This window comes from Sphaerisporangium flaviroseum (assembly GCF_039537005.1).
Classification (GTDB): domain Bacteria; phylum Actinomycetota; class Actinomycetes; order Streptosporangiales; family Streptosporangiaceae; genus Sphaerisporangium; species Sphaerisporangium flaviroseum.
The window spans coordinates 185,558-228,819 of sequence record NZ_BAAAZR010000009.1 but is presented as its reverse complement, the minus strand read 5'-3'; the positions used below and the strand labels follow the sequence as shown (position 1 = coordinate 228,819).

Genomic DNA, 43,262 nt, shown 5'->3' with positions numbered 1-43,262 from the left:
CGACGGCCGCGATCGCGTCCTCGACGGTGCCGTCGGCCGTCGAGGCGACCACCTCGCCCGTGGCGGGGTCGAGCACGTCGAAGCGCCCCCCGTCCGAGGCGGGAACGGCCTTCCCCCCGATGTAGAGGTCGGTGAGCAGGTCGCTCACGATTGCCTGGGTCTTGTCTCCCATGGGGAACGCCTTTCGGTTACACGGCTCAGTACGGGTTGGCGACGACCAGATCCTGGGCGGGGAACAAGGTGAGGATGCGCGGGCCCTTGTCGGTCACGACGATCTCCTCCTCGATGCGGGCCGCCGAGAAGCCGTCGTCGGCCGGGCAGTAGGTCTCCAGCGCGAACACCATCCCGGTCTTGAGCTCGATCGGCTCGCGCATGCTGTTGAGCCTTGAGATGATCGGCCGCTCGTGCAGGCCGAGCCCGAGGCCGTGGCCGAACTGGAGACCGAACGCGGCCATCTCGTTCTCGAACCCGAACTCGGTCGCGGCGGGCCACACGGCGGCCACCTCGTCGGTGCCCACACCGGCCTTGACCATGTTGATCGACGCGTCCATCCACTCGCGCGCTTTTGTGTACGCGTCCCGCTGGCTCGGTGTCGCGCTGCCCACGCTGAACGTCCGGTAGTAGCAGGTGCGGTACCCGTTGAAGGAATGGATGACGTCGAAGAACGCCTGATCGCCCGGGCGGATCAACCGGTCGGAGAAGTTGTGCGGGTGCGGGTTGCACCGCTCGCCGCTCACCGCGTTGATGGCCTCCACCTGGTCGGAGCCCATCTCATAGAGCCGCTTGTTCGCCAGCGCGACGATCTCGTTCTCGCGGATCCCGGGCTTGAGCACCTCGACGATGTCCTGGTAGACGCCGTCGACCATCGCCGCGGCCTGGGTGAGCAGCATGATCTCGTCGGACGACTTGATCAGCCGGGCGTCCAGCATGAGCTGCTGCGCGTCGACCACCTTCAGGCCCTGGCGCTGCATCTCGAACAGGAACGGCGGCTCGACGATGTCCACGCCCACGGGGAGGTGCGCCACGCCGGCGTCCTCAAGGAGCCCCTTGATCTGACGGACCGCGCTCTCCATGAGCCCGGCCGTCGGCGCGATGGCCCCGCGCATGCCGAGCATGCCGGCGTGGCAGTTGGCCGGGTCGAGCCACGGGCTGAACAGCCGGTGGTGCCGCGCCGCCGACCCGAAGTCCCAGAGCATCGGCTCACCGCCTCGGGTGAGCAGGGCGTACCTCGTCATCTTGTCGCCGAGGGCCCCTCCGATCCACGTCTGGGTGGTGTAACGGATGTTGTAGAAGTCGAAGAGCAGGAAGGCGCCGCACTCGCTGGCCTCCAGCGAGGCGCGTGCCCTGCCGAGCCGGTAGTCGCGGAGCCGGCCGAAGTCGACGCGCTGCTCGTAGTCGACCCCCATGTGCCCCGGTGCGGGGAGCGGAGCCGCGGACGTCATGACCCGTCTTTCGCGTCGGCGGCGCCGAGGCCGTCGTCGACCTTGACGTTCTCGGGCTTGAGCTCGATCCCCGAGGCGGCGGCCTGCAGGTCGAGCAGGATCGAGAAGTCCTCGTCGACCCGGCCGCTTCCGACGCTGGCCTGGACGAGCTGCGCGGTGAGGGCGGTGACCGGCATGGGCACGTCCAGCCGGCGGGCCGCGGCGAGGCCGAGGTCGAAGTCCTTGCGCAGCAGGATGGGAGTGAACGTCGGGGAGTAGTCGAGGTTCACGAAGGCCGGCGATTTGTAGCGGGTGAACGTCGAGCCCATGACGCTGTTGTTGAGGAACTCCAGGAACGCGTGCCGCGAGACGCCGCCCTTCTCGACCAGCACGGTGATCTCGGCCAGCGACTGGGTCACCACGCCGAGCATCAGGTTGTGGGCGATCTTCACAAGGCGGGCGGCGTCCCCCTCCCCGACGTAGGTAACCGACTTGCCGAGGTGATCCAGCAGGTGCGCCACCCCGTCGTAGGTCTCGCGCGGCCCGGAGACCACGAGGCTGAGGCCGCCCGCCCTGACGACCTTCCCGTTGCCGCTGACCGGCGCGGCGAGGAAGCCGACGCCCAGTTCCTCGCACGCCCGGCGGATCGCGGCCGACGATTCGGTGGACACCGTGGAGCAGTCGACGACCACCGCGGGCACGTGCTCCGGATCGGCGAGCAGCCCGCCCTCTCCGAGCAGCACCTGCTCGAGGTCGGCCGGCGTGGAGACCATCGTGAAGACGACGTCCTTCCCCCGCAGGTCGGCGATCGAGCCGCACACCGAGGCGCCGTGCTGCTTGAGGGGTTCGGCCTTGGAGAGGGTGCGGTTCCAGGCGGTGAGTTCTACGCCGGCCTTGGCGATCCGTCGCGCCATCGCGACGCCCATGCGGCCGGTTCCGATCCAACCGACCCGTGGGCCGGAAGCGTGCGTAGTCGAATCAGTCATCTGGTTCCGCCTCTGCAATCGTTTGCTGCACAAATTATGAGCTGATCACACGCCTGTCAATATGAGACCGCTCACGGACCACCGCCCCGGCCCCGCCTCGACGTCAGCGGAGCCTTTCCGCGACCCAGTCGGCGGTGCGGGGACGGTGCCACGGCGCGACGTTGGCGCAGCCGTGGTTGCCCTGTTCGAGCATCAGCAGTTCGACCTCGCCACCGGCCGTCGCCGAGAGCCGCTCCGCCTGCCGCCACGGGATGAGCCGGTCCTTGCGCCCGAACACGATCAGCAGCGGCGCCCGGATCTCCTTGGCGTGCCCGTCCAGGTCGAGCGTCCCGGCGATGCGCCGGGCCTCGGCATCGGAGCCTGCGCCCGACCTGACCTGGAACGTCTGCCTGGTGAGGTCGGGTAGCCCGTCCCAGCATTCCCCGAAGTCGTACGGCCCCGCCAGGGCCACGCAGGCCCTGACCCGGTCCCCCACCGCCGCGGCGACCCTCGGCGCGTAGTACCCGCCCAGGCTCACTCCCCAGACGGCGACCCTGGACTCGTCGATGTCCGGCTCGGCGGCGAGGGCGTCGAGCATCGCGTGGCCGGGCGCGGACCAGTCTCCTCGAATCGGCAGGTCGTACTCGGCCTCGCCCTGCCCCGGGCCGTCGACGCTGAAGGTGGCGAGCCCGCGCTGGAGGAAGGTCTCCTCGGTGGAACGCAGTTCCTCCTTGGTGGAGTCCAGCCCCGACAGCATCAGGACCGCCGGATGCGGCCCGGGACCGGCGGGGGTCCTCAGCACGCCCACGAGCCTGGCACCCTCGAAGGGGATCTCGATGCGGCGGCCGGCCGGGGACAGGTGCGGCAGCGCGTCGTTGAGGCACGCCACCGCGCGGCGGTGCGCCTCCCGCATCTGGTCCAGGTCCTCCACGAAGACGAACTTCGCGAAGTGGTGGTAGACCGCGGCCCGGGACAGGTGCTGCCCGGCCGACAGGAAGTGCTCGCCGGCCAGGGCCTCCCGTCCGAGCGCTTCGTGCTCCGAGGCGACCGAGGACCAGGACGAGCACCAGTCGGCCCAGCGCTCGAGCCCGCTGGTCACCCTTTCGAAGTCGGAGACGGTCACGCCGTTCGTGGTGAAACGGGGTGCCCAGTGCGCGACGGCCGAAGCGACTCGATCGTCCATTTCGGACCACCAGCTTTCGTGCTTGCAAACGAGTGCGGTCTCGTCCATTGTGAAGCGACTGTCAAGACCCGAACCGATCGGGCGGCACGAAGGTGGAGGCGACGATGGGCGAGGAGCGACTTGAGGACCTGCCGGGCGCGGTGGACGTCGTCGTCATCGGAGCCGGGCACAACGGCCTCGTGTGCGCCGGATACCTCGCCGCCGCAGGGCTGGAGGTGCTCGTCCTGGAGGCCGGGGAAATCCCGGGCGGGAACACCGTCACCGAGGAGCTCACGCTGCCCGGGTTCGCGCACGACTCCTGTTCGAGCGCGCATGTGCTGATCCAGTCGAATCCGCTGATCAGGGACGACGAACTCGGCCTGCTGGCCGGGCACGGGCTGGAGTACCTGATGACCGATCCCGCGGTCGTGCTCCCCCAGCCCGGCGGCGACGCGCTGGTCATGCACCGCGACCTCGGCGGGACCGCCGACGAGATCGCCCGCTGGTCGACGGCCGACGCGGAGTCCTTCCGCGGCCTGATCGGCGAGTGGTCGGACGGGCTCGCCGCCGTCCACGGTAGATGGAGCTCCAATCTGCCGCTGGGCGACGGCGACGCGGTGCGGAGGTACCAGGCCCTTCGGGCGCGCAGCGCCTGGGAGGTGGTCTCCGAGCGCTTCGCCGACCCGGTCATCCGCTCGTTCATGCTGTGGCTGGCACTGGCGACCATCCAGGACCCCTTCCGGCCGGGCACCGGGATCCTGCCCTCGTCCATCGCCGCGGGCCGGATCAACTTCGGCTGGACGACCCCGGTCGGAGGTTCGGGCGCGCTGCCTGAGGCGCTGATCCGGCAGATCGGGTCCCATGGAGGCGGTGTGCGCTGCTCGGCGCCGGTCTCCTCCATCGACGTCGAGGGCGGGAGGGCCGCCGCCGTACGGACCGCCGACGGCCGGCGGGTGGCGGCACGCCACGCCGTGGTGTCCAGCGCGCACCTGGCGCGGGTCGCCGGCATGCTCAGCGGCATCGAGGTCCCCTCCGACCTCGCCGAGGCCCGCGACACCTGGCGGCCGGGTCTCAGCGTCTTCGCCGTCCACGCCGCGCTCCGGCACAACCTCGGCTTCCACACGAGCAAGGGGCCGATGCGGAGCACCGCCGGCGGGCTGGGCGGCACGGCGGGCATCGCCCGCCAGCTGGCGGCCTTCCACCGGGGGGAGCCCGACGCCACCGACCCGTGGCTGCTCATGGTCGACCAGACCGTGGCCGATCCGAGCCGGGTCCCCGGGGGCGGTGCGACGTTCAAGATCCTCACCATCGCGCCGTACGAACGGGCGGACGGCCGGTCCTGGGAGGACGGCAAGCAGGAGTACGCCGACGCCCTGCTCGAGGTGGTCCGTTCGCGAGCCGACGGGCTGGAGCCGGAGAACATCCTCGCGCTGCGGGCCGAGTCGCCGGTCGACGTGGCCGCCCACAACGCGCACAACATCGGGGGCTCCTGCCACGGCGGCGAGTTCCTCACGCCGGCCGGCGAGGTGGTGCCCGGCTGGCCGTCGTACCGCTCCTCGATCCCGGGCCTGTTCCTGACCGGCGCCACCACCCATCCCGGCGGCTCGGTGTCGGGCCGCCCCGGACGCAACGCCGCCCGCACGGTGCTCACCGACCTCGGGATCGACCCGGCGAGGGTCATGGGGCCGGTCTGACACCCCTTTGGGGCAGGCCGGCCCGCGACGGGCCGGCCTCTCACCCCTTGGGCACCGGCACACCCCCCTAGGGAGCGGACGCGCTCGTGCCGCCGAGGTACAGCGACGCGATCTCCGGGTGGTCCCTGACCTTGGCGGCCGTACCGGTGAGCCGGACCTTCCCGCCTTCCATCACCACGCCGTGCGTGGCCAGTCCGAGGCCCAGCCGTACGTTCTGCTCGACCAGGAGCACCGTGGTACCGGCCTGGTTGAGTCCCTGGATCAGGCCGGCGACTCCGGCGAGGCTGCGCGGGTCGAGCCCCAGCGACGGCTCGTCGAGCAGGATGACCTTGGGATCGAGCATGAGGCAGCGGGCGATCTCCACCATCCGGCGCTGGCCGCCGCTGAGGTTTCCCGCGCTGTCGTGCGCCCGCTCGGCCACGATCGGCACGCGATCCTTGACCATGTCGAGCCGTTCCCGCAGCAGCCGGCGATCCTTGCGGATCAGGTAACCGCCCATCAGGACGTTCTCGTGCACCGACATGGTGGGGAACAGCGCGTGCGACTGCGGGACCTGGGTGATCCCCTTGCGCAGGACGTCGCCGGGTTCGTGGCCGCCGATCGGCTCCCCGTTCATGGAGATCTCGCCCTGGGTGGGCTTGAGCAGCCCGCTGATGACGCGCAGCACGGTGGACTTCCCGGCGCCGTTGGGGCCGACGATGCAGGTGACCGTCCGCTCGGCGCACTCCAGGTCGACGCCCTGGAGGACGTTGCCGCCGCCGTACCCGGCGACGACCCCCTTCATGGACAGCACGTCACTGCACCGCCTCTCGTGTCGAGGTCCCCTGGCCGGCCGGGTCGTCCGCCGGTCGCCAGTCGTCACCGAGGTAGGCGTCGAGCACCACGGGATCCTCCCGGATCGTCCCGGGCGGGCCCTCGGCGATCGACGCGCCGCGGGAGAACACGACGACAGGGTCGCACAGCTCCAGTACCAGGGGAATGTTGTGCTCGACCACCAGGAACGTCACCCCGCTCCTGTTGAGCTCGCGGATCACCTCGGTGAGCCGCCCGAGCAGGCTGGGGTTCACACCACCGGCCGGTTCGTCGAGCAGGATCAGCTTGGGCTGGAGCATCAGTACCTGGGCCAGCTCCACCAGCTTCTGCTGCCCGTACGACAGCGCGCCCGCCGGCTGGTTCGCGAAGCTCCCGAGCCCGACGATGTCGAGCAACTCCCGCGCCCGTGCCGCCTCGTGCCCGCTCACCGAGTCGGAGAACATGGTCCGCCACCGCGAGTTGGGAAGGGGGGCGACCACGTTCTGCTGGACCGTCATGTCCTTGAACAGGCGGGTGACCTGGTAGGTGCGCCCGAGACCGAGGTGCCCTCGCTCCCAGGGCCTCATCGTGTCGATCCGCCTGCCCTCGAACCAGATCTCGCCCGAGTCCGGGGCCATCCCGCCGGTGATGAGGTTGAACAGCGTGGTCTTCCCCGACCCGTTCGGCCCGATCAGCGCCGTGATGCTGCCCTTGCGGACCGTCAGGCTCGCGTCGTCGACGGCGGTGAGACCGCCGAACCGCTTCGACACTCCGCGCACGTCCAGCAGGATCTCGCCCTGCGCCACCGCGTCCGCGGCGTTGACGGCGCTCACCTCGGCGAGCGCCCGGTCGTGCGCCGTCACCAGCCCACGGCCGAGCGCGCCGGCCTGGTCGGTGTACTCCACCTGCACGGGATGGCGCCTGCGCCACCATCCCTGGATGGTCGGCAGCAGCCCCCGCGGCACGAACAGCACCACGATCATGAGGGCGAGGCCGAACATGAGCACGCGCGACTGGCTGCCACCGCCGTAGACCGTGGCGGCCTCGCCGAGCAACTGGACGATGAAGGCCCCGACGACCGGGCCGTACAGCGTGCCCCGGCCGCCCGCCAGGGTGGCCAGCACGATCGTCACGCTCCCGAGGATGGTGAACGATCCGATGGGGTTGATGAAGGTCAGGTAGTAGGAGTAGATGCCGCCCGCCACCCCGATGAAGAAGGCGCTGGCGGCGTACGCCACGATCTTGAAGCGTGTGGTGTTGACGCCGATCGAGGCGGCCTTGCCCTCGTCCTCCCTGATCGCGACCAGCCCCGTGCCGAACTTGGTCCGCCTCAGCCAGGCGCTGAACAGCACCGTCAGCACCAGCAGCCCGAGGAACAGGTAGTAGAAGGGGATGTTCTGGAAGTCGCGGCTCCAGAAGGGAAGCTCCAGGGTGATGCCGTCGGAGCCCTGGGTGAAGCCTTTGAAGTTGACCGCGAAGATCTGCGCGGCCAGCAGCATGGCGATCGTGATGATGACGAAGGCGTGGCCACGGGTCCGCAGGACGACCGAGCCGATCAGCACCGCGATCACCACGGCGGTCACCCCGCCCAGCGGCGCCAGCCACAGCGGGTTGATCCCCGACCGCACGGCGATGATGCCGACGGTGTAGGAGCCGAGACCGAGGAACATGCTGTGGCCGAGCGAGATGTAGCCGGCGTAGCCGGAGATGATGTTCCAGCTCGACGCCTGGACCGCCAGCAGGAACCCGAGCAGCATGACCGCCTGCGGGTAGGGCTGCCAGGGGTTGATGATCGGGTACACCAGAAGCGCCACCAGGCACAGACCGGCGATCAGGTGCGCGCGGGGTACGGCCCGCAGTGCCTTCATACGGCGTCCTCACGCAGCTTGGCGCCGAAGAGGCCCTGGGGACGTACCAGCAGGACGGCCATGATCACGATGTAGAAGACCAGCGTCGACCAGCCCAGGGACCCGTAGGTCGCGGTCAGCGTCTCTGCCAGGCCGAGGATGCCCGCGCCGATCAGGGCGCCGGGCAGGCTGCCCATCCCTCCGAGCACGACGATCCCGAGCAGCCGCGAGATCCAGTCGTAGTGGGAGGCCGGGAAGAAGGGGTAGAGCACCGAGAGGATGGATCCGCCGACGCCCGTCGTGGCACTGCCGATCGCGAAGGCGAGCGCCGCGGTGCTGGTCGCGCCGACTCCGACGAGGGCGGCCCCCGAGGGGTTCTGCGTGGCGGCGCGGATCGCGCGGCCGGTCCAGGTCCGGGTCAGCACGAAGAACAGCACCGCGAGCACCAGGACGGCGGCGAGGAAGCCGAACACCTGCGTCTTGGGCAGCGAGATCTCGCCGATCCGGTAGGACTCCTCGAAGTACGACGGGCCGGCCGACCTGAACTTGTTGCCGGCGACGACGTTGAGCACGCCCTCGACGACCAGCGCGAACCCGAAGGTCAGCAGGACCGACATCGACGCGGACGAGCCGCGGATGCGCGAGATCAGCAGTCGGTAGACCACCCAGCCGAAACCGAACATGAGTGGTGTGGTGACCAGTGAGGCGACGATCGGGTCGATGCCCGTCTCGCGCCAGAGCCACCAGGTGAGCATGGCCACCAGGACCAGGAACGCGCCCTGCGCGATGTTGATGATCTGCATGACCCCGAAGATCAGGGTGAGCCCGGACGCCATCAGCGCGTACACCCCGCCGATCAGCAGACCGAGAATGATCGCCTGTACCAGTTCTGTCATCTCGAGAGCTCTCCTCGTCGGCCGCCTGAGGACGCCGCCGGTCCGCCGGCGGCGTCCCCCTTGTCGACGGCTACTTCCAGCCAGGCTTGGGATAGACGACGTTCTTCGTCGTCGCCACTTCCGCGGGGCCCACCACCTCGACCTTTCCGGACTGCCACTGGGCGAGCAGGAACTCGCCCTTCGGCTCGCCGGTCGCCTCCCAGCTCAGCGGTCCGAGGATCGTCTCCACCGTGTTGGCGTGCAACCAGTCGCGGATCTTGTCCTGGTCGATGGCCCCGACGTGCTCGGTCGCGGACTGCAGCACCTGCGCGGCCGCGAACGCGTCGGCCGCGTCCTCGGCGGGGGCCGCGTTGTAGGCCTTGTTGTACGCCGCGACGAAGTCGCCGTTGAGCGGGGTCGTCGCCTTCTCGTTCCAGCTCACCGTGTAGAAGACCCCCTCGGTGTTCGCCATGCCGACGCCGTCGCTGTACTGGCCGGCGTTGCTGGGCGCCGAGGTCTGGAACAGGATCTTCGGCGAGTAGTTGAGCTGCTTCAGACCGCGGACAAGTCCGACACCGTCCTCGAACACCGCGCCCTGTGCGATGAGGTCGGGCTTCTTGCTGGCCAGGGTGCTCGCGACGGTCTGGAAGTTGGTCGTGTCGGCAGGGTACAGCGAGCTGTAGACCGTCTGCACGCCAAGGGCCTCGAGCTGCTTCCGCATCGACTCGATGACGGGCTGGGCGAACGGGTCGTCCTGGCTCGGATACGCCGCCGTCTTGGGACGGTCCGCCTCGGGCAGCGACTTGATCCAGTCGACGAAGACGTCGGCCTGGTGCGGCGCGGTCGCCGGCTGCGCGAAGAAGAGGTACTTGAAGTCGCGCTCGAACATCTTGGGCGCACCGCCGGCCGGCTCGACGAACACCATTCCGTTCTTCTCCGCCACGGCCGAGGCCGGGTAGTTGAGCAGCGAGGAGAACGTGCCGAGAAGCAGGTCGACCTTGTCCTGCGTGATCAGCTTGGTGTAGTCGGCGACGACGGTGTCCTGGTTGCTGGCGTCATCGGTGATCTTGAGCTCGACCTGCCTGCCCAGGATGCCGCCCTTCGCGTTGACCATGTCGCGCCACACCTCGTAGCCGCGCTTGGCCTCACCGCCGGGCTGGGCGAAGTCTCCGGTGAGCGGAAGGGAGACGCCGACGACGATGGGCTTCTTGGTGTCGGTCGCGGCCGACTCCGACGGCCGCTGCCCGCAGGCCGCGAGGGCCATGACCGCCGCCACGGCCACCGCCACGGCGCTCCGGCCTCGACCGCGCCGACGTGGAACCGTGGGTGCGGCCTCGCCGTGGGAAGCAGGCCCCCCTCGGAAGGAAGCGGTCATGAGCCCTCCTCTGTTAGCGTTTGCCGCTACGCACTAACCGCAAACGATTGCGCTGGCCAGCAGCATGAAGTTGCGATCCTGTTAATGTCAAGGGGTGCGCAGGGGTTGAGACCCTTTTATGCAAACGAGTGCGGCTATTCTGTGGCCAGCCTGCCCAGCGTCGTCGTGAAGGAACAGGAGCTGCGAACCGTGACCCAGCAACTCGTCGTCGGCGCCTTCAGCCCGTCGGTACTCCTGCGTGTGAGCCGGCGTCTAGGACTTCTCGACGAGCGAGACCTGCGGGTGAGCGAGGAGCCCGTGCCCTCCTCCCCCGCACAGTTCCGCGCGCTGATCGACGGTGACCTCGACGCGGCGCTGACCAGCCCGGACAACGTGGTGGCCTACCGCTTCGCACCGGACAATCCCCTGGGCGAGACCGCGGACGCGCGGATCGTCGCGGCGATCGACCGGGGGCTCGGGCTCGGCCTGTACGCCCGGCCCGGCATCGCCTCGGCGGACGCCCTGAGGGGCGCGACCGTCGGAGTCGACGTGGCCGGGTCCGGGTTCGCGTTCGGGTTGTACGCGCTGCTCGAGTCCCTCGGCCTCGACCGTGGCGACTACCACGTCGTCGCCCTCGGTTCCACGCCCCGCCGGCTCGAGGCGCTGCTCGCCGGCCGGTGCGACGCCACGATGCTCAACGCCGGCAACGAACTGCGAGCGGAGGACGCCGGCTCGGTGCGGCTCGCCCGGCTGGTCGACGTGTGCAGCCCCTACCTCGGAACGGTCCTCGCCACGGTCGGCGATCGCCGGCGGCCGCTGGCCGACGCGCTCGCCGACGCCCTCCGCGAGGCGGCCGACGCCATCCTGGCCGGGAAGGCCGACGAGGTCGCGGCGGAGGAGGCGGCCACCGCGCTCAAACTGCCGGACGCGCTGGCGGCCAGGTACGTCGAACGGCTGAAGGATCCCGAGGAGGGCTTGGTCGCCGGCGGGACGGCCGACCTGGAGGCGATGCGAACGATAGTCGGCCTCAGGCGGAGGTACACCCCGGCGCCAGCCGACGGTCCCGACCCGCTCGCCACCGCGCTCGACCCGTCGCGCGGCCTCGTCGACCCGCCGACGGCGACCCGGGCATGACCCCACCCTCTCCCACCGAACGGTCCCCCCGGCTCCTGCAGATCACGGCGTTCGTCAGCACCCTCGACCGGTTCGCGATGCCGCCGATGCTGATCGCGATGGCCCACGAGCTGAACGTGCCGCTCTCGGACATCGTGACGGCGGCCGGCGCCTACTTCCTGGCCTACGGGCTCACGCAGCCGCTGTGGGGCATGATCTCCGATCGCGCCGGCCTGGTCAGGACGATGCGCATCGCGCTGTCGCTCTCCGCGGTGTGCACCACGGTGGCGGCGTTCTCCAGCACGGCGCTCGCCCTCGGCGTGGCACGCGGCCTGACCGGAGCGTGTTTCAGCGCGGCGATCCCCGCGAGCCTCATCTACCTGGGCGACACGGTCGCCGCCCACCGGCGGCAGCGCGAGGTCACCAACCTCATGGCCGGGGTCGCGCTCGGAACCGCGCTCGCCTCGGTGGGCGCCGGGGCGCTGGCCCAGTTCGCCAGCTGGCGGATCGCGTTCGTCCTGACCGGCCTGGCCGCGCTGGCGCTCGCCATCGCGCTGCGCGGGCTTCCCCAGCCGCCGCGCGTACGGGCACACGGCACGCTGCTCGCTCCGCTGGCGGCCGTCGTCCGCTCGAAGCCGACCAGGCTGGTCCTGGCGCTGGCCTTCGTCGAGGGCGGGTTGCTGCTCGGCGTGCTGACGCTGCTCCCTCCGGCCGTCGAGGCCTCCGGGGCGAGCGCGACGGTCGCCGGCGCGGTCACCGCCGTGTACGGCGTCGTCGTGCTGGGGTGCGCCCGCATGGTGGGCGCGATGTCGCACCACATGCACACCTCGTGGCTCATCGCGCTCGGCGCCGTCGCGGCCGCGGGGGCGTGCGTGCTCGCCGCCCTCTCGCGTTCACCCGGCGTGGTGGTGGCGTCGGCCGGCCTCCTCGGGGTCGCGTGGGCCTCGATGCACTCATCGCTGCAGACATGGGCGACCGAGGTGCTGCCGGCCGCGCGGGCGACGGTCGTGTCCGGCTTCGCCGGAGCGATGTTCCTTGGAAGCGCCGTGGCCGCCCTGCTTGTCGGGGGACTCGCGGAGGCGAATAGATACGCTGAGATCTTCGGCTGGGCAACGGCGGTGGCGATCCCACTCGGCCTGGTCGCCACCGTGGCACGCATGCGATGGATCCGACCCGAAGGAGAGCCCGGTCGATGAAACCCGACCAGACTGCCGCGCTCCAGCCCACCAGGGAAGTCCGGCGTGCCTCGGCACAGCCGCCCTCCACACTGCGTGACGTCGCCGAGGCGGCCGGCGTCCACGCCGCCACCGCCTCGCGGGCGCTGAACCCGAAGACGCGGCGCCTCGTCAGTGCCGAGACCGCGCGGCGCGTGATGAAGGCCGCCGAGACGCTGGGATACCAGCCGAACCCCATCGCGCGAAGCCTGAAGACCTCCCGGTCGCGCACCGTGGGGCTGGTGCTCCCCGATCTCACCAACCCGCTCTTCCCGCCGATCGTCCGCGGCATCGAGGAGGTGCTGGAGGCGAGCGGCTACAGCGCCTGGATCGTCAACACCGACAACGACCCCAAGCGTGAGCAGGCGCAGATCGACTCGCTGCGGTCACGTCAGGTGGAAGGGCTCATCATCGCCACCGCGCGGCTGGACCACCCTCTGCTGCGCAAACTGCACGAGCAGGGCGTCATGATGGTCTTCGTCAACCGCCGCGTGGAGAACCTCGACGTCCCGACCGTCACCGCCGACGACGCCACCGGCATCTCCCTCGCCGTGAAGCACCTGGCCGACCTGGGCCACACGCGGATCGCCCATCTCGCCGGCCCGCAGAGCACCTCCACCGGCGTCGCCCGATCGAGGGCCTTCCGGCACGCCATCCGCGATCACGCGCTGGAGGACGATCCGTCCCTCGTCGTCGAGTGCGCCCGCTGGAACGAGGAGGACGGCGCCGGCGCGATGCGGGAGCTCCTCGGGCGAGGGAGCGACTTCACCGCGGTCGTCGCCGGCAACGACCTCATCGCGCTCGGCTGCTACGACGTCTTCGCGGAACGAGGCATCTCCTGTCCCGCGGACGTCAGCGTCGTCGGATTCAACGACATGCCCTTCCTCGACAAGCTGAGCCCGCCGCTGACGACCGTGGGCGTGCCGCACCACGACGTCGGGGCCGAGGCCGCGCGCATGCTCCTCGACTGCGTCGAGGAGCCGGAACGGCACCCCCGCTCGGTCCTGCTGGCGGTCTCCCTGGTCGTCCGCGGCTCCACCGCTCCCCGCCGCCCCTGACGGGCCTAGAAGGCGGACCTCCGTTTTCAGTGCTGTACTGGGAATGTAGGTAACCGGTTCAGCTCGTCGCGTGGAATGAAGCGTTCATCCCCCGGTTCTCCACCGGGGTGCGCGCTTTCGCCGGCGGACCTCCCGCCGGGCGGGGACTTTGCCCGCCTTGCCTGTGACGTGGAACCGTCGTGGCACAGCGGGTCGTACCACGGCCGTCATCACGTCCCGGCATTACTGATCAGAGAGACACCGGAGGGTAGCGTGAATCAGACATAGAGCCCAAACACGACGAAGGCACACAGATGGCAGTTCAGTTCAGGATTTCTGTGTCACACCGTCCGCCGGCCACAGTGCTGAAGCTGGCGGGTGAACTCGACCTCGCCACCGTCGGCCTTCTCGGCAAAGCCCTCACCGAGCAACTCCGCAGCGGGCGCACGACCCTTGTGGTGGACACGTCGTCCCTGGGGTTCTGCGATCTGACCGGCCTCGACGCGCTCCTGGAGGGCCGGGCCGCGGCCGAGAGCGCCGGCGGCTCCCTCCGGCTGAGCGGCGTGCACGGCGCCCTGGCCCGCGTGATCGAAGTGACCCGGCTATACGACGAGCTCCGGACCCACGGCCCGGACCTCCGGCACGACGCCGACGACCTGACGCCCGCCTACCACTGAGACCCACGTCGCCCGGACCTGAAAGACGGTCGAGGAGTGTGGACCGGGTGAGCGGCGAGGTCAGCCGGGGCCGAGGGCAAGAATCGCACTGGGGACGACCGGCGAGAATGGGCCTCGACTCGCCCCCCCACCCCAACATCCCGCCGCACACCGCCGCCGAGACCACCGCACGTTCTCATTCCGCTTCGGGCTTGCATGCATTCGGAGATAGCGCTAATCTACAGCTGAGCTTAGAGGTTTCCTCAACTTCGACTAGCGAGGAGGTTCCGGAGATGCTGTTGACGTCGATCGATCCCTTCGTCCAGGAGGTCGAGCGCCACTTTGACCGTCTGACCCGCGGCGCCCTCAACAGAGGAGAGGGAAGCGGCAACGGAGTGATGCCGCTCGACGGCATCCGCCGCAAGGACGACGTGGTCCTGCGCTTCGACCTACCCGGCATCGACCCCGATTCGATCGAGATCACCATCGACCGAGGCGTGCTGTCGGTCAGCGCCCGCCGCGAAGAGGAGCTCACGGAGGACGACCGGCTGTTCGTACGCGAGCGCGTCATGGGCACCTTCACCCGCCGCGTCTACCTCTCCGAGCATCTCGACAGCGAGCACGTCGACGCCGGCTACCACAACGGGGTGCTCCAGATCCGCATCCCGGTGGTCGAGAGGGCCAAGCCGCGCAAGGTCGAGATCCAGCGCGGCGGCGACGCCAAGGCGATCCGTGCGTGAGCCGGCCATAAGTAGGTGACCGCGCCACGCGGAGCCCCGACCGCAGGCGAGTGACCCGCCACTCCCGGGAGTCCCGTCCCAAGAGTGGACCTGAAGCCGCGCGGAACCCCGGGTCAGAGCACCAGGGGTCCCGGCCACAGCAGAGCGACCCGCCACTCCAGGGTCCCGCCACAGGAAAGTGACCTGGTGATGGTGGTCTGACTCCGAGCGAGCGATGGTCCGGTGCCGCCCCGGCGGCACCGGACCTTTGTGTCCCCCACTTACCCGAAGATCCTCCGGCATCCGCAGACCCTGATCGCCGCCTCCGCGGCCGCGTGCGCCCTCGCCGGGATCGCGTCCCTGGCCACACGCGACCTGCGTGACGTCCCGCCCGCGGCGAGCTCAGGCGTCAGACCAGCCCCGTGGACGGGCGCTCCGCGACGAAGCCGCCGAACGGCCACCGCTCCGGGTCGACCGGATCCGGCAGGACCCGGAACTGGCCGAACCCCGCGTCCTTCAGGGACAGGGCCCACTCTTCCTGGGTCAGGTAGCCCACGTTGACCCGGCGCGGCGGGTCGAGCACCGCGCGATTGTAGCTGTGCAGGCTCGTCTGGAAGACCTCACAGGGGAAGAACAGCCCCGGCCGCGTGCGGTTGCCGGAGGTGAAGACCAGCCATCCCCCGGGCTTGAGGATGCGGTGGCAGGAGACCAGCACCTCACGGAGGTTCTCGACGTCGTGCAGCACGTTCTCCAGGATGATCAGGTCCGCGGAGCCGTTCCGCAGGTACGGCACGTCGTCGTAGGCGTCCAGCTCGTCGAGGTCGACCCGGTCGAAGGAGGTCACGGCCAGCAGCTCGGGCGCCTCCTGACGCAGCATCTCCTTGGCGCTGCGCATCAGATCACGGCTGATGTCGGTGAATCCGTAGTGCTCGATCGCCCTGGCGCGCCGGCGGAAACCGTCGATCCGCAGGGCCGCCCGCAGGGTGGCGCCGACCCCGGCCCCTCCTTCGAAGACCACGGTGGGCTCACCGGAGCGCAGGCGCTCGTCGAGGACTCGGGCGACGAGGCTGTTGCAGGTCTGCTTGGGGGCCACGTCCACCATGAGGTACTGCCAGATGCGCCAGGTCTCCTCGACGCCGATCTTCTCCTCCATGAGGGCGAGACCGTCGCGTCCCTGGAGGACGCCCTCGACGATCAGCTCGATCGCGCGGAGCGCGCGCATGGTCGGCGAGTCCGGGGACGATCCCGCCACCTCGGCGAGGTAGGTCTCCTCAGGGGTCTCGGCGCGTCTCACCAGCATGTCCGTGGGCCGGTAGATGTTGCCCTCGCGGATCAGGTCGCCGCGGTCGGCGAGGTACTCGATGAGGCGCTTGCGGAAGAAGAACGGCTGACGCTCCGAGCCGGTCGAGGGCGGGGGCGCGTCCGGATCGTGGGTGGCCTCGCCGGTGGCGAACAGGTGCCGCATGGCGATCCGCGACAGCACGAGCGCCGCCTCGTGCCGGATGCGTTCGAGCTGCACCGTGTACTCGGGGGTGCAGATGTCGCTGATGTCGATCGCCGCGATGTCGGCGCGTGTGATTGTCTCGATCATGGCTGTTTCAGGCCCTCCGTGTAGTCGATTCGAGCCACTGCACCGTGGCGTCCACGAGCGCGCCCGGCCGGTGTGCCCAGCGGAAGTGGTGGGTCTTCTCCAGCCCGAAGTGCTCGGGTGGGATCTCGGTCCACGCGACCTCGGCCGACCGCAGTTTGGCGGCGAGATGCTCCGAGCAGGACTCGGGGACGTAGCGGTCTTCGGGGAGGACGACGAACAGCGCCGGCACCGTGGACTCGGCCAGTGCCCGCTCGTAGTCCACCGAACTGCGGGCGATTCGATACCGCCCGGTCATGGCGTCGTGCCCCCAGTCGCGGATGACCCCCCGGGCCTCCTTGCCGGCGAAGGGCAGCCAGTCGGGCAGGTAGCCGTGCAGCAACGTCGTGGCGAAGATGAGCTGCAACCCGAGGAACCTGCCCATCGACCGGATCCCGGCCACCCGGCGGTACCAGCTCGTCCCGGTGGCGACCAGGACGATGTGGCTCACGTGGGGGGACGTCGCGGCGAGCATCACGCCCAGGTGACCGCCGAGGCTGTGCCCGAGCACGGCGACCTGCTCGACCCCGAACTCGCGTCGCACCGCTTCGAGGATCTCCGGGAGCTCCGTCTCCAGCATCTCGACGTAGCCGAAGGTGGTGGCTCGCGACGGGCGGACCGAACTGCCGCCGTTGCCGCGCAGGTCGGCCAGCACCGCGGTGAACCCGCGCTCGGCGAGCTCGGCTCCGACCGCGGCGTAGTAGCCCGCACGCACGCCCATGGCCGGCAGGCAGAGCACGACCGGGGCGTCCGCTTCGCCGCCCCGGAAGACGACGAGGCCGGTGGAGCCGCCGTCGGAGAAGGCGACCGTCATGCGCTCCGGCGCTCGCCGCTGGTGGGTCATGGTCATATCTGTCCTCCGCGAGTCATGTCAGGGGAACCTCGATGTCGGAGAAGAGGTGCCGCTCGTCGTAGGCGCGCTCCAGCCTGGCCATCGCGGCCCGGCGAAGGTCGCCGGACCCGGCGTCGTCCTGCGGCCGGTGCGCTCCCATGAGCCTGGCCAGCCGCTGGAGGCACAGCACCAGCCACGCCCCGGAGGCGTGGAACTCCTCCGCCGGCTCCCGCCTCCGGCGCACCCACGTCCAGGCGCAGGCCTCGGCGGCGTGGAGGTGTGCGTGCCGCTCGGCCAGGTCGTGCGCGTCGCCGCCGCGGTGCCAGTCCGGCTCTCCGGCCGCCAGCGCGACCTCGTCCGCCTGCGCCGCCATCTCCTCGAATCGGCCCAGGAGCTCCAGGAGCCGCCGTCCGTACGGCTCCGGCGCGCCCTCGTCGCGGAGAAGCCGGGCGGCCACGGCCACGCCGGATTGGCCGGCGTCGTCGTCGGCGGACAGGCCGGCCTCGGCTCCTGCCGGGAGCCGGCCCGTCCACGCCGGCTCGGGCGGTGACGGGGCGAACGGGTCCGGGGGAAGGGCGCCCAGCTCGGTGGCCGCACGGGTCGCACCCGGCGCCGGTAGCCGGTCCTCGTCGAGGAGGACGGTCACGACGGCGCAGTCACGGCGCATCTTCTCGACGATGCCGTGCCAGTGCTCGGTCGAGCAGTAGGCCCGGGCGCCGAGCACGATCGCGAGGGACTCGACACCGTCCGTGGCCAGCCGTGGTACCAGTTCCTTGACGCACGCGGACATGAGCGGGAACCGGTGGGGACTCATGCGCGCCGTCCGGCACAGCTCGTGCGAGACGGCCTCGGCGATGAGCAGGTCCGTGTAGACGTCCACCAGGCGGCAGGCGACGGGCTCCAGCTCCATGATCGCCCGGCCGTACAGCCGCCGGGAGCGCGCGAACGACACCACCGCCCGCAGGCAGGTGTCCAGCCCTCCGAGGGCGAGGCCCGCGACCAGCATCCTGGCGACCGGCAGCGTGTGCAGGACCGTGTCCAGGGCCTGCCCCGGCCTGCCGACGACCTCGGCGTCACCGGCGGGGAACCCGGACAGGGTGAGGTGGCTCAGCGCCGTCGCGCGCAGGCCATGGGTCTCGTGCTTGGGCAGCGATCCCCAGTGCCCGCCGCTCCCGGAGGAGGGCGTCAGGAGGAACGTCGTGAGGTCGCCGCCGTTCCCGGTGCGCGCCAGGACGGTCGCCGCCGCGGCGTGTCCCCCGTTGTCGATGAGGGGTGTGCTGCCGTGGAGGCTCCAGGCGTGCCCCGTGCCGCGGGCGGCGTCCGTCCCGGTGAGGATGTCCGCGCCGTGGTCGTCCCCGCCGATCGCGAACGCCAGGAACCGGTGCCCTCGCAGCAGTCCGGCGACGGCTCGCCGCTGGCCGGGCGTTCCCTCCAGCCAGACCGGCAGGCTCGCGAGGAAGCTCGCCGCGATCGCCGTCGCCGCCGTCACATCGCGTCGCGCCAGCACCCGGAACAGCGCGAGGCACTGCTCCAGGGAGCGAAGACCGCCGCCGGACCCCGCCGGGATCAGGTATTCGGCCAGTCCCCACTCGAACGCCGCGCTGCACAGATGCTGGGGGAACCGGCCCTCTCGGTCGGTGGTGACGCCGGCGCTGAACGACGCGGCGCTCTGCTCGTCCAGGGGGTCTCCGAGCGCCTGGTCGAGGAGGGCGGCCGTCGCCATGGCCTCTCCGATCGGTTCCTTCATGGCTCGCTCCCCTCATCCCCGCCGTGCCATCGACAGCGCCGGGTCCGGCGCGTACTGCCTGGTGAGCTCTTCGAACAGCTCTTCGGCCGTGGCGCGCGGCATGCGGGCGTCGGGGCGCAGCAGCGCGTTCAGCGCGGGGGCCGTCCAGTGGAGTGGGCCGGCGGTGAAGGCGTCCGTCCCCGCCTCCAGGCACGATCGGGCCACGCAGACCGCGGCGAAGACCCGGGCGTACCGCTCCCCCACCTGCTGGCCGGCCTCGGAGCGCGGGTCGACGGCCTGGCACGCGTCCCTGCGCAGCTCGCCGCCCTCGTGGTGGAGCAGTTCCGCGGCACGGACGAGCGCGTGGTCGCCGCCGGCTCGCCGCCGCAGCTCCGTACAGACCTCGTCCAGGCCGGCGGTGACCGGATCGATGTCGCTCGCGGTCCCCAGCGCGTCGAGTCCCGCGGGGAACGGTGGCGGGACGAAGCCGGGGCGGAACACCGCGTCCACCGCGCGTGGATCGACGTCCGGCTCCGACAGGCAGGACACCTGCGCGGCCAGGGCGCTGAGCACGACCGGCTCGCTGCCGTCGAAGAGGCTGAACAGGCGGGTGTCCCGGATGAGCTTCTCGAAGACGCCGGACCAGTGGTCCTGGCGTAACAGGTAGCGTGCGCCGAGCACGGAGCCGAGGCTGCGCAGCCGCGACTCGGCGAGGTGCGGCACGAGGTACTTGGCGACCGCCGACGCCACGGGCGCGAGGGCCGGCAGGTGCTGCAGGATGCGCACGCAGCACGTGGCGACCGTCTCGGCGACGCGCAGGTCGAGGTAGGCCGCCGCCAGCTCCTCCCGTACGAATGGGCCGGCGGTGGGCGGCCCGTGGGAGGGACGGGGCTGTCGCAGGAAGTCGAAGGCGCAGGCCAGCCCGGTGTCGAGGGCGCCGAGGCTGAGCCCGGGTACCAGGGTGCGGATCATGACCAGCGAGCGGATGGTGAGATCGAGGCCTCTGCCTGGCCGGCCGAGGAGCGCGCTGTCCGGCACGAACGCGTCCCGGAACCGGATCCCGGCGATGTCCGCGCCGCGGATCCCGTGCGTGTGGATCCTGGGGAGCAGCTCGTAGCCATCTGGCGGCAGCCGCTCCAGGTCCACCAGGAGCATGGTGAGAGAGCGCAGCCCCGCCAGCTGTGGCTCGCGTACCAGCAGGCACACGAACCGGGCCACCCGCACGTTGTTGATCAGCCACTTGGCGCCGTCGAGTACGAACCCGCCCGGGACGCGCCGCGCGGTGAGCTCGTTCGACAGCAGGTCGGCCCCGGTGTCGAGCTCGGTGAGCGCCAGCGAGACCCACTGCCCGCGCAGGACCGCCTCCGCCAGGTCGCGCTGCTGGGCAGGCGTTCCCGCGAGCCAGACCGGCGTCCCCGACGCCCAGGGGGAGCTGGCGATCACCGCCACGGTCGGGTCGCGGCGTGCCACCACGCGGCCGAGAGCCAGCAGTTCCTCCAGGGAGGTCAGCCGGCCGCCGAGCGCCTCGGGCACCAGGTGGGCCGGGTAGCCCCACCCGCGCAGCCGGGACAGGGAGCCGTGCGGCCAGCGTTCGGCGTTGTCGCCGGCCATGGCGTTGCCGTAGGTGAGCGGCCCGGTGGGCGATAGCGGGTCCCCCAGGCTCGCCTCCAGCTCGCAGGCGGTCGGGAAGGTGCTCATAGGAGTCACGGTGTGCTCGCTTTCGCGCGGAAGACCCGTTCATCGGCGGCGACGTGCGTGAGAACCCGGGCGAGCGTGCCGTCCAGCAACCGGCCGCGCATGAGCAGGCGCTGGAACTTGCCGCTGGTGGTGCGGAGCAGCCCGTTCCTCCCCAGGAGCACGACGTCGACGGACGCGCCGCCCAGTTCCTCGGCCGCCGCCGCCCGGATGTCGGAGACGCGGTCGTCGTAGGGCGGCAGCGCCGAGGTGACCTCGGCGAGCACCCCGATGCGCTCGGGCCTGCCGGCGCCGGGGTCCGCCGGAAGCACGACGGCGACCGCACGCCGCTGGTAGACGCCCTCGACGGGGCGCACCCGTGCCTCCACGTCCTCGGGATAGTGGTTCCGGCCGGCGAAGATGATCATCTCTTTGCGGCGTCCGGTGACGTGGAGCGCGGAGCCGGCGAAGTATCCAAGGTCTCCGGTGGGACACCAGCCGTCGGCGGACACGGTGGCCGTCGCCTCCCGGTGGTAGCCGCGCATCACCGGCTCGCCCCGGATCTCGATGTCGCCCACGACCCGCTCGGCGACCGCCAGGCCGTCGGCGACGATCCGGACCTCGACCTCGGGGACGGGCTCGCCGCAGTTCACCACCCCGCGCGCGGTGACGTCTCCTGGGGTCGCCGGCTTGGCCTCTCCCGCGTTGTTCAGCAGGTCGCGGTCCACCCAGTCGACCTGGGCCGAGCCGCCGACGGGGGCGAAGGTGACCGCGAGGGTGGCCTCGGCCAGGCCGTAGCACGGGGTCATCACCTCGGGGGCGAGCCCGGCGGGGGCGAAGTGCCGCTGGAAGCCGGTGACCAGATCCGGGTCGATCGGTTCCGCGCCGTTGAGCATGACCCGCACCGCGGACAGGTCGTAACAGGGGACCTCCTCCGGCGGGATGGAGTCGAGCAGGTAGCGGTAGCCGGAGCTGGGTCCGGCGTACATGGTGGCTCCGAGGTCGCAGAACCAGCGCAGCCACTCTTCAGGCCGTTTGATGAAGTCCTGCGGCGCGGAGACCCCGATGTCCAGGCCCGCCGCGATCGCGCCCAGGGTGGAGAACAGGCCCATGTCATGGGAGAGGGGCAGCCAGTGGCAGAGCACGTCGCCGTCCTGCGCGCCGGCTCCCCGCTGCAGGACACGGATGCCGGCCAGAATGTTGCGATGGGTCAGCGCCACCCCGCGGGGCGCGGAGGTGCTGCCAGAGGTGTACTGGATCAGCGCCAGGTCCTCCTCCCCCACCTCGGGGGGCGGGAACGGCTCCTGGGCCGGGGCACCGCCCTGGTCGGCGAGCACCCGGGAGAGCGGTATCACCTGGAGATCGGACGCAACCTCGGCCAGAGCGTCGGCGTACGCGTCGTCGATGACGGCGAAGCGGGACCCGCTGTCGGCGAGGACCTGCCGCATCCGGGCCAGAAAGGCCTTGTTGAAACCGGCGGACACCGCGAGGGGCACCATCACCGCCCCTGCGAGGACGACGCCGCCGGTGACCCGCAGGAAGTCCAGCGGAGACTGGACGAGCACCGCCACGGGAGCGGCGGGCCGCACCCCGAGCGACCGCAACCCGGCGGCCACGGTGTGGCCGTCGCGCGCGAGCCGCTCGAAGGTCAGTGAGCGCTCGGGGGAGAACGTACGAACCGCCTTGCCCGGGTGCCGCTCAGCCGCGCGGATGAACATCTCCCCCAGCGTCCGCACGTCCCGCGGGGTGTACGCGCTCAAGCAGCCTCCTCCTGCTCCTGGCGGCACAGCCGGAACACCTCATCGGTGATGTCACCCAGGCTTCCCGTGCGGAACAGCACTTCCTGGTCCAGCTCGATGCCGAACGTGCGCTCGATCCTGCCGGCGATCCGCAGCAGCTTGATGGATTCGACCAGGGTGAGGTCCATGATCCTGGAATCCTCGGTGATGCTGTTCTCCGGCACCTGGAGAATGCGCGCGACAATGCCCTTGAGAACATCGTGAACCGCTTGGCGAGAGGGCTGGTCTACCATCGGTACCCCTTTTCCATGCAGAAATGAATTGATGTCGGAAGTCGCGTGGTGCGGCCGGCGTGTACGATTCTCCGAATCACCCGTTTCGCGGGGCGAATAGAGAAGCACCAGGCCCGAAATGGATTAAATACAATACTTATAGCGACATTGGTACCACGGCGAACATGGCGCTCCAACCCCCTAGCCGTTCAACCCCCTATGCCTTCACCCTGCTCTTCTTCCGGGAGGGCCGGGGCCGAGGGTGAACGCGACGGACCGAACGGCGCCCACAGGGGAACGATGAATTCGGCGGCCGGCCGGGGCGGCCGGTGACAGGCTTCACCGTGACGTCGAGCCCGGAGCGGCAGGGGCGTCAGGCTTTCGGGCAGGCGGGGAAGGACGGGCGGGTTCCCTCGGTGAAGCGGCAGCCGAACGTCGGGCGCGCCACCTGGGCACGGCTGAGGATCCTGTCGCCGTCCGCGCGCCTTCCCGTCTCCACCCAGGTGACGAGATCGTCGAAGGCGCGTCGCAGTTCCGCCCCCGTGAAGTCGCAGTGACCGACGCCTCTGATCGCCCGGGAGACGAAGTTGTGCGCCCGTCCGTGCCGTGCCGCGCGAGCGGCGTAGATCTGCTCCATCGAGAACGGCACGAACAGGTCGCCGAGGTCGTGCAGGGACAGCACGGGAATCCGAGGAGAGCCCTGGACCGCGGGGATGCCCGTGAGGTCGCGGGAGGCCGACGCGGTGCTCCTGACGCGTAACACCTGCCGGTTGAGCCGCCACTCCGCCGCGGTGAGCGCCGGCCTGCCGTCGAGTTGGTAGACCGTGTGACGGTTGTCGACGACGTTGCCGGGGGCGATGTTCGAGGTCCCCCCGCTCAGGCCGGGATAGAGGCCGAACAGGAACGGGATCTGGGTGAGCGGCGCGAACCCGATGCCGTTCCAGTAGAGGAAGGCCGCGTCGAAGCCCGGCCGGGTGCCGCCGCTGCGCTGCTCGACCGCCGCCGCCCAGGTCCGTCCGGTCTCCGACAGCACCGGAGGTGTCCCCGAGGTGAAGCCGCTGCCGAGTTTCGGCAGCTCCTGGGTGAGAACCGTGTCCGCGTACGCCTGCTGGAACTCCGGGCCCGGATTGAGCGGGAACTCGATCCGCGTGCCGGTGAGCGCGGCGGCGGTGACGTTGGCGTCGGTGAAGTAGTCGAACAGCTCGGTGTCGGCGAGCACCCCGCAGGCGGGCAGCGCGCCGGCGAAGGCGCCGCGGTAGTGCTCGATCGCGACCGCGGTGACGTGCCCGCCCATGGAGAGACCGGTCATGTACACGCGCTTCGCGGATCTGCCGGTCACGTTCCTGGCCAGGGATATCAGCGCGTACGAGTCCTTGACGCCCTGCCCGACGTCGTAGCCGTTGGTCTGGTAGCTGGAGGCCGCCCATGCGTACCCGCGGGCGATCAGGTGGGCGCGCAGCGACGGGTTGTCGACGTAGACAGTGGTGCCCTGGCCGCGGTAGCCGTGGGCGTGCAGGACAAGCTCGCCGTTCCAGTTGTCCGGCACCTCGACGCGGTAGGCGGCGCCCTGGGCGATGCCGGTGTGCGCGGTCGCCCCCGGCAGTGCGGTGAACGGGGTGCCGGAGGGGAAGTCGCACGCGGGGTCGGCCACCAGGTAGCCCGGCCGGGTCTCGCTCGGCACCGGCGCGGAGCACGCGGTACCCCGGCTCGCGGCGGCCGGGGGCGCCAGGAGGGCCAGCGCCCCTACGACCGCCAGAACGATCCTGAGCGTGTTGGTCACCGGTCTCATGCGCACCCCAAACGGAATCGCGTTCTGGCGCGGTTGTACCACCGGATGATCCGCCCGAGAAGACCTACTGACGCTGTGTCACCCCGGCATTCACTGACGCGGTGTCAGCGGGGAGGATCTCCGGCATTCGGCACCTTCGTCCCTGACATCACGGCGATCAGGAACGCTACAGTCACCGCTTAACAGCCCATATGTCTGGATCTCGGTGAGGTTGGTCTATCAACGATGTATGAGTTCGACGCGCGACCGACGTTCACCGCAGCCGAGCACGCACGCAGGCGCGACGCCGTAGAACGGCTGCTCAAGGACCGGGATCTGGACGCCCTCGTCGTCTACGGTGCCGGCGGCTACACCGGGCCCGTCCACTACCTGACCGACTACACCCCGCGGCAGCCCACCTGGCTGGTCCTGTCCCCCGACCGGCCCGCGACTCTGTTCCTCCACTTCGTCAACCACGTCCCCAACGCCACCGCGATCAGCAACGTCGACGACCTACGGTGCTACTGGCCCTCCGCCGTGGAGGCGGTGTCGGCCGAGCTGACCACGCGCGGCGCGGGAGAGCGCAAGGTCGGCGTGGTCGGCATGTCCGCCGCCCTTCCCCACGGCCAGATGACCGGGCTGCGCCGGAGCCTGCCGGGGTGCGAGTTCGTCGACCTCACCGCCGAGCTGAACCAGCTGAGGTGGATCCGCAGTGACGAGGAGATCGAGCGTATCCGGCAGAGCGGAGCGCTCATCGACTCCGCCTGCGCCGATCTGGCCGCCCGGCTGCGACCGGGGCTCACCGAGCTGGAAGCCAAGTCGATCCTGCACTCGTCGTTCGTGCCCAAGGGCGGCGACGAGGGCATCATCTTCATCAGCAGCACCGACATGAACGCGCCGGACCGCAAGTCGCCCTGGCAGTTCCCCGGCCACCGGGTGATCGGCGCCGGCCATGTGGTGATCACCGAGATCACGATCAACTACCACGGGTACGGCGGGCAGGCGCACCGCCCGTTCGCCGTGGGCGCGCCTCCCACGCCGCTCTACCGGGAACTGTTCGACGTGGCCACCACCTGCTTCGACCGGATCCTCGCCGTGCTCCGCGAGGGTGCCACCGCCGAACAGGTCCAGGACGCCGCGCTGGTCGTGCAGGACAGGGACTTCGTGCTCTTCGACAGCGTGCTGCACGGCGAGACCGGCAGGAACCCCGAGCTCGGGTCGTCGGGCTCGGACCACACCTTCGAACCGTGGACCTTCCGCGCGGGGCAGGTGATGGTCGTCCAGCCGAACCCGGTGACGCACGACGGCCGCGCCGGCCTCCAGGCCGGCTGCGCCGTACTCATCGAGAAGAACGGAGCCACGCCCCTGCACGGCTACCCCCTGCAGTTCCCGGAATGCGGGTGATCCGGGCTTCCGAGCGGGAACCCGCGTCACCGGCGGAGTCTGGGACGTGGACCTTTCCCATCGCCCCGGACTCCTAGGCGCGGCGGCGATAGAGGACAACTCAGAGTCCCACCCGGTACCCGTTTGATCGGGGCACCCATGTGCTGCCCACCCGGTCAAAGACCCCGCTTCCCCGAGCGATTTATGATGTCCCTACGGCCGGTTGAGGCGGAATCCGCCTATCGTCATTCGGGTAGGAGATGTCTGGCGCTGCCGTGGAGAGATGGTTTCCGAGCAAAACTTCAACCGACTGAAGACGGGCACATTCTAACCCATCTATGACGAATCCCCCGCCGCGACCGACGAATATCCCACCCGACCAACGACAAAGGGCCCCTCCCAGCCGGAAAATCTCCCACCGACAATCACGTCCCAAACTCGGTCGACCGCCGCCGGTCCCGACTCGGGCGGGCATCATATGGGCGCCCCAATCAAACGGGTACCAGGGCGGGCAATAATCCGCTTTCACACCACCGCACGACAATGAATACACCCCACCCGACCTACAACAAACAGACCCATCCCCGCACCGGCCACGCCGGTCACAACTCGGGTGGGTAGCACACGGGTACCCCAATCAAATGGGTACCGGGTGGGCAAATAATCCCTATAACCACCACCGCACGACTCCAATACACCCCCGCTCCGCACCGACCCCGCAGATCACAACCCGGGCGGGCAGCACACGGGCACCTCAATCACACCGGGTCCGGGCGGGCAATAATCCCTTCCACCACCACCACCCCCTCTCACTCCATCTCAAGGAACCCACATCCCGGACCCCCATCAGCGACAGAACAACGCACCCCAACTCGGGCGGGGACATAGGCGCCCCGGTCCTTGTCAGGTCGCACGTGCGACGGCCCAGACTGGCGTAGATCGACGCCTCGGTCAGGGGACGCAGGATGGGCAACCGTACGGTCATCGTGATCCTGAGCGGGATCACCGTTGTGCTCGCCGCCATAATCGTGATGTATCCCGGCACCACCTGCCTGCGACGGCTTTGAAAGCGTCGGACCCGTGACACCACTCTGGAGAGAGATCCTGTGATGACCGTTGTGACCGCGGACCTCTACGACGAACGCGGCGAGGATCTCGACTCCTGCGACCTGCAGTTCCGCCAGTACGGCAGGCGCCGCGCCTTCCGGGGCGTCATCGCGACCGTCCGCTGCCGCCAGGACAACGTCCTGGTCAAGGCCGCGCTGTCCGAGCCCGGTGAGGGACGGGTCCTGGTCGTCGATGGCGGCGGTTCCCTGCACACCGCTCTGATGGGCGACGTCATCGCGGGGCTAGCCGCCGGCAACGCCTGGTCCGGGGTGGTGATCAACGGCGCCGTCCGCGACGTCGCCGCCCTGGGCGAGCTGGACCTGGGCATCAAGGCCCTCGGCTCCAATCCGCGTAAGAGCGCCAAGGAGGGGACCGGTCAGCGCGACGTCCCGGTCTCGTTCGGCGGGATCACCTTCCACCCCGGAGCCGAGCTGTTCAGCGATGACGACGGGATCCTCGTGACGCGCGGATGACGCCTGGTGATCAGTTGAGCCTGCCGGTGCCCGTGCCGTCGTACCAGCCCACGTCGTCGGCGGCCGTCCGGACGGTGACCACGCGGACCTGCCGTGTAGTCACGGAAAGACTCCCAGCCGCTCTCGGTGCCGACGCCGCTCTCCTTCAGGGCCGACCAACCGGGTGGAGCACGTCAGCTCAAGTCTGTGGTCGTCCTCCAGGCCGATCCCGGCAGTCCCTCGGAACACGCCCTGAAACTGCTCGCCGCCCTGGCGGCCAGGGACGGTGCGCCGGCCAACGCGACCCGGATGCCATCCTCGCGCCCCGAGCTCAGCCCCGCCCACAGTCCAGCGGACTCATATTGGCGGACCAAATGGTGACTGTCACCACAAGCGAATATCGTCGCGGTTCCTGTTCGGCCCGCCTCCAGCATCCCGCTCCTCGGTATAGGGACACCCGAAACCACCGGTGAGCCTCGCCACCCTTCGCTCCCGCCGTCTGCGGCGGTTAGATTTGCCGTTATCCGCTCTGGGCCGACAGATCGATCTCATGAGGGTGAGGCAGGCTTGTCCGAACGCGACGACGAGGGGCGCGACCGGGAGGGCCGGCCGGCGCCCGAGATCGACACCTCCAAGCCGAGCATCGCGCGGGTCTACGACTTCATGGTCGGAGGCACGCTCAACTTCCCCATCGACCGCCAGTTCGGGGAGATGGCGCTGCGTGTCGCCCCCGATGCGAAGACGGCGGGACTCGCGAGCCGGCGGTTCCTGCGGCGCGTGGTGCGCTATCTGACCGCGGAGGCGGGGATCCGCCAGTTCCTCGACCTCGGATCGGGGCTTCCCACACAGGGGAACGTGCACGAGATCGCGCAGGAGATCGATCCGGCGACCCGGGTCGTCTACGTGGACAACGACCCGATGGTGCTCGCCCACGCCAGGGAACTCCTCGCCGACGACGGCACCACCACGGTGATCCAGGCGGACGTCCGCGACCCCCAGGCGATCATCGACGACCCCCGGGTGCGGGCCCTCATCGACTTCACCAAGCCGGTCGGGCTGCTGCTGTTCAGCATCCTGCACCACCTCCACGACGATGAAGACCCCGGACGCGTCGCCGCCGTGTTCCGGGACACCCTCCCATCGGGCAGCTACATGGCGATCTCCCATTTCTTCAACCCGGAGGAAGAGCATCCCGAGGCCGCCAGGCAGGCCCTCATGGGCGAGAAGGTCTTCAACGAGAACCTCGGTACCGGGCGGTGGCGCACGCGCGAGGAGATCCTCGGCTACTTCGGCGACCTGGAAGTGGTGGAGCCGGGGCTCGTATCGGTGGTGAGCTGGCGGCCCGATCCCGAAGATTCCATGGAGCTCACCCTGACCCTCCACACCTACGCCGGCGCCGTGGCGCGCAAGCCCTGAGCCGGCTCGTCAAGGCCCTGCGCGCCCGGAGCCAGGGCGGGCGGCTACCGGCGGGCTTCCGGCTCCGCCTCGCCCGGTGACCTCCGCCGTGCGTGAGGGACCTGCTCCGGGCCGCGGCCCGGGTGGTCAGTGGCGTAGCGCCCATTCGACGGCGGGGCAGCGGTTCATGACGACGTCCAGGCCCGCGTCGAGCGCCCGCTGGGCGGCGGCCTCGTCGATCACGCCCAGCGGCAGCCACACCGCCTTCGCGCCGGCGGCCACGGCCTCGTCGACCACCGCCCCGGCGGCCTCCTGCCTGCGGTAGACGCCCACCACGTCCACCGGGACCGGCACCTCGGCGAGGGTCGCGTACCCCGGAGCGCCGAGCACCTCGGCCGCCGACGGGTTCACCGGCACGATCCGCTTGCCGCGCTGCTGGAGCAGCCGGGCCTGCTCATGGGCGGTCCGGTCGGGATTGTCGGTCAACCCCACGATCGCCCAGGTCCGTGACTCGTCGAGCAGCCGGCTGATGACATTCTGATCCGCGAAGCGATCTCCCATGCCTTTCCGCAACACCCGGAGGCGCCAGGTTCATCCAAGCCCGGCGAACCGGGAATGCCGGAGATGTGATCGATCACAATGGGAGCCGCCGGAGGCTCCGTCGCTTACGGTCCGGTCACAGTGAAACAACCGGTTAACGAACTATTGACGGGGCCAGGTTGTGGTTCTTGACTGTTGTCCGACTCATTCCCTCACCCTTCGCTTCAGTTCCCCTCAAAGTTGTTAACGTTAACAACAATAGGAATCACCTGATGAGAAGAAAGACCTGGTCACTGGCTTTATGCGGGAGCCTGCTCTGCGGCCTGCTCGCCGGGCAACAGGCCACGGCCGAAGCCGCCGATCCGATCCCCGAGGGCGCCACCGTCGAGCAGTTCGACGCCGGCACGCTCGGCCCCGGATGGGAAGTACTCGCTCCCGACCCCTCTCGCTGGTCGCTCACCGAGCAGCCGGGCACGCTGAGGGTGCGCTCGATGACCGGAGACACCTACCAGGGCACCAACAACGCCAGGAACCTGTTCCTGTTCGACGTCCCCGACGGTGACTTCGAGGTCGTCACCAAGGTCGGCGCGCCGGTGTCCCTCGACTTCCAGAGCGCGGGCATCCTCGCGTGGCAGGACTGGGACAACTACGTGCGGGCCGGGCTGGCCCACGTGGGATCGGCCGGCGGCGTGGTGGTCGAGACCGACACCGAGGTCCGTTCCGCCTTCACCGCCGCCTTCGCGTCCAGGGCCGGCTCCTCGGGCGAGACGCTCAAGCTCACCAGGTCGGGGACGGAGTTCACCTCCTCCTACTGGGACGGGTCCGCCTGGGTGCGGGCTTCCACGGTGAGCGCCAGCATCGACGTCAAGCAGGTCGGCCTGTACGCGCTCTCCGCCCAGAACGGCACCTCCGTCACCGCCGACTTCGACTACTTCGCGGTGAAGGCCGCGGAGGGAGGGCCGGTGGTCCCCGAAGGGACGTTCACCCTGCGCGCCGTGGGCGGCACGCCGTACCTCTCCGCCGGCGCCGGCGGCGTCGTACGCGCCCTGCCCACCCCGCCCGCGACCGCTCTGGCCCTCACCGCGGAGGACCGCGGCGGCGGCCAGGTCGCGCTCAAGGACGTCACCGGCGCCGGGTACCTGCGGGCGGGGACCGACGGCTCGGTCAAGGTCCGCAAAGGACCGGCGGGGCTGTTCCGGCTCCAGGACGCGGGCGGCGGCAAGGTGACGGTGCGGTCCCGGGAGCTGTACCTCTCCGTCAGTGGCGGGAAGCTCGTCTCCGGTCCCGTTCCCGCCAGGTTCCGCGTGGAAGCGTACGCCGAGGGCGGGGGCTCGCTGACCGTCGACACCGCGGCGGCCGGCACCAAGGTGAGCAGGAACCTGTACGGCGTCTTCTACGAGGACATCAACCATGCCGCCGACGGCGGGCTCTACGCCGAGCTCGTGCAGAACCGGTCCTTCGAGTTCGATTCCAGCGACGAGCCGAGCTACACCGGGCTGACCGCGTGGAGCAAGGTCGAACGCGACGGCGCCGGCACGATCACCGTGACCGGGGACCGGCCGCTGAACGCGAACAACCGGAATCACCTGCGAGTCGACATCACCGCGTCCGGCACGGGCGTCGGGGTGCGCAATAGTGGATTCAACACGGGCATCGCCCTCCAGGCCCGCAAGAAGTACGACCTGTCCTTCTTCGCCCGGCGGACCAGCGGCGGGCCGGTGAACGTGACGGCCGAGAGCGCGGACGGTTCGACGACGTACGGCAGGGCCTCGTTCGACGTCCGGTCCGGCGAGTGGAAGAAGTACACCGCGACCATCACGGCCAGCGGGACCACCGACGCCGCACGGCTGGTGGTGCTGGCGGGCGGCTCGGGCCAGGTCGACCTGGACATGATCTCGCTCTTCCCCCGGGACACGTTCAAGGGCCGCGAGAACGGGATGCGCAAGGACCTCGCCGAAATGACGGCCGCGTTGAAACCGCGCTTCCTGCGGTTCCCCGGCGGGTGCGTGACCAACGTCGGCACCTACGATCCGTACTCCGACAAGCAGGACCGGCGCCGCATCTACCAGTGGAAGGAGACGATCGGACCCGTCGAGGAGCGGCCCACGAACTTCAACTTCTGGGGCTACAACCAGTCCTACGGCATCGGCTACTACGAGTACTTCCAGTTCGCCGAGGACCTGGGCGCCGAGGCGCTGCCGGTTCTGTCTGTCGGCGTCAACGGCTGCGGCCAGAACCGCCCGCTGACCGACGAGACCAAGCTGGCGCGCTGGGTGCAGGACACGCTCGACCTCATCGAGTTCGCCAACGGGGACGTGAAGACCACGTGGGGCGCCAAGCGCGCGGCGCTCGGCCATCCGAAACCGTTCGGGCTGGAGTACATCGGCCTGGGCAACGAGGAGGTCTTCCCCGAGTTCTTCGCCAACTACCCGAGGTTCGCCGACGCGGTCCGGGCGAAGTACCCTGACATCAAGATCATCTCCAACTCGGGCACGACCTCGCAGGGGGCCTGGTTCGACAGGATGTGGGACTTCGCCCGCGAACAGAAGGCCGACCTGGTCGACGAGCACTACTACAACAGCCCCTCGTGGTTCCTCGCCAACAACCGCCGCTACGACTCCTACGACCGCGACGGGCCGAAGGTGTTCGTCGGCGAGTACGCCTCCCAGGGCAACACCCTCTACAACGCCCTCGCCGAGGCCTCCTACCTGACCGGCATCGAGCGCAACTCCGACGTCGTCGAACTGGCCTCCTACGCGCCGCTGATGGCCAACGTCGACTACGTCGACTGGACGCCCGACCTCATCTGGTTCGACAACGACCAGGCGTACGGCTCCCCCAGCTACTACGTGCAACGCCTGTTCGGGAGGAACGTCGGGGACCGGGTGCTGCCGAGCGCGTTCAAGGGCGCCCCGCTGCCGGTGGACGACATCAAGGGGGCCATCGGCCTCGGCACCTGGAACACCAAGGTGCGCTACGACGACGTCAGGGTGACGGACGCGTCAGGGAACGTGCTGTTCAGCGATGACTTCTCGGCGGGCGCGGACAGGTGGACGCCCGGCGCGGCGGGCGCGTGGAGCGTGCGGGACGGCGGCTACGAGCAGTCGGCCATCGTGGAGGACGCCAGGTCGACCGCGGGCTCCGCGGACTGGTCCGGCTACACCTTGGAGGTCACCGCCCGCAAGACCGAGGGCGCCGAGGGCTTCCTGGTGATGTTCGGAGTGCGCGACACCGGCAACTTCTACTGGTGGAACGTGGGCGGCTGGAACAACACCCAGTCCGCGATCGAGAAGGCCGTCAACGGTTCCAAGTCGACGATCGCCGCCTCCTCGACGACGGTCGAGACGAACCGTGACTACCGGCTCAAGATCCAGCTCGCCGGGCGGAAGATCACCACGTGGCTCGACGGTCAGAAGATCGACGAGTTCGTCGACAACGCCACCGTCGAACCGCTCTACCAGGTCGTCTCCAAGGACTCCCGCAGCGGGGACATCGTGCTCAAGGTCGTCAACGCCCAGCCGTCGACGGTCCGCACCGCGGTCGATCTCGGCGATGCGCGGATCGCCTCCGCGGGCACCGTGACCACGCTTATGGGGGAACCCGGCGACGTCAACTCCATCGCCGAGCCCACGAAGGTGGCACCGGTCGAACGCAGGACGGGCGGGTTCGGCTCCGACTTCACCTACGACTTCCCCGCCCACTCGGTGACGTTCATCCGGCTGAGCGGGAGGGGAGGCCACGGCTAGCGCCAGCGGGTCGTTTGGTGGGGGTGGCGGGTGGGTGATGAGGGTGATCGGCCCACCCGGCACCCGTTTGATCGGGGTACCCGGGTGCTGCCCACCCAGCTGTTAACAACCTCCACCTGCGCAGGAGGGTAGTGATCGTCTGACGTTTCAGCAGGGACGTCAAAGCAGGGATGGCGGGTGGGGTGGTGAGGGTGATCGGCCCACCCGGCACCCGTTTGATCGGGGTACCCGGGTGCTGCCCACCCAGCTGTTACCACCTTCCCCCTGCGCAGGAGAGCGGTGACCGTCTGGCGTTCCAGCAGGGACGTCAACGCGGGGACGGCGGGCGGGGCGGTGAGGGTGATGAGCCCACCCGGCACCCGTTTGATCGGGGTGCCCGGGTGCTGCCCGCCCAGCTGTTAACGACCTCCACCTGCGCGGGAGGGCGGTGATCGTCTGGTGTTCAGCATGGTCGTTGAGGTGGGGTGGCGGGTGGGGCGGTGATCGTCTGGTGTTTCAGCATGGTCATGAAGCCGCCATCACCGTGCCCGCCCGAGTCGCGGGCGAGGGGGGTGTGGGTCAGGTGACGGACGGCCACCCCCGTGGGTCCCAGGTGAGGTAGCGCAGTGCCAGCTTGGGGGTGCCCCCGTCCTCTCCGTCGTAGTAGTGGTAGACGAGCAGGTCCCGGTTCCTGTCGCGGATGACGCTCTGGCCGCCCGGCCCGATGCGGCTTCCTTCGGTCCGCAGCACCAGGGTGCCTCCGCCGTCCAGCATGGGGACGCCGTCGCGGTCGACATAAGGGCCGGTGGGGCTGGTGGCACGGCCCACCCTGATGTTGTACGTGCTCTCCGTGCCCGCGCAGCACCTGTCGTAGGAAGCGAACAGGTAGTAGTACCTTCCCCGCTTGATGACGGCGGGGGCCTCGACCGCGTAAGGGGCGTCGGGGCGCGTCGCCAGGTGGTGGACGGTGGAGTCGGAGGCCAGGCGCATGCCGTCGGCCGGGTCGATGCGGATCATGCGGATGCCGGTCCAGTAGGAGCCGAAGCTCAGCCACCAGCGACCGGCCCGGTCCACCGACAGGTTCGGGTCGATGGCGTTGTGGTCGTCCTCGCGGTCGGTCGCGTAGACGATCCCCCGGTCGCTCCAGCTTCCCGGCAGGCCGGTGGCGCTGGTGGCGAGCCCGATCGCCGAGTGGTTGGAGCCGAAGGTGGACACGGCGTAGTAGAGCAGGTAGCGGCCTCGGTGGAAGGAGATGTCCGGCGCCCACGGATCGTTGTCGGGCGAGTAGTCGCTCCACCAGGCCGGAGGCGTGGCGAACGCGTCTCCCGCTCGGGTGAAGTGCACCATGTCGGGAGAGGTGCGGGCCTCCAGCCGGCCGTGGGTGGAGTAGACGACGTAGCCCGACGCGGTACGGATCATGGTCGGGTCGTGGACCACGACGTCTCCTGCCACCGGCAGCGGCCCGGGCCGCGGGTGGCCTGCGGCCGTGGCCGGAACGGCTCCAAGCAGGTGGCCTGCGGCCGACGCGGGCACGGCCCCCAGCGAACGACCCGCATCCGACACCGCCACCGCCCCCAGCGAACCACCCGCAACCGACACCCCCACCGCCCCCAGCGAACCACCCGCAACCGACACCCCCACCGCCCCCAGCGAACCACCCGCAACCGACACCCCCACCGCCCCCAGCGAACGGCCTGCGGCCGACGCGGGTGCGGCTGTCAGCGGTAGGAGTAGTGCCGAGGCCAGGGCGATCAGCAGAGTGTTCCTTCTCATGGTGAGCCCCCTGTCACTCCCCGGCCAGGCCGGTGTGGGCGACGCCGCGAATGATCTGGCGCTGGAAGAGTACGAAGATCACGAGCAGCGGCAGTCCCGCCAGGACCACGGACGCCATGATCTGCGCGTAGCGCAGGCCGAAGGTGCCCTGGACCACGTTCGCCAGCCCGACCGGCAGGGTCATCGTGTTCGGGTCGGTGGAGACCAGGAACGGCCACAGGAAGTTGTTCCAGGTGGTGATGAACGTGAAGATCGACACCGCGGCGAGTACCGGGCGCGAGAGCGGGAGCACGATCGTGAAGAACACCCGCCAGCGGCCGGCGCCGTCGACGAACGCGGCCTGCTCCAGCTCCGGCGGCACGCCCTGGAAGAACTTGTAGAGGATGTACACGATGACGGGCGCGGCCACCTGCGGCAGGATGATGCCCCACCAGGTGTCGACCAGCCCGAGCGCGACCATCTCGGCGAACAGCGGTGCGATCAGCACCTGCGGGGGCACCATGATCCCCGCCAGGATCACCGAGAGCAGCACACGCTGCCCTCTGAACTGGGTGCGCGCGAAACCGTACGCCGCCATCGCCGAGAACAGCACGGTCATGAACGTCACGACGATCGCGGTGACCGTGGAGTTGATCGCCCACTTGACGATGCCGCCGGTGCCCAGGACCAGGCTGTAGGCGTCGAGGGTCACCTCGCTGCCGAACCACTGCAGGGGGATCTTGGTGGTGTCGGACTCGGGCTTCAGCGAGGTGGCGACCGCCCAGGCGATGGGGGCGAGCCATACCACGGCGAGCACCCCGGTGATCGCCAGCAGGATCAACTGGCCGGTGCTGAACCGCTTGGTCATGAGAGGGTCTCCTCGCGCTTGCGGAACAGCCGGAGCTGGACCAGGGATACCGCGACGATCAGGACGAAAAGGATGTAGGAGACGGCCGACGCGTAGCCGATGCGGTAGCCCGTGAAGCCGATGTCGTAGGCGTACTCGATGATCGGGCGGGTGGCGTTCTCCGGGCCACCGCCGGTCATCAGGTAGATCTGGTCGAAGACCTTCAGCGAGGCCAGCAACTGCAGCACCACGACGAGACCGGTGGTCCGGCGGAGCATCGGCAGTGTGATCGAGCGCAGCTTGTCCCAGGCCGAGGCTCCGTCGATCGAGGCGGCCTCGTACAGGTGCTCGGGGATGCTCTGCAACGCGGCCAGGTAGAGCAGGAAGTTGAAGCCGACGGTCCACCAGACCGTGGTCATCACCACCGACCACATCGCCACGCCGGGATCGCCCAGCCAGAGGATGTCGGTCCCCAGCGTGCCGTTGAGCAGGCCGAAGCCCGGCTGGTAGATCATCTGCAGCCAGAGCAGCGAGACCACCGCGGAGGGCAGCAGGAACGGGGCGAAGAAGGACAGCCGCCACAGCCAGCGTACGAAGCGCAGGTTGTGCACCAGCAAGGCGAACACCAGCCCCAGGATGACCAGAGGCACGGTGCTCAGCACGGTGAACACCACCGTGTTCCACAGGGAACGCCACATCCTGGGGTCGCCGAACGCCTCGGAGTAGTTGGCGAAGCCGATCAGGTCGTCGTTGGATCCGGCGATGTTCACGTCGGACAGGCTCATCCGCAGGCCCAGCAGCAGCGGCCAGACCAGGAAGGCCACGTAGATCACCAGGAAGGGCGCGACGAACAGCATCCCGTGCTGGGTCCAGCGGCGCGCCACTCTCACCTCGGCGACCGGCGTGGTGGTGGCGGGGGCGGCGACGGTGGTCGTCATCAGCGCTCCTTGGGGAAGGGGTTGGGTGCCGCCAGAAGCCTGCTCAACGCGGCCTTGGCCACGGCCAGGCCCTGCTCGGGCGTACGCGCTCCGCTGATCACCGAGGAGAACGCCTCGCCGAACTCGATCCACAGCCGCGAGGCCGATCCGGCGAACCACACCTGCGGGTCGAGTGCCACCTCGGTGATGACCGAGCGGTACTCGGACTGCGGATGCAGCGCCAGGTACTCCGGCTCTTGGAGGGTGGGGAGGTAGGCGGGCACGTGGCCGGCCACCGCCCAGTCGGCGCTGTTCTTGACCAGGTGGGCGATGAACCGGTACGTCGCCCGCTCGACCTGCGGATCACGGTCGCGCTGGTGGGGCAGGACGAAGACGTGGCAGTCCGCCTGGGCCGACGCGCCACCGAAGACCGAGGGAAAGCGCGCCATACTGAACGGCACCTTGGCCTGCTTGTAGGTGGTGGTCTCCCAGTCGCCGTTCCACAGGATGGCCGCGTTGCCGTTCTGGAAATCGGCGACCGACGCCCCGTAGTCGGTGGTGGGGTTGCACAGCCCTTCCGCGCCCAGCGTGCGCATGAGGCTCAGTGCCTCCAGCGCCTTGGCGTCATCGATCGTGATCTTGGTGCCGTCCTCGGAAAGCAGGGTGCCGCCGCTCTGGGGGTACAGCGACCACCACACCCGCCATGGCCCCACCGTTCCAAGGCCGAGCGCGTCGAAGGCCAGCGGAGGCTTGCCGCCGAGTGTCTGCTTGGCCTTGCGCAGCGCCTCCAGCAACTGGTCGGGGCCCTTGGTCGGCAGCAGCTTCCCGTCGCCGCCGAGCAGCCCGGCGCGGCCGCAGATGTCGGTGTTGTAGTACTGGACCATCGGGTGCGCGTCGAACGGCACCGCGTACAGGACCCCGTCGATGTGGGCGCGCTCCCAGATGGGAGGGCTGAAGTCCTCGGCCCGCAGTCCGTTCTCGGCGAGCAGATCGAGGTTGACCGGGTCGAGGATCTCCCCGGGGCCGATGCCGGGCAGCCGGGCGAGGTGGAAGGTCGCGAGATCGGGGGAACGGCCTCCCGACCCGGCCATAGCGATCTTCGTGTAGTACGGCTCGCCCCATTGGAGGACGTTCTCCTCGACGAACAGGGAGGGATTGTCCTTGGCGAACGCGCCGACCATCTGGTTCATGATGATGCCGTCGCTCGCGCCCAGGAAGTGCCAGTACTTGACCCTGGTCTGGGAGGAGCCCATGCCTACGGGAATCGCGCATCCGGTGCCGAGGGCTCCGAGGGCGAGCGCGCCGCCCAGCAGCGTCCTGCGAGTGATCGGGGATCGGGGAGGTGGAATGTCGACCACTGCTTACTCCAGGGGGGCAGGCCCGCGCCTCCCCGGTGGCGCGGGCCGGGTGGATCTACGGTCGGTTGAGGCGGATCACGTTCCAGGAGACGGCGGGCAGCGTGATCTCGAGCGTGCCGTCGGCGAGACGGACGTCGGTGTTCGCACGGGGAGCCACCGTGTCCGGGGCGTCGGCGGTGTTGCGGGCGTAGGGATCGGGGCCGGAGAGCACCGTGGCCTCGGCGAGGCGCACCGGGCCGAGGGCGCGGACGTCGGCGGTGAGGGTGAGCGGCCGGTCGGTCGAGCGGTTGACGGCGAACAGCGTGGTGGCGCCCGCCTCGTCGAGGGTGGCGACGGCGTCGAGTGCGGTGACCTGCCCGAACCTCTCGGTCTCGTGCACCGGCGAGTCGAACTCCAGCCGCAGTACCTCACCGGCCGCATGCCGCGAGGCCTGGGCGAAGGGGTGGAAGGTGGTCTGCTTCCAGGCCCGGCCGCCGGGTTCGGTCATGATGGGGGCGATGACGTTGACCAGTTGGGCCAGGCAGGCGGAGGTCACCCTGTCGCTGTGCCGCAGCAGCGAGATCAGCAGGCCGCCGAGGGTCACCGCGTCGGCCAGGTGGTAGTGGTCTTCGAGCAGCGGCGGGGCGACCGGCCAGTCCCGTGGCGGTTCGGCGCCGTTGAAGCGGGACAGGTACCAGACGTTCCACTCGTCGAACGAGATGTCGATCTTCTTCTTGCTCTTGAGCCGGGCCCCCACGCTGTCGGCGGTGGCCACCACCGACTCGATGAAGTGGTCCATGTCCGACGCCGAGGCGAGGAAGCTCGCCAGGTCGCCGTCGTGCTCCTCGTAGTAGGCGTGGCAGGAGATGAAGTCCACCACGTCGTAGGTCTCCTCCAGCACGGTGGCCTCCCACGCGCCGAAGGTCGGCATGCTGGAGCCGGAGCTCCCGCAGGCGACGAGCTCCAGGCCCGGGTCGATCATGCGCATGGCCCTGGCGGTCTCGGCGGCCAGCCGCCCGTACTCCCGGGCGGTCTTGTGGCCGATCTGCCACGGGCCGTCCATCTCGTTGCCCAGGCACCACATGCGGACCCCGTGCGGCTCCTTGGCGCCGCCGGCGACCCGCAGGTCCGACAGGTGTGTGCCCGACTCGATGTTGCAGTACTCGAGCAGGTCCAGCGCCTCGGGAATGCCCCGGGTGCCGAGGTTGACGGCCATCATGGGCTCCACCCCGGCCTTGCGGGCCCAGGCGACGAACTCGTCCAGCCCGAACTGGTTGGTCTCCGTGCTGTGCCAGGCCAGGTCGAGCCGGCGAGGCCGCTTGTCCCGCGGGCCGACACCGTCCTCCCAGCGGTAGCCTGACACGAAGTTCCCGCCGGGATAGCGGGCCGTGGTGACGCCCAGCTCACGGGTGAGCTCCAGCACGTCACGCCGGAAGCCGTCGTCGTCGGCGGTGGGATGGCCAGGCTCGTAGATACCGGTGTAGACACACCGGCCGAGGTGTTCGACGAACGTTCCGAATGTGCGTCGATGGACGGGAGCCACCCTGAACGCGGGGTCAAGGGTGAGGTGCGCGGACAGCAAGAAAGTCTCCTCGTATGCGGGCTGCGCCGGCGTCGGCGCGAGGTCGCTAGACTCGTGAATTAGTTGGAAGGTAAGCCGAACTCCTGGTGTAATCGCTGACAATTCCTATAGCAAACGATTGCTTGGAGTGAGTGTTAACGCTCTCACCAGAGTCGGTCAAGGGCGTGTCAAATCACGATCGGGTCACCGTCACGGCGTCCCAGGTCACCACGGGCGACGTCGAGCCGCAACTCTCATCGACCTGGTCATTTCCGGCGGCCGCCCACGCCCGGCCGGTAACCGGAACCTTCCCCCAGGGCTTGACGTAGGGCATTGTGACCGATAACAGCCAGTGGTGATCCCGGTCCGGCACCGGTGAGGTGCACACCGCGTCCGGGCATCACGTCCGCCTGCGGTCCCGCGCCGTGCCCGATGGTCCTCAGGCCTGTGCGCGCTACCTCGCATTAATGAGGATCAACAGGGCGCTGTCAGGATCTTCCGGCTCAGGCGCTGGGACGGCGGGCGGGTCTCGCCCAGCGGACCCAACCGGGCGAGTGCTTGCCCATCGGCCGGCGCGGCAGCAACGGGAGCACCAGATAGCCGACGGCACACGCGACCACGATGAACAGGGACAGGAGGAGGAACAGCGCCATGCCCAGGTAGTAGACGGCGGGGAGGCGCTGGCCGGTGACCTTGTTGTGAATGCGGGCCCGGTCGAGGTCGCGGCCGCTGGAGGCGATCGTCCAGCGGAGCCTGTCCCAGTCGTTGGCGGCTTCTTGGCGAGCGAGGCAGGTGGGGCATGCAGTGGTCATGGGGTCTCGCGGTTTCAGGCGCAGCGTGGTCGTCTCACGGCTCGTCCGACTTCAGCCGGTCGACGAAGTATCGAGATGATGGAAACAGACATTAGCACCCAAAACGGATGATGGGCAGACCTCCGGAGAGGGTTCGTTCCGCCCATCGTCACCGCCGCTGAACTGCGACTACTTCTTCCGCCATGAACTGCCCGACGGCGCGCGGGTCATCCACGCGACCGCCCGGCCAGATCACCTCGCCGGGACCTCGCCTGAGCCTCGTGTGAGCAGCTCGACCGGGACGGTCACCCGCCGCACGGGCCGGGACGGATCGGCGATGCGGGCGCGGAGCAGGTCGATGGCCGTGCCGCCGATGGCCCGGTCGTCCTGGGCGACCACGGTCAGGTCGGGACGCAGGAGGGTGGCCAGTTCGGAGTCGTCGAAGCCCACCACGGCCAGGGGCGCCGGGCCGAGGCCGCGGACGACCTCGACGCTGATCGTGGCGTTGCCGGTGATGATGGCGGTCGCGGGGTCGGGACCGGAGAGGGCGGCGGCCAGGGCCGCGCGGATCCGGCCCGGCTCGATCGGCCCGGTGTGGGCGGCGCCGTCGAGCGTGCCGCCGTGCTCGGCGACGCACGCCCGGAACGCCGCCGCGCGCTCCCGCGCGGTGAAGATGCGCTCGTCGTCGCCGACGTAGGCGATGCGACGGTGACCGTGCGCCCGCAGGTGCGCGTACGCGGTGCGGATGCCGGCCGCGTTGTCGGAGATCACGCAGTCGACGTCGAGCCCGGCCACCGGGCGGTCGACGGCGACCAGGGACAGCCCGGCCGCCAGCTCGGGCAGCAGGTAGCCGTGGTCGGCGCCGATCGGTTCCAGGATGATGCCGTCGAAGCGCCTGCGGCACATGGACTCCACCACCCGGCGCTCGAGCTGCTCGTCGTCCTCGGTGGAGGCGGCGAGCACCATCAGGCCGGCCGCCCTGGCCGCCTGCTCGACGGCGCGCAGCACCGGGTTGACGTGGGAGAGCTGCCTTACGGCCGCGCCGAGGGTGCCGGTGACGCCGGAGCGGAGCTGGCGGGCGCGCTCGTCGGGACGGTAGTCGAGGGCGGCGATGGCCGCTTGCACGCGTTCGGCCAGCTCGGCGCCGACGGTCGAGTCGTTGTTGACCACGCGTGAGACCGTGCGAAGCGCCACCCCGGCCTCGCGGGCGACGTCGACCATCGTCGGTCGCCTGCCGGGGCGCCTGCCGTTCACCGCTTCTCGCATGAGGCCATCATCTTATGGGCGCCTTCCACGGCCATCTCCGGGAACGCTGCCGGTGCCGTGACCAACTTGTTGCCGTTCACTCTCTTTGGAACCTCTGAGCGACACTCTACGTTTCGGAATAACGTTATCTCAGCCGGCGTGGTCGCGGCCGTGCCGGCCGGCGATCGGCTCGCGCAGGCGCTGTACCGGGACCTGACCGCGGACGTCGCCGCCGACGAGGCCGCTGCGCCCGGGCGACCCGCATGCCCGGCTTCGAGCATCCCCGGGGACATCCGTCACCCGGACCACACCCACCGCCACCGAAGAACAGTCCAGCAGAAAGGCACCAGCATGAAGCGACAGCGTGGCACGCTCTTATCCGCCGCACTCGCCTGCGCCCTCCTCCTGTCCCTGCTGACCGCGGCACCGGCCACGGCCGCGCCCTCCCCCGCCCAGCAGTGGGCCCAGGTCCAGCAGCTCGTCGGCGCGATCAAGGGCCGGTGGACCACCGAGGCCTACACCAACGCGGTCAGCCGCACGATGCCCGACACCGCGCTGCTCGGCAACGGTGACATCGGCGTCACCTCCGCCGGGGGCCCCGGGTACAAGACCTTCTACGTCTCCAAGGGCGACTTCTGGACGGGCAACCCCGGCCCGTCCCTGGTCGCGCTCGGCGCGGTGACGATCACCCCCACCACCGGGACCGGATCGTCCAACCTCGCGCTCGGCGCCGCCGCGACGGCGAGCAGCTCGCACAGCGGTTTCCCGCCCGGCCGGGCCGTGAGCGGCCAGTGGGGTCCCGGCTACGAGGGCTGGGTCTCCGAGGTGGGCAGGCCGCAGTCGATCACCCTGGACCTCGGCTCCGCCAGGACGTTCTCCCGGTACATCCTGCGCCACGACGCCGCCGCCCGCCCGGCGGAGACGGCCAACAACACCAGGAATTTCACCCTGGCCTCCAGCCCTGACGGCTCGTCCTGGACCACCGCCGACACGGTCACGAACAACACCGCGAACGTCACCGATCGCACCCTGGCCTCGGTCACCGCCCGATACGTCCGGCTGAACATCACCGAGCCCACCCAGGGCACCACCGCCGACTCGCTCAACAACCCGCGTGCCCGCATCGGCCAGTTCGAGCTGTACGGCTCCGGCGGGCCGGCCCAGCCGTCCGGCCCGTTCACCGAGGAGCAGAACATCCTCAAGGGCGACGTGGACACCTCGATGACCATCGGCGGCACACCGGTGTCGATGCGGACGTGGGTGGCCGCGAACGACGGCCTGGTGGTGACCAGGATCCAGTCGCTCGGCTCGGCCACCGTACGGCTCCAGGCGCAGACCTCCACCGGCTCGCCCGACCCCAGGTCCGGCTTCACCAGCACCTCCGGCGTCTCGGGCACCACCGTCTGGGCGACCCGCCAGACCGCGTCCGGCTCCCGCTGGGTCTCCCGGGCGTCGCTGGCCACCCGCGTGATCGGCGGCAGCCTGGCGGGCGCCCCCACCGCGAGCGGGGCCGCGGGGAAGATCGTCTTCGACCTGCCACCGGGCCAGACCGTCAGCATCGTGACCGGCGTCGCCGGAGGCGGGCAGAACCCGGCCGACCCGGCTCCGGCCGCGCGGTCGCTCGCCGACGCCCAGAGCGCCGGTTCGGTGGACTCGCTATACAACGCGCATGTGGAGTGGTGGAAGCAGTACTGGCTCAAGTCCTACGTCGACCTCGACGACG

General features: G+C 69.8%; 33 protein-coding genes (1 of these 33 cut by a window edge). 11 read left to right on the top strand and 22 right to left on the bottom strand.

All coding sequences use genetic code 11. The features are described from left to right. Positions 1-197: 197 nt before the first annotated feature. The 3 genes from ABD810_RS20395 to ABD810_RS20385 form a co-directional block, all read right to left on the bottom strand. A complete protein-coding gene (locus ABD810_RS20395) occupies positions 198-1,442 on the bottom strand; it encodes a M24 family metallopeptidase (RefSeq protein ID WP_344942428.1) in 1,245 nt (414 codons plus the stop codon). Then, the gene (locus ABD810_RS20390) at positions 1,439-2,407 is read right to left on the bottom strand and encodes an NAD(P)-dependent oxidoreductase (protein ID WP_344942425.1); all 969 of its coding nucleotides are present in this window, start codon (positions 2,405-2,407) and stop codon (positions 1,439-1,441) included. Before ABD810_RS20390 ends, ABD810_RS20395 begins: the two co-directional genes overlap by 4 nt. 103 nt (positions 2,408-2,510) lie before the next feature. Next, positions 2,511-3,569, bottom strand: a complete 1,059-nt coding sequence (locus ABD810_RS20385) for an alpha/beta hydrolase family protein (protein WP_344942422.1) — start codon at positions 3,567-3,569, stop codon at positions 2,511-2,513. A gap of 104 nt (positions 3,570-3,673) precedes the next feature. Between ABD810_RS20385 and ABD810_RS20380 the strand changes: the two genes are divergently transcribed. Continuing rightward, entirely contained in the window at positions 3,674-5,242 is a 1,569-nt protein-coding gene (locus tag ABD810_RS20380) for a phytoene desaturase family protein (RefSeq protein WP_344942419.1), read from the top strand. A gap of 67 nt (positions 5,243-5,309) precedes the next feature. Here the strand turns inward: ABD810_RS20380 and ABD810_RS20375 are convergent, their stop codons facing one another. The 4 genes from ABD810_RS20375 to ABD810_RS20360 form a co-directional block, all read right to left on the bottom strand. After that, on the bottom strand, positions 5,310-6,026 hold the full coding sequence (locus ABD810_RS20375) for an ABC transporter ATP-binding protein (RefSeq protein ID WP_344942703.1): 717 nt from the start codon (positions 6,024-6,026) through the stop codon (positions 5,310-5,312). A 10-nt stretch (positions 6,027-6,036) separates the two neighbouring features. After that, on the bottom strand, positions 6,037-7,902 hold the full coding sequence (locus ABD810_RS20370) for a branched-chain amino acid ABC transporter ATP-binding protein/permease (protein ID WP_344942416.1): 1,866 nt from the start codon (positions 7,900-7,902) through the stop codon (positions 6,037-6,039). Beyond that, a complete protein-coding gene (locus tag ABD810_RS20365; protein WP_344942413.1) occupies positions 7,899-8,777 on the bottom strand; it encodes a branched-chain amino acid ABC transporter permease in 879 nt (292 codons plus the stop codon). Before ABD810_RS20365 ends, ABD810_RS20370 begins: the two co-directional genes overlap by 4 nt. A 70-nt stretch (positions 8,778-8,847) precedes the next feature. Then, positions 8,848-10,044: an amino acid ABC transporter substrate-binding protein gene (locus ABD810_RS20360; RefSeq protein WP_344942409.1), complete on the bottom strand. Its 1,197-nt coding sequence runs from the start codon at positions 10,042-10,044 to the stop codon at positions 8,848-8,850. Positions 10,045-10,272: 228 nt separating this feature from the next. Between ABD810_RS20360 and ABD810_RS20355 the strand changes: the two genes are divergently transcribed. The 5 genes from ABD810_RS20355 to ABD810_RS20335 all read left to right on the top strand — a co-directional run bounded on the left by ABD810_RS20355 (position 10,273) and on the right by ABD810_RS20335 (position 14,870). After that, positions 10,273-11,244, top strand: coding sequence for an ABC transporter substrate-binding protein (locus ABD810_RS20355; RefSeq protein WP_344942406.1), 972 nt, complete (start codon positions 10,273-10,275; stop codon positions 11,242-11,244). Next, on the top strand, positions 11,241-12,419 hold the full coding sequence (locus ABD810_RS20350; RefSeq protein WP_344942403.1) for an MFS transporter: 1,179 nt from the start codon (positions 11,241-11,243) through the stop codon (positions 12,417-12,419). The genes ABD810_RS20355 and ABD810_RS20350 overlap by 4 nt, the downstream gene beginning before the upstream one ends. After that, positions 12,416-13,495, top strand: coding sequence for a LacI family DNA-binding transcriptional regulator (locus ABD810_RS20345; RefSeq protein ID WP_344942400.1), 1,080 nt, complete (start codon positions 12,416-12,418; stop codon positions 13,493-13,495). The genes ABD810_RS20350 and ABD810_RS20345 overlap by 4 nt, the downstream gene beginning before the upstream one ends. A gap of 293 nt (positions 13,496-13,788) precedes the next feature. After that, entirely contained in the window at positions 13,789-14,151 is a 363-nt protein-coding gene (locus tag ABD810_RS20340) for an STAS domain-containing protein (protein WP_344942397.1), read from the top strand. Between the two features lie 272 nt (positions 14,152-14,423). Continuing rightward, a complete protein-coding gene (locus ABD810_RS20335; protein WP_344942394.1) occupies positions 14,424-14,870 on the top strand; it encodes an Hsp20/alpha crystallin family protein in 447 nt (148 codons plus the stop codon). Between the two features lie 388 nt (positions 14,871-15,258). On the opposite strand, the gene ABD810_RS20330 is transcribed toward ABD810_RS20335, so the two are convergent. From ABD810_RS20330 to ABD810_RS20300, 7 genes are all read right to left on the bottom strand, one after another. Beyond that, complete coding sequence (locus ABD810_RS20330; protein ID WP_344942391.1) at positions 15,259-16,440, bottom strand: class I SAM-dependent methyltransferase; 1,182 nt, start codon at positions 16,438-16,440, stop codon at positions 15,259-15,261. 7 nt (positions 16,441-16,447) lie between these two features. Beyond that, entirely contained in the window at positions 16,448-17,326 is an 879-nt protein-coding gene (locus ABD810_RS20325; RefSeq protein WP_344942387.1) for an alpha/beta hydrolase family protein, read from the bottom strand. 16 nt (positions 17,327-17,342) lie between these two features. After that, positions 17,343-19,055: an acyl-CoA dehydrogenase family protein gene (locus ABD810_RS20320; RefSeq protein ID WP_344942385.1), complete on the bottom strand. Its 1,713-nt coding sequence runs from the start codon at positions 19,053-19,055 to the stop codon at positions 17,343-17,345. A 12-nt stretch (positions 19,056-19,067) separates the two neighbouring features. Continuing rightward, positions 19,068-20,732, bottom strand: coding sequence for an acyl-CoA dehydrogenase family protein (locus tag ABD810_RS20315; protein WP_344942382.1), 1,665 nt, complete (start codon positions 20,730-20,732; stop codon positions 19,068-19,070). Positions 20,733-20,737: 5 nt separating this feature from the next. Further along, a complete protein-coding gene (locus ABD810_RS20310) occupies positions 20,738-22,468 on the bottom strand; it encodes an AMP-binding protein (protein WP_344942379.1) in 1,731 nt (576 codons plus the stop codon). Next, positions 22,465-22,740 (bottom strand): acyl carrier protein, encoded by a 276-nt coding sequence (locus ABD810_RS20305; protein ID WP_344942376.1) that lies wholly within the window; start codon positions 22,738-22,740, stop codon positions 22,465-22,467. Before ABD810_RS20305 ends, ABD810_RS20310 begins: the two co-directional genes overlap by 4 nt. Before the next feature lie 352 nt (positions 22,741-23,092). Then, positions 23,093-24,499 carry a hypothetical protein gene (locus ABD810_RS20300; protein ID WP_344942373.1) on the bottom strand — a complete coding sequence of 469 codons (1,407 nt, stop codon included), beginning with the start codon at positions 24,497-24,499 and terminating at the stop codon, positions 23,093-23,095. A 234-nt stretch (positions 24,500-24,733) separates the two neighbouring features. Between ABD810_RS20300 and ABD810_RS20295 the strand changes: the two genes are divergently transcribed. The 3 genes from ABD810_RS20295 to ABD810_RS20285 all read left to right on the top strand — a co-directional run bounded on the left by ABD810_RS20295 (position 24,734) and on the right by ABD810_RS20285 (position 28,845). After that, the gene (locus ABD810_RS20295) at positions 24,734-25,891 is read left to right on the top strand and encodes a M24 family metallopeptidase (RefSeq protein ID WP_344942370.1); all 1,158 of its coding nucleotides are present in this window, start codon (positions 24,734-24,736) and stop codon (positions 25,889-25,891) included. Between the two features lie 1,088 nt (positions 25,892-26,979). Beyond that, a complete protein-coding gene (gene rraA, locus ABD810_RS20290) occupies positions 26,980-27,450 on the top strand; it encodes a ribonuclease E activity regulator RraA (RefSeq protein WP_344942367.1) in 471 nt (156 codons plus the stop codon). A 546-nt stretch (positions 27,451-27,996) separates the two neighbouring features. Further along, positions 27,997-28,845 (top strand): SAM-dependent methyltransferase, encoded by an 849-nt coding sequence (locus ABD810_RS20285; protein WP_344942364.1) that lies wholly within the window; start codon positions 27,997-27,999, stop codon positions 28,843-28,845. Between the two features lie 126 nt (positions 28,846-28,971). Here the strand turns inward: ABD810_RS20285 and ABD810_RS20280 are convergent, their stop codons facing one another. After that, positions 28,972-29,385 (bottom strand): CoA-binding protein, encoded by a 414-nt coding sequence (locus tag ABD810_RS20280; protein ID WP_344942361.1) that lies wholly within the window; start codon positions 29,383-29,385, stop codon positions 28,972-28,974. A gap of 251 nt (positions 29,386-29,636) precedes the next feature. Between ABD810_RS20280 and ABD810_RS20275 the strand changes: the two genes are divergently transcribed. After that, on the top strand, positions 29,637-33,110 hold the full coding sequence (locus tag ABD810_RS20275; protein WP_344942358.1) for an alpha-L-arabinofuranosidase C-terminal domain-containing protein: 3,474 nt from the start codon (positions 29,637-29,639) through the stop codon (positions 33,108-33,110). A 558-nt stretch (positions 33,111-33,668) separates the two neighbouring features. Here ABD810_RS20275 and ABD810_RS20270 read toward each other — a convergent pair. The 7 genes from ABD810_RS20270 to ABD810_RS20240 form a co-directional block, all read right to left on the bottom strand. Next, positions 33,669-34,862, bottom strand: a complete 1,194-nt coding sequence (locus tag ABD810_RS20270; RefSeq protein WP_344942356.1) for an arabinan endo-1,5-alpha-L-arabinosidase — start codon at positions 34,860-34,862, stop codon at positions 33,669-33,671. 13 nt (positions 34,863-34,875) lie between these two features. Continuing rightward, positions 34,876-35,709: a carbohydrate ABC transporter permease gene (locus ABD810_RS20265; protein ID WP_344942354.1), complete on the bottom strand. Its 834-nt coding sequence runs from the start codon at positions 35,707-35,709 to the stop codon at positions 34,876-34,878. Beyond that, positions 35,706-36,626 carry a carbohydrate ABC transporter permease gene (locus ABD810_RS20260; protein ID WP_344942351.1) on the bottom strand — a complete coding sequence of 307 codons (921 nt, stop codon included), beginning with the start codon at positions 36,624-36,626 and terminating at the stop codon, positions 35,706-35,708. The genes ABD810_RS20265 and ABD810_RS20260 overlap by 4 nt, the downstream gene beginning before the upstream one ends. Further along, positions 36,626-37,963 carry an extracellular solute-binding protein gene (locus ABD810_RS20255; RefSeq protein ID WP_344942348.1) on the bottom strand — a complete coding sequence of 446 codons (1,338 nt, stop codon included), beginning with the start codon at positions 37,961-37,963 and terminating at the stop codon, positions 36,626-36,628. Before ABD810_RS20255 ends, ABD810_RS20260 begins: the two co-directional genes overlap by 1 nt. Before the next feature lie 55 nt (positions 37,964-38,018). Next, positions 38,019-39,524, bottom strand: a complete 1,506-nt coding sequence (gene arfA, locus ABD810_RS20250; protein ID WP_344942345.1) for an arabinosylfuranosidase ArfA — start codon at positions 39,522-39,524, stop codon at positions 38,019-38,021. Between the two features lie 482 nt (positions 39,525-40,006). Then, entirely contained in the window at positions 40,007-40,315 is a 309-nt protein-coding gene (locus ABD810_RS20245; RefSeq protein WP_344942342.1) for a hypothetical protein, read from the bottom strand. Positions 40,316-40,546: 231 nt separating this feature from the next. After that, entirely contained in the window at positions 40,547-41,560 is a 1,014-nt protein-coding gene (locus ABD810_RS20240; protein WP_344942339.1) for a LacI family DNA-binding transcriptional regulator, read from the bottom strand. A 330-nt stretch (positions 41,561-41,890) separates the two neighbouring features. Between ABD810_RS20240 and ABD810_RS20235 the strand changes: the two genes are divergently transcribed. Beyond that, on the top strand, positions 41,891-43,262 hold the beginning of the coding sequence (locus ABD810_RS20235) for a discoidin domain-containing protein (protein WP_344942335.1). The gene runs 1,388 nt beyond the window's last position; the window shows 1,372 of its 2,760 coding nt (coding positions 1-1,372); its start codon is at positions 41,891-41,893; its stop codon lies beyond the right edge, outside the window.

Bases quoted from the DNA above. Each gene is read 5' to 3' on its own strand.
- ABD810_RS20395 (WP_344942428.1), bottom strand. From the start codon at position 1,442: ATGACGTCCGCGGCTCCGCTCCCCGCACCGGGGCACATGGGGGTCGAC.
- ABD810_RS20390 (WP_344942425.1), bottom strand. From the start codon at position 2,407: ATGACTGATTCGACTACGCACGCTTCCGGCCCACGGGTCGGTTGGATC.
- ABD810_RS20385 (WP_344942422.1), bottom strand. From the start codon at position 3,569: ATGGACGATCGAGTCGCTTCGGCCGTCGCGCACTGGGCACCCCGTTTC.
- ABD810_RS20380 (WP_344942419.1), top strand. From the start codon at position 3,674: ATGGGCGAGGAGCGACTTGAGGACCTGCCGGGCGCGGTGGACGTCGTC.
- ABD810_RS20375 (WP_344942703.1), bottom strand. From the start codon at position 6,026: ATGAAGGGGGTCGTCGCCGGGTACGGCGGCGGCAACGTCCTCCAGGGC.
- ABD810_RS20370 (WP_344942416.1), bottom strand. From the start codon at position 7,902: ATGAAGGCACTGCGGGCCGTACCCCGCGCGCACCTGATCGCCGGTCTG.
- ABD810_RS20365 (WP_344942413.1), bottom strand. From the start codon at position 8,777: ATGACAGAACTGGTACAGGCGATCATTCTCGGTCTGCTGATCGGCGGG.
- ABD810_RS20350 (WP_344942403.1), top strand. From the start codon at position 11,241: ATGACCCCACCCTCTCCCACCGAACGGTCCCCCCGGCTCCTGCAGATC.
- ABD810_RS20345 (WP_344942400.1), top strand. From the start codon at position 12,416: ATGAAACCCGACCAGACTGCCGCGCTCCAGCCCACCAGGGAAGTCCGG.
- ABD810_RS20340 (WP_344942397.1), top strand. From the start codon at position 13,789: ATGGCAGTTCAGTTCAGGATTTCTGTGTCACACCGTCCGCCGGCCACA.
- ABD810_RS20335 (WP_344942394.1), top strand. From the start codon at position 14,424: ATGCTGTTGACGTCGATCGATCCCTTCGTCCAGGAGGTCGAGCGCCAC.
- ABD810_RS20330 (WP_344942391.1), bottom strand. From the start codon at position 16,440: ATGATCGAGACAATCACACGCGCCGACATCGCGGCGATCGACATCAGC.
- ABD810_RS20325 (WP_344942387.1), bottom strand. From the start codon at position 17,326: ATGACCATGACCCACCAGCGGCGAGCGCCGGAGCGCATGACGGTCGCC.
- ABD810_RS20320 (WP_344942385.1), bottom strand. From the start codon at position 19,055: ATGAAGGAACCGATCGGAGAGGCCATGGCGACGGCCGCCCTCCTCGAC.
- ABD810_RS20315 (WP_344942382.1), bottom strand. From the start codon at position 20,732: ATGAGCACCTTCCCGACCGCCTGCGAGCTGGAGGCGAGCCTGGGGGAC.
- ABD810_RS20305 (WP_344942376.1), bottom strand. From the start codon at position 22,740: ATGGTAGACCAGCCCTCTCGCCAAGCGGTTCACGATGTTCTCAAGGGC.
- ABD810_RS20295 (WP_344942370.1), top strand. From the start codon at position 24,734: ATGTATGAGTTCGACGCGCGACCGACGTTCACCGCAGCCGAGCACGCA.
- rraA (WP_344942367.1), top strand. From the start codon at position 26,980: ATGACCGTTGTGACCGCGGACCTCTACGACGAACGCGGCGAGGATCTC.
- ABD810_RS20280 (WP_344942361.1), bottom strand. From the start codon at position 29,385: ATGGGAGATCGCTTCGCGGATCAGAATGTCATCAGCCGGCTGCTCGAC.
- ABD810_RS20275 (WP_344942358.1), top strand. From the start codon at position 29,637: ATGAGAAGAAAGACCTGGTCACTGGCTTTATGCGGGAGCCTGCTCTGC.
- ABD810_RS20270 (WP_344942356.1), bottom strand. From the start codon at position 34,862: ATGAGAAGGAACACTCTGCTGATCGCCCTGGCCTCGGCACTACTCCTA.
- ABD810_RS20265 (WP_344942354.1), bottom strand. From the start codon at position 35,709: ATGACCAAGCGGTTCAGCACCGGCCAGTTGATCCTGCTGGCGATCACC.
- ABD810_RS20260 (WP_344942351.1), bottom strand. From the start codon at position 36,626: ATGACGACCACCGTCGCCGCCCCCGCCACCACCACGCCGGTCGCCGAG.
- ABD810_RS20245 (WP_344942342.1), bottom strand. From the start codon at position 40,315: ATGACCACTGCATGCCCCACCTGCCTCGCTCGCCAAGAAGCCGCCAAC.
- ABD810_RS20240 (WP_344942339.1), bottom strand. From the start codon at position 41,560: ATGCGAGAAGCGGTGAACGGCAGGCGCCCCGGCAGGCGACCGACGATG.